General features: G+C 61.3%; 37 protein-coding genes (1 of these 37 only partly in view). 21 read left to right on the forward strand and 16 right to left on the reverse strand.

Annotated features, from left to right (window positions below):
- On the forward strand, nucleotides 1-503 hold the 3' portion of the coding sequence (locus BLO97_RS11235) for an alpha/beta family hydrolase (protein ID WP_092223079.1). It extends 184 nt beyond the left edge of the window; only the last 503 of its 687 coding nucleotides appear in the window; the start codon falls outside the window, past its left edge; it ends in the stop codon at nucleotides 501-503.
- Between the two features lie 98 nt (nucleotides 504-601).
- Here BLO97_RS11235 and BLO97_RS11240 read toward each other — a convergent pair whose 3' ends face one another.
- The 4 genes from BLO97_RS11240 to acnA all read right to left on the reverse strand — a co-directional run bounded on the left by BLO97_RS11240 (nucleotide 602) and on the right by acnA (nucleotide 6,816).
- On the reverse strand, nucleotides 602-1,066 hold the full coding sequence (locus BLO97_RS11240) for a hypothetical protein (RefSeq protein WP_092481403.1): 465 nt from the start codon (nucleotides 1,064-1,066) through the stop codon (nucleotides 602-604).
- 206 nt (nucleotides 1,067-1,272) lie between these two features.
- Nucleotides 1,273-2,838, reverse strand: a complete 1,566-nt coding sequence (locus BLO97_RS11245) for a methyl-accepting chemotaxis protein (RefSeq protein ID WP_092345893.1) — start codon at nucleotides 2,836-2,838, stop codon at nucleotides 1,273-1,275.
- Between the two features lie 86 nt (nucleotides 2,839-2,924).
- On the reverse strand, nucleotides 2,925-3,713 hold the full coding sequence (locus tag BLO97_RS11250; protein ID WP_092148417.1) for a CPBP family intramembrane glutamic endopeptidase: 789 nt from the start codon (nucleotides 3,711-3,713) through the stop codon (nucleotides 2,925-2,927).
- A gap of 361 nt (nucleotides 3,714-4,074) precedes the next feature.
- Entirely contained in the window at nucleotides 4,075-6,816 is a 2,742-nt protein-coding gene (acnA, locus tag BLO97_RS11255) for an aconitate hydratase AcnA (RefSeq protein WP_092345895.1), read from the reverse strand.
- A gap of 172 nt (nucleotides 6,817-6,988) precedes the next feature.
- Here acnA and rlmM point away from each other — a divergent pair, with 172 nt between their 5' ends.
- Nucleotides 6,989-8,062, forward strand: coding sequence for a 23S rRNA (cytidine(2498)-2'-O)-methyltransferase RlmM (gene rlmM, locus BLO97_RS11260; RefSeq protein WP_092345897.1), 1,074 nt, complete (start codon nucleotides 6,989-6,991; stop codon nucleotides 8,060-8,062).
- 187 nt (nucleotides 8,063-8,249) lie between these two features.
- Nucleotides 8,250-8,501: a sulfurtransferase TusA gene (gene tusA / locus BLO97_RS11265; RefSeq protein WP_003183455.1), complete on the forward strand. Its 252-nt coding sequence runs from the start codon at nucleotides 8,250-8,252 to the stop codon at nucleotides 8,499-8,501.
- Here the strand turns inward: tusA and BLO97_RS11270 are convergent.
- A complete protein-coding gene (locus tag BLO97_RS11270) occupies nucleotides 8,498-9,898 on the reverse strand; it encodes an MATE family efflux transporter (protein WP_092345899.1) in 1,401 nt (466 codons plus the stop codon). The two genes, tusA and BLO97_RS11270, sit on opposite strands and share 4 nt — an antisense overlap.
- A gap of 317 nt (nucleotides 9,899-10,215) precedes the next feature.
- On the opposite strand from BLO97_RS11270, the gene pdxB reads away from it, so the two are divergent.
- The gene (gene pdxB / locus BLO97_RS11280) at nucleotides 10,216-11,358 is read left to right on the forward strand and encodes a 4-phosphoerythronate dehydrogenase PdxB (protein WP_092148401.1); all 1,143 of its coding nucleotides are present in this window, start codon (nucleotides 10,216-10,218) and stop codon (nucleotides 11,356-11,358) included.
- Between the two features lie 181 nt (nucleotides 11,359-11,539).
- On the opposite strand, the gene BLO97_RS11285 is transcribed toward pdxB, so the two are convergent.
- Nucleotides 11,540-11,719, reverse strand: a complete 180-nt coding sequence (locus BLO97_RS11285) for a PA1571 family protein (protein ID WP_003199629.1) — start codon at nucleotides 11,717-11,719, stop codon at nucleotides 11,540-11,542.
- A gap of 249 nt (nucleotides 11,720-11,968) precedes the next feature.
- On the opposite strand from BLO97_RS11285, the gene BLO97_RS11290 reads away from it, so the two are divergent.
- Nucleotides 11,969-13,750 carry an ABC transporter transmembrane domain-containing protein gene (locus BLO97_RS11290; RefSeq protein WP_175489840.1) on the forward strand — a complete coding sequence of 594 codons (1,782 nt, stop codon included), beginning with the start codon at nucleotides 11,969-11,971 and terminating at the stop codon, nucleotides 13,748-13,750.
- A 118-nt stretch (nucleotides 13,751-13,868) separates the two neighbouring features.
- On the opposite strand, the gene BLO97_RS11295 is transcribed toward BLO97_RS11290, so the two are convergent.
- Nucleotides 13,869-15,797 (reverse strand): transglycosylase SLT domain-containing protein, encoded by a 1,929-nt coding sequence (locus BLO97_RS11295; RefSeq protein WP_092345903.1) that lies wholly within the window; start codon nucleotides 15,795-15,797, stop codon nucleotides 13,869-13,871.
- A 213-nt stretch (nucleotides 15,798-16,010) separates the two neighbouring features.
- Between BLO97_RS11295 and BLO97_RS11300 the strand changes: the two genes are divergently transcribed.
- Nucleotides 16,011-17,921: an ATP-binding cassette domain-containing protein gene (locus BLO97_RS11300; RefSeq protein WP_092345905.1), complete on the forward strand. Its 1,911-nt coding sequence runs from the start codon at nucleotides 16,011-16,013 to the stop codon at nucleotides 17,919-17,921.
- A 133-nt stretch (nucleotides 17,922-18,054) separates the two neighbouring features.
- Here the strand turns inward: BLO97_RS11300 and BLO97_RS11305 are convergent, their stop codons facing one another.
- Complete coding sequence (locus tag BLO97_RS11305) at nucleotides 18,055-18,495, reverse strand: universal stress protein (protein WP_063322188.1); 441 nt, start codon at nucleotides 18,493-18,495, stop codon at nucleotides 18,055-18,057.
- 102 nt (nucleotides 18,496-18,597) lie between these two features.
- On the opposite strand from BLO97_RS11305, the gene BLO97_RS11310 reads away from it, so the two are divergent.
- The 7 genes from BLO97_RS11310 to BLO97_RS11340 all read left to right on the forward strand — a co-directional run bounded on the left by BLO97_RS11310 (nucleotide 18,598) and on the right by BLO97_RS11340 (nucleotide 27,048).
- A complete protein-coding gene (locus tag BLO97_RS11310; RefSeq protein WP_003199638.1) occupies nucleotides 18,598-19,035 on the forward strand; it encodes a hypothetical protein in 438 nt (145 codons plus the stop codon).
- 487 nt (nucleotides 19,036-19,522) lie between these two features.
- A complete protein-coding gene (gene fadB, locus BLO97_RS11315; RefSeq protein ID WP_092345907.1) occupies nucleotides 19,523-21,670 on the forward strand; it encodes a fatty acid oxidation complex subunit alpha FadB in 2,148 nt (715 codons plus the stop codon).
- Nucleotides 21,671-21,700: 30 nt separating this feature from the next.
- A complete protein-coding gene (fadA, locus tag BLO97_RS11320; protein ID WP_024618393.1) occupies nucleotides 21,701-22,876 on the forward strand; it encodes an acetyl-CoA C-acyltransferase FadA in 1,176 nt (391 codons plus the stop codon).
- A 108-nt stretch (nucleotides 22,877-22,984) separates the two neighbouring features.
- Nucleotides 22,985-23,221: a DUF1653 domain-containing protein gene (locus tag BLO97_RS11325; RefSeq protein WP_003199644.1), complete on the forward strand. Its 237-nt coding sequence runs from the start codon at nucleotides 22,985-22,987 to the stop codon at nucleotides 23,219-23,221.
- A 115-nt stretch (nucleotides 23,222-23,336) separates the two neighbouring features.
- Nucleotides 23,337-25,949, forward strand: coding sequence for a type I DNA topoisomerase (gene topA, locus BLO97_RS11330; protein WP_092345909.1), 2,613 nt, complete (start codon nucleotides 23,337-23,339; stop codon nucleotides 25,947-25,949).
- Nucleotides 25,950-26,183: 234 nt separating this feature from the next.
- Entirely contained in the window at nucleotides 26,184-26,708 is a 525-nt protein-coding gene (locus BLO97_RS11335) for a DUF6586 family protein (RefSeq protein WP_092148384.1), read from the forward strand.
- Nucleotides 26,709-26,814: 106 nt separating this feature from the next.
- Nucleotides 26,815-27,048 carry a hypothetical protein gene (locus BLO97_RS11340; RefSeq protein ID WP_003183419.1) on the forward strand — a complete coding sequence of 78 codons (234 nt, stop codon included), beginning with the start codon at nucleotides 26,815-26,817 and terminating at the stop codon, nucleotides 27,046-27,048.
- A 71-nt stretch (nucleotides 27,049-27,119) separates the two neighbouring features.
- Here the strand turns inward: BLO97_RS11340 and sulA are convergent, their stop codons facing one another.
- Together sulA and lexA are read right to left on the reverse strand one after the other, a co-directional pair.
- Nucleotides 27,120-27,593 (reverse strand): SOS-induced cell division inhibitor SulA, encoded by a 474-nt coding sequence (sulA, locus tag BLO97_RS11345; protein ID WP_063322183.1) that lies wholly within the window; start codon nucleotides 27,591-27,593, stop codon nucleotides 27,120-27,122.
- 10 nt (nucleotides 27,594-27,603) lie between these two features.
- Nucleotides 27,604-28,212, reverse strand: a complete 609-nt coding sequence (gene lexA, locus BLO97_RS11350) for a transcriptional repressor LexA (RefSeq protein ID WP_003199651.1) — start codon at nucleotides 28,210-28,212, stop codon at nucleotides 27,604-27,606.
- A gap of 241 nt (nucleotides 28,213-28,453) precedes the next feature.
- Here lexA and BLO97_RS11355 point away from each other — a divergent pair, with 241 nt between their 5' ends.
- Both BLO97_RS11355 and nagZ read left to right on the forward strand, forming a co-directional pair.
- Nucleotides 28,454-29,161, forward strand: coding sequence for a TetR/AcrR family transcriptional regulator (locus BLO97_RS11355; protein ID WP_063322182.1), 708 nt, complete (start codon nucleotides 28,454-28,456; stop codon nucleotides 29,159-29,161).
- Between the two features lie 183 nt (nucleotides 29,162-29,344).
- Entirely contained in the window at nucleotides 29,345-30,343 is a 999-nt protein-coding gene (gene nagZ / locus BLO97_RS11360; RefSeq protein WP_175489842.1) for a beta-N-acetylhexosaminidase, read from the forward strand.
- 115 nt (nucleotides 30,344-30,458) lie between these two features.
- Here the strand turns inward: nagZ and BLO97_RS11365 are convergent, their stop codons facing one another.
- From BLO97_RS11365 to mfd, 3 genes are read right to left on the reverse strand one after another with little or no spacing between them, the layout of a single operon-like run.
- Complete coding sequence (locus BLO97_RS11365; RefSeq protein WP_092345911.1) at nucleotides 30,459-33,152, reverse strand: DEAD/DEAH box helicase; 2,694 nt, start codon at nucleotides 33,150-33,152, stop codon at nucleotides 30,459-30,461.
- 11 nt (nucleotides 33,153-33,163) lie between these two features.
- Nucleotides 33,164-33,730, reverse strand: coding sequence for a CsiV family protein (locus BLO97_RS11370; RefSeq protein ID WP_092148375.1), 567 nt, complete (start codon nucleotides 33,728-33,730; stop codon nucleotides 33,164-33,166).
- A gap of 10 nt (nucleotides 33,731-33,740) precedes the next feature.
- The gene (gene mfd / locus BLO97_RS11375; RefSeq protein WP_092148372.1) at nucleotides 33,741-37,190 is read right to left on the reverse strand and encodes a transcription-repair coupling factor; all 3,450 of its coding nucleotides are present in this window, start codon (nucleotides 37,188-37,190) and stop codon (nucleotides 33,741-33,743) included.
- A 168-nt stretch (nucleotides 37,191-37,358) separates the two neighbouring features.
- Between mfd and BLO97_RS11380 the strand changes: the two genes are divergently transcribed.
- Nucleotides 37,359-38,822: a glyceraldehyde-3-phosphate dehydrogenase gene (locus BLO97_RS11380; protein ID WP_063322177.1), complete on the forward strand. Its 1,464-nt coding sequence runs from the start codon at nucleotides 37,359-37,361 to the stop codon at nucleotides 38,820-38,822.
- Between the two features lie 99 nt (nucleotides 38,823-38,921).
- Here the strand turns inward: BLO97_RS11380 and BLO97_RS11385 are convergent, their stop codons facing one another.
- A complete protein-coding gene (locus BLO97_RS11385) occupies nucleotides 38,922-40,220 on the reverse strand; it encodes an MFS transporter (protein ID WP_092345913.1) in 1,299 nt (432 codons plus the stop codon).
- A gap of 70 nt (nucleotides 40,221-40,290) precedes the next feature.
- Between BLO97_RS11385 and BLO97_RS11390 the strand changes: the two genes are divergently transcribed.
- Nucleotides 40,291-41,340: an FAD:protein FMN transferase gene (locus BLO97_RS11390; protein ID WP_371914673.1), complete on the forward strand. Its 1,050-nt coding sequence runs from the start codon at nucleotides 40,291-40,293 to the stop codon at nucleotides 41,338-41,340.
- Between the two features lie 359 nt (nucleotides 41,341-41,699).
- The gene (sthA, locus tag BLO97_RS11395) at nucleotides 41,700-43,094 is read left to right on the forward strand and encodes a Si-specific NAD(P)(+) transhydrogenase (protein WP_003183399.1); all 1,395 of its coding nucleotides are present in this window, start codon (nucleotides 41,700-41,702) and stop codon (nucleotides 43,092-43,094) included.
- Between the two features lie 42 nt (nucleotides 43,095-43,136).
- Here the strand turns inward: sthA and BLO97_RS11400 are convergent, their stop codons facing one another.
- Entirely contained in the window at nucleotides 43,137-43,859 is a 723-nt protein-coding gene (locus BLO97_RS11400) for a glycerophosphodiester phosphodiesterase (RefSeq protein ID WP_003199672.1), read from the reverse strand.
- Nucleotides 43,856-44,452 carry a PilZ domain-containing protein gene (locus tag BLO97_RS11405; protein WP_092148363.1) on the reverse strand — a complete coding sequence of 199 codons (597 nt, stop codon included), beginning with the start codon at nucleotides 44,450-44,452 and terminating at the stop codon, nucleotides 43,856-43,858. The genes BLO97_RS11400 and BLO97_RS11405 overlap by 4 nt, the downstream gene beginning before the upstream one ends.
- A gap of 94 nt (nucleotides 44,453-44,546) precedes the next feature.
- Here BLO97_RS11405 and BLO97_RS11410 point away from each other — a divergent pair, with 94 nt between their 5' ends.
- The 3 genes from BLO97_RS11410 to BLO97_RS11420 all read left to right on the forward strand — a co-directional run bounded on the left by BLO97_RS11410 (nucleotide 44,547) and on the right by BLO97_RS11420 (nucleotide 47,796).
- The gene (locus BLO97_RS11410; protein ID WP_003199675.1) at nucleotides 44,547-45,797 is read left to right on the forward strand and encodes a lipoprotein-releasing ABC transporter permease subunit; all 1,251 of its coding nucleotides are present in this window, start codon (nucleotides 44,547-44,549) and stop codon (nucleotides 45,795-45,797) included.
- A 7-nt stretch (nucleotides 45,798-45,804) separates the two neighbouring features.
- Nucleotides 45,805-46,488, forward strand: coding sequence for a lipoprotein-releasing ABC transporter ATP-binding protein LolD (lolD, locus tag BLO97_RS11415; RefSeq protein ID WP_170862110.1), 684 nt, complete (start codon nucleotides 45,805-45,807; stop codon nucleotides 46,486-46,488).
- 63 nt (nucleotides 46,489-46,551) lie between these two features.
- Nucleotides 46,552-47,796 carry a lipoprotein-releasing ABC transporter permease subunit gene (locus tag BLO97_RS11420; RefSeq protein WP_063322170.1) on the forward strand — a complete coding sequence of 415 codons (1,245 nt, stop codon included), beginning with the start codon at nucleotides 46,552-46,554 and terminating at the stop codon, nucleotides 47,794-47,796.
- Nucleotides 47,797-47,895 lie beyond the last annotated feature (99 nt).

A 47,895-nucleotide genomic window follows, 5' to 3' on the forward strand; every position in this document is an offset into this window, starting at 1 on the left:
CCGCGCATGGGGTCAACGTGCTGCGCTTCGAGTTTCCCTACATGGCCCAACGACGTTTGGATGGGGGCAAGCGCCCACCCAATCCGGCACCGAAGCTGCTGGAATGCTGGCGACAGGTGTACGCCACGGTGCGGCCTTATGTCGCTGGGCGGCTGGCCATTGGCGGCAAGTCCATGGGCGGGCGCATGGCGAGTTTGCTGGCCGATGAATTGGGCGCCGACGCGCTGGTGTGCCTGGGCTATCCCTTCTATGCGGTGGGCAAGCCGCAGAAACCGCGGGTCGAGCACTTGGCGACGTTGAAGACCCCCACCTTGATCGTCCAGGGCGAGCGCGATGCGTTGGGCAATCGGGAGGCGGTGCAGGGGTATGAATTGTCACCGGGCATCGAGGTGATGTGGTTGGTGGCGGGGGATCATGACCTGAAACCGCTGAAGGCTTCGGGGTTTAGTCATGAGCAACATATGGAGGCGGCGGCGCTCAGGGTGACAAAATTCCTTGAGTAACCTTTTGCCTGACTGTCACCGTCCCATCGCGAACTGACCTGCTGCAATTTTTACTTCCTGGAATTGCGCTTGCTCGCGATGGATCATTCAGACCGTAACTAATTTTTCATGTCATCCCGGATTAAGTCGAATGTCCCCGTCGGGTGCATGTCGTACCCATCGGTGTTGAAATGAGCGGTGAAATTGCCCTTCGCGGTTCCACCCACAGGATCGAGCCTGATAGTCAATTCTGCGCTGTCAGCGCGGACCGATTGAAACCAGCCGGGCTGACCAGGAATCGAATGCGTGTGACGGAAGGAGAAGCCGCCTTCTAATGTGTAACTCGCGTCCATCACTTCCTCGCTGACATAATCAACCCCAATTTGGAAATAGAAATAATCACCAGTACTTGGGTAGTCGGCAGTGCCGGTAAGGAACCAGGTGTGCTCTCTTGGGGGCGGAGAGAGACGCAGTAAGAAAGACGTAGATCTTGCATGAACGAGCGTAGGGCCGAGGTACCAAGAAAAGGATCCGTTGAGCCGCTGGTGCTCGTCTTTGGGAAAGTAGAAGTCATGAACTTTCATGTGAAAGAACCTCATTGCTAATCGTTTTTATGAAATGTTCTCCCTTGTTGCATTTGCACTTTAACAATGTGGCGATTGCGGTCTACTGTCAGAGTTGACAGGTCACGACAAAACCTCATCGCGAGCAGGCACGCGTGAGCGGCCTTCCAGGCGGCAAAAAACCCGGAAGCCTACGCTGTCCGGGTTTTTTGTGAGGCAGGCATCTGTCAGCGGTTAAACCGCTCCACCAATGAATACTGCGTATTGGCCGTGCGGGTCAGCTCTTCGCTGAGCAGCGCCGAGCTGTGGGCCTGGCCGGAGGTCTGGTCGGCCAGTTCCGAGATATTGCTGATGTTGCGGCTGATCTCCTCGGCCACTGAGCTTTGCTCCTCGGTGGCGGCGGCGATCTGGGTGGTCATGTCCGTGATGTGGGCCACCGCTTCGCTGATCCCCACCAGAGCCTCGTCCGCTTCCATGACCCGTGCCACGCCTTCTTCGGCCTGGCGATGGCCAGCGTCCATGGTCTGCACGGCGTTGGTGGCGGTCTGCTGGAGTTTGGCGATCAGGGCGTGGATCTGCCCGGTGGATTCGCTGGTGCGTTGTGCCAGTTGCCGCACTTCGTCAGCCACCACGGCAAAGCCACGGCCCATCTCCCCGGCACGGGCCGCTTCGATGGCGGCGTTGAGGGCCAGCAGGTTGGTCTGGTCGGCGATGCCTTTGATCACGTCCACCACGCCACCGATCTCGTCGCTGTCCTTGGCCAGTTGGGTCACGGTCTGGCCGGTTTCGCCGACCACCACCGACAGGCGCTCGATGGCTTCGCGGGTTTCGCCAGCGATGTCGCGGCCGCGGCTGGTCAGGCGGTTGGCTTCCTGGGTGGCATCGGCGGTGCGCTGCACGTGGCTGGCGACTTCCTGGGTGGTTGCCGCCATCTGGTTGACGGCCGTGGCGACCTGTTCGGTTTCCACCCGCTGGCGCTCCAGGCCGCTGGAACTGTTATGGGCCAGGGTATTGGACTGGCGAGCCTGGTCGTTAAGGTGCTCGGCGGTGTCCTGCAGGCGGGTCAGGCAGGTTTTCAGGCGTGCTTCCTGGCTGAGGATCGACATCTCCAGGCGTGCCTGGACGCCGCGGCTGTCGGTGTACATCCGGGCGATCAGCGGGTCGGACGTGGTTTGCTCGGCCAGGCGCAGCAGGCGCTTGATTCCGCGTTGCTGCCATTGCAGGCCCATCAGCCCCAAGGGCACCGACAGCACGGCCGCCAGGGCAAAACCCCAGGAGGAATCCAGGAACGCGCCGACGACGAAACTCAACTGGCTGACCAGGATAAACGGTAGCCAGTCCTGCAGTATGGGTACCCATTTGTCGCTGCCCGGAACCGCGGACTTGCCTTGGTTGATGCGTTGATAAAGCGCTTCGGCCCGAGCGATCTGTTCGGCGGAGGGCTTGACCCGCACCGATTCGTAGCCGACCACCTGATTGCCCTCGAACACGGGCGTGACATAGGCATTGACCCAGTAATGGTCGCCGTTCTTGCTGCGGTTCTTGACGATGCCCATCCATGGCAAGCCTTGTTTCAGCGTCCCCCACATGTGTGCAAACACTGCGGATGGAACGTCGGGATGGCGCACGAGATTGTGCGGTGAACGAATCAGTTCTTCCTTCGAATACCCGCTGATGTCAACGAACGCGTCGTTGCAGTAGGTGATCACGCCCTTGGCATCGGTGGTCGAAATCAATCGTTGCTGGGCCGGGAAGGTCCTTTCGCGTTGTGTGACGGGTTGGTTGTTACGCATGTGTGTTGATCCGCAAGGCTTTGAAAGGCTATGAAAGGTTGTCGGCGGTGTCAGGTTTTAATTGAAGTTATTTTTGCCTGTCGCTATCACGCCAGCATCGGGTAGGTAAATAGGGCGAAATGAAGCAGATTGAGAAGAAAATGCGTAGCAATCGCCGCGCCCAGGCCGCCAAAACGATACGCCAGGCCGTAGCCGACCCCCGCCAGGCCCGACAACAGCACCCATTGCCAACCTGCGCCAGCGTGTACCAGGCCGAACAGCAGCGAGGTCAGGAGCAGCGCCAGGTTGTCGCCGTAACCCAGGTGTTTGAAGCGTCGGCTCAAGCCTCCCTGAATGTAGCCACGAAATAGCGCTTCCTCCACAAGCGTCACCAATAAAAGATTATTGAGCACCCACAACCAGGCGTGCTCCGGCCATTTTGGTGCCCAGTGGATCATGCCCAGCAGCATCGCCCCGCCGAGGGCCAGCACCGCGCTCAGAGCCAGCCCCAGGGCCGTGGCGTAGACCGACAGGCGAAGTGACCGCTGGCCGACGATCCAGGGGCAGGCCAGCAGCAGCCAGAATCCGATCAGGGGCTTGTCCTGGTTCAGGTACATGGCAAATGGCGCGGCGTCGTCGGTCAAGCGTTGCGCCGGGATCGCCCGCCCGTTGAAGAAGCCGGGCATCCAATGCAAGGCCAACGCCAGGGCCAGTACCACAAATAGAATGTGACCGAGAAACCGGCCGATTGGCATGGGTTGCTGGCGAACGGCATACCCGGCGAACAGCAATAGCGCGACTGAGATGAGGGCGGTCCAGGCCAACTGGCCGTAGGCCAGGGCCAAGCCATAGCCGATGGCGAGCATGGCCAGGTAGGGCCAGGGTAAAGCGGGCATACAACATCCTTTTAGACGGTAGAGCTTTGGGCGAAAGTGGCCGCCGCGTCTATGACGCTGCCATATTGCGCAAAGAGCACGTTTTGTATCCATGCAGGTTCATGCGTAGGAGGGGGCAAGCCGTTGGCTGACTCTGTTCCGTGATTGCCGACGGGATTATAGGCGGGCTCGTGCAAAAACGCCGCTTGTTAAAACGCTAATGACGGTCAGTAAGCCACAGGACCTGTGGAGCGAGCTTGCTCGCGATAGGGGCTTGTCAGTCAACATCGATGTTGGCTGTTCTACCGCTATCGCGAAAGCTTGCTCCCACAGAGGGGCTTGTTTTTCACTGACCCGTGTTCGCTGTAAGAGACGGGTCTTTCTAGCCGGCAATCAATTGCCGCAACACATAGTGAAGGATTCCGCCGGCCTTGAAATATTCCACTTCATTCAAGGTATCGATCCGGCACAACACTTCGATTCGCTCCCGGCTGCCGTCCTCGCGGGTAATGACCAAGGGCAGGTTCATGCGCGGCGTCAGTTCGACGTCATTGAGCCCGAGGATGTCCAGGGTTTCCTTGCCCGTGAGGTTCAGGCTCTTGCGGTTCTGGTCGAGCTTGAACTGCAACGGCAGCACGCCCATGCCCACGAGGTTGGAGCGATGGATACGCTCGAAGCTTTCGGCGATCACCGCCTTGACCCCTAGCAGGTTCGTGCCCTTGGCTGCCCAGTCCCGGCTCGATCCGGTGCCATATTCCTGGCCGGCGATCACCACCAGCGGCGTGCCCATTGCCTGGTACAGCATGGCGGCGTCGTAGATCGGCATTTTTTCGCCACTGGGGATGTAGATCGTGTTGCCGCCTTCTTCGCCGTCGAGCATTTCGTTGCGAATGCGGATATTGGCGAAGGTGCCGCGCATCATCACCTGGTGGTTGCCACGCCTGGAACCGTAGGAGTTGAAGTCTCGCGGTTCCACGCCTTGTTCGCGCAGGTAGCGACCGGCCGGGCTATCCGCCTTGATGTTGCCGGCCGGGGAGATGTGGTCGGTGGTGACCGAGTCTCCCAGCAGCGCCAGGATCCGGGCGCCTTCGACGTTCTTGACGGCCGGTGGCGGCCCGTCGATGGCGTCGAAGAACGGCGGATGCTGGATGTAGGTCGAGTCGTCCTGCCAGACGTAAGTCGCCGCCTGCGGCACTTCGATGGCTTGCCATTGCTCGTCACCGGCAAATACGGCGGCGTATTCCTTGTGGAACATGCTGGTGTTGACCTGGGCGACGGCGGTGGCCACTTCCTGGCTGCTGGGCCAGACATCCCGCAGGTACACCGGCTTGCCGTCCCGGTCGTTGCCCAGCGGCTCGCTGCTGATGTCGATGCGCACGGTGCCGGCCAGGGCATAGGCGACCACCAGCGGTGGCGAAGCCAGCCAGTTGGTCTTCACCAGTGGGTGCACCCGGCCTTCGAAGTTGCGGTTGCCCGACAATACCGAAGCCACCGTCAGGTCGGCTTTCTGGATGGCTTTTTCGATGGGCTCCGGCAACGGTCCGGAGTTGCCGATGCAAGTGGTGCAACCATAGCCCACCAAGTCGAAACCGAGTTTATCCAGGTATTCGGTCAGCCCGGCCGCCTTGTAGTAGTCGGTGACCACCTTGGAACCCGGGGCCAGGGAGCTCTTGACCCAAGGCTTGCGGGTCAGGCCTTTCTCCACGGCTTTTTTCGCCAGCAGCCCGGCGGCCATCATCACGCTGGGGTTGGAGGTGTTGGTGCACGAAGTAATGGCGGCAATCACCACCGCGCCGTTTTTCAGGCGATGGGTGTGGCCTTCGAATTCGTATTCGGCTTCGCCCACCTGGTCGGCATTGCCCACCGCGACGCCACCGCCACCTTCACTTTCCAGGCGACCTTCTTCTTTACTGGTGGGTTTGACCTGCAACCCCAGGAAGTCGCTGAAAGCCTGGCCGACATTTGGCAGCGAAACCCGGTCCTGCGGACGTTTCGGCCCGGCGAGGCTGGCCTCGACGCTGCCCATGTCCAGCTCCAGGGTGTCGGTGAACACCGGTTCCTGGCCGGGCAAGCGCCACAGGCCCTGGGCCTTGCAATAGGCCTCCACCAATTTCACCGTTTCCGCTGGACGTCCCGACAGGCGCAAGTAGTCCAGGGTCACCTCATCCACCGGGAAGAAACCGCAGGTGGCGCCGTATTCCGGCGCCATGTTGGCGATGGTGGCGCGGTCGGCCAGGGGCAGGTCGGCCAGGCCATCACCATAGAACTCGACGAACTTGCCCACCACGCCTTTCTTGCGCAGCATCTGCGTGACGGTCAGCACCAGGTCGGTGGCGGTGATGCCTTCGCGTAGCTTGCCGATGAGTTTGAAGCCGATGACCTCGGGGATCAGCATCGACACCGGTTGGCCGAGCATGGCGGCTTCCGCCTCGATCCCGCCGACACCCCAGCCCAGCACGCCAAGGCCATTGATCATGGTGGTGTGGGAGTCGGTGCCTACCAGGGTGTCCGGGAACGCGTAGGTGCGGCCGTCTTCCTCTTTGGTCCACACGGTGCGGCCCAGGTATTCGAGGTTGACCTGATGGCAGATGCCAGTGCCCGGCGGCACCACGCTGAAGTTGTCGAAGGCGCTCTGGCCCCAACGCAGGAAGGCGTAGCGTTCGCCGTTGCGTTGCATTTCGATGTCGACGTTCTGCTCGAACGCCTGGCTGCTGGCGAATTTGTCCACCATTACCGAGTGGTCGATCACCAGGTCCACCGGTGACAGCGGGTTGATCCGCTGGGGATCACCGCCGGCCTTTTCCACGGCGGCACGCATGGCGGCCAGGTCGACCACGGCGGGGACGCCGGTGAAGTCCTGCATCAACACCCGTGCCGGGCGGTATTGGATCTCTCGGTCGGATCGGCGCTCTTTCAGCCAACCGGCCAAGGCCTTGAGGTCGGTGCCGGTGACGGTTTTTTCATCTTCCCAGCGCAGCAGGTTTTCCAGCAGCACTTTCAGCGACATGGGCAGCTTGTCCAGGTCGCCGAGGCTTCGGGCGGCCTCCGGCAGGCTGAAATAGTGGTAGGTCCTGGCGTCGACTTGCAGTGTTTTAAGGGTTTTCAGGCTATCGAGGGACGGCATTGCAATCACTCCTTTAAGTCCGCACGGCTACGGACTGACGGAACGGACAGAGCCTTTAACCTAGCCCTGTTTTGAGCGTATGACTAATCACTGGACTCTATGGGCAGGTTCGCGGTTCCGAACTCCGCTATCATGCGGCGGTTTTCGTGACAGGCTTTGCTACGGAGTTTCAATGAACACGCTTTTCATGCACTGCCGGCCGGGCTTCGAAGGCGAGGTCTGTTCCGAGATCGCCGAACACGCGACCCGACTCAACGTTGCCGGCTACGCCAAGGCCAAACCGGCCAGTGCCTGCGCTGAATTTGTCTGCACTGAAGACGACGGTGCCGAGCGGCTGATGGGTGGTCTGCGTTTCGCCGAACTGATTTTTCCGCGCCAGTGGGCGCGGGGTACTTTCATCGATTTGCCGGAGACCGACCGCATCAGTGTCATCCTGGCCCACATGGCTGCTTTCCCGACCTGCGGCAGCCTGTGGCTGGAAGTGGTGGATACCAACGACGGCAAGGAACTGTCGAACTTCTGCAAGAAATTCGAAGGCCCCTTGCGCAAGGCGCTGATTGGCGCCGGCAAGCTGGTGGACGATCCGCGCAAGCCGCGCCTGCTGCTGACATTCAAGAGTGGCCGCGAAGTGTTCCTGGGCCTGGCCGAATCCGATAACTCGGCCATGTGGCCCATGGGCATTCCCCGCCTGAAGTTTCCCCGGGAAGCGCCGAGCCGTTCCACCCTCAAGCTTGAAGAGGCTTGGCACCATTTCATTCCCCGGGACCAGTGGGACGAGCGCCTGCACAGTGACATGACCGGCGTGGACCTCGGCGCGGCACCGGGTGGCTGGACCTGGCAACTGGTCAACCGTGGGATGCTGGTGACGGCCATCGACAACGGACCGATGGCTGAAAGCCTGATGGACACCGGCCTGGTGCAGCATTTGATGGCAGACGGCTTCACGTTCAAACCCAAGCAGCCGGTGGACTGGATGGTCTGTGACATCGTCGAGAAGCCAGCGCGTAACGCGGCGATGCTGGAAGAATGGATCGGCGAGGGTCATTGCCGCGAGGCGGTGGTCAACCTCAAGCTGCCGATGAAGCAACGTTACGCCGAGGTCAAGCGCCTGCTCGAACGCATCGCCGACGGTTTCAAGGCGCGGGGCATCAAGGTCGAGATCGGTTGCAAGCAGCTGTACCACGACCGTGAGGAAGTGACCTGCCATTTGCGGCGGTTGGATACGAAGAAACCGAAGTCCCGTTGATGCTGTCTTGAACAGCTTTTGTGGCGAGGGAGCTTGCTCCCGCGGGGTTGCGAAGCAACCCCGATCCAAAGAGCGACGACTGCTGCGCAGTCGAGCGGGAGCAAGCTCCCTCGCCACAGGGATGGATGCAGGTCTGTTAAGGGCGCCGACATTGCGCGACAATGCCGGCCAGTTTCAGGAGTAGAACATGAGTGAAATGAACGACACGCCGGTCGACGGCACGCTGGATGCCACAGGCCTCAATTGCCCGGAGCCGGTGATGATGCTGCACCAGCACATTCGCGACCTGGCCCCCGGCGGATTGCTGAAGGTGATCGCCACCGACCCTTCGACCCGCCGCGACATCCCCAAGTTTTGCGTGTTCCTGGACCACGAACTGGTGGCCCAGCAGGAAGAGGCAGGCACCTACCTCTACTGGATCCGCAAGAAACTCGCTTAATCCGTCGAGCGGCTGATGCGGATCTGCTTGCGCGCGCTGCGGGCCAGACGGATCGACAGCATCAGCGCCGCGCAGCTCAAGCCCACGATCAAGCCTTGCCACAAGCCACTCGGGCCGCTGGCCACACCGAGCCAGTCGGTCAGGCCCAGGGCGTAACCCACTGGCAGGCCGATACCCCAATAGGCGAACAGCGTCAGGATCATCGTCACCCGGGTGTCCTGATAGCCGCGCAACGCGCCCGCCGCCGTGACCTGGATCGCATCGGAAAACTGAAACAGCGCCGCGTAGACGATCAGCATCGACGCCACCTCGATCACCACCGGGTCGGCGGTATAGATCGCGGCGATGGGGCCGCGCAATGCGAACATCAGGCTCGCCGACAGGCAGGCGTAGGCCAGCGCCGTGCCCATGCCCACCCCCGCGGCGAAGCGCGCTTCACGGGGCTGAGCGCGCCCCAGGGCCTGGCCGACCCGCACCGTCACGGCCATGCCCAGGGAGTAGGGGATCATGAACACCAGGGAACTGAAGTTCAGTGCGATCTGGTGCCCGGCCACCACCGTGGCGCCGAGGCTGCCGATCAGCAGGGCAATCACTGCGAAAATACTCGACTCGGCAAACACCGCGATGCCAATCGGCAGGCCGATGCCCAGCAGGCGCTTGATGACCGCCCATTGCGGCCAGTCGAAACGGCTGAACAACCGGCTCGACTGATAGGCCGGTGCCCAGCGGGCCCAACCGGCCATGCCCAGGGCCATGACCCACATCACGATGGCCGTGGCCCAGCCGCAACCGACCCCGCCCATGGCGGGCACGCCCAAGTGCCCGTAGATGAAGATGTAATTGAGCGGAATGTTCAGCGCCAACCCGCACAGCCCCAGCACCATCGCCGGCCGCGTGCGTCCCAGGCCGTCGCTGAAGCAGCGCAGTACGTGGTACAGCGCCACGGCTGGCAGGCCCGTGCCGATGCCGCGCAGGTATTCCATGCATGGGCCAATCAATTCGGGGTCGACATTCATGATGTGCAGGATCGGTTCGGCGCTGAACAGCGCCAGTGAGGCGATCAACCCCACCACCAATGCCAGCCACAGCGCCTGGCGCACCAGCGGGCCGATCTCGGCGAACGTGCCGGCACCGAAGCGTTGGGCAACTTTCGGCGTGGTCGCCAGCAATGTGCCGGTCATCAACAGGAACACCGGCACCCAGATCGAGTTACCCAATGCCACCGCGGCCAGGTCCCGTGGGCCGACGCGACCGGCCATCACCGCATCGACGAACCCCATGGCGGTGGTTGCCAGTTGCGCCACCATGATCGGCAAGGCCAGGGCCAGCAAGGTCCTGAGTTCCAGGCGAACGCGGGCCGGGCGGGAGAGGGTGGTGGTATCGATTACAGGGTTCACAGGCGAAGCGTCCGAAAAGATTAAGCGCAAGGCGGCGAATTCTACGCCTTGACACAGTGGTCAGGAAAAAACCTGTGTTGTGGATTTGTAATTGCTCGCTCCCTTGTATCCAGCCTGTACTCTTTGGACCGGGAACAGGGTGACCCGTGGCGAGGGAGCTTGCTCCCGCTCGGCTGCGCAGCAGTCGTCGCTCTTTGGATTGGGGTTGCTGCGCAACCCAGCGGGAGCAAGCTCCCTCGCCACAACATCATTCACTGAAGGAATGCACGGAGTTACTGGAACGCCTACACTGCCTACCCCGCCAAAGGAGCTTTGCCATGCTGATCGTCGCCGACGAAAACATCCCCCTGCTTGATGCATTTTTCCAAGGATTCGGCGAAATCCGCCGGGTACCGGGCCGGGGGATCGACCGGACGATGGTCGAGCAAGCCGACGTGCTGCTGGTACGTTCGGTCAGCCAGATCAATCGGGCTCTGCTGGAAGGCAGCAAGGTGCGCTTCGTCGGCACCTGCACCATCGGCACCGATCACTTGGACCTGGATTATTTCGCCGAGGCCGGTATTCGCTGGGCCAGCGCGCCGGGCTGCAATGCCCGTGGCGTGGTGGACTATGTGCTGGGCAGCCTGATGACCCTGGCAGAAATCGAAGGTGCGCAACTTGAGCAACGAACCTTCGGTGTGGTCGGCGCAGGCCAAGTGGGCGGGCGGTTGATCGAGGTGCTCAAGGGGTTGGGCTGGACCGTGAAGGTCTGCGATCCGCCGCGTCAGGCTGCCGAGGGGGGCGACTATATGAGCCTGGAGCAGATCATCGAACAGTGCGATGTGATCAGCCTGCACACACCGTTGACCCGCGACGGTGAGCAACCAACCTGGCACCTGTTCGACGAGGCGCGTCTGAACCAGCTCAAGCCCGGGACCTGGCTGATCAACGCGGCCCGCGGCCCGGTGATCGACAACGCCGCGCTGCGCGAAGTGTTGCTGGAACGTGAGGACCTGCAAGCGGTGTTGGATGTCTGGGAGCAGGAACCCACCGTGGATGTGGACCTGGCCGATTTGTGCGTGATCGCGACCCCGCACATTGCCGGTTACAGCCTCGATGGCCGCCAGCGCGGCACGGCGCAGATCTACCAGGCCTTGTGCGCTTTCCTGGAGCGGCCGGTTGAAGTCAGCCTCGGCGACCTGTTGCCTCGACCTTGGCTGGGTGGCATCACCCTGGATGCCGCAACCGACCCGGCCTGGGCCTTGGCGGTGTTATGCCGGAGCGTGTATGACCCCCGTGGCGACGACGCGAACTTTCGCCGCAGCTTGGTTGGAACGGTCAGCGAGCAACGCAGTGCATTCGATGCCCTGCGCAAGCACTACCCGCCGCGGCGGGAAATCGACAGCCTGAAGGTGCGTATCGAAGGGCAGTCGGCGGCCTTGCAACAGATCGTGACGGCGCTGGGTGCCACCGCCCTTTAAGGGGAAATGCTCTTGTGGCGAGGGAGCTTGCTCCCGCTGGGTTGCGAAGCAACCCCAATCCAAAGAGTGACGACTGCTGCGCAGCCGAGCGGGAGCAAGCTCCCTCGCCACAGGTTCCTGCAAAATCAACAGGCATAAAAAACCCGACATCAAGGTCGGGTCCAATTGAAGACGGGCTGTATCACTTTTGTTCGGCAGGCTTGACCAGTCGTTTTTCCAGCTCGCTGCAGGCTTTTTGGATCATGTCTTCGGTGATCGGTACTTCGCGCCCTTGGGCATCGATGAACGAGCAGCCCAGAGACTGGTCCGGTTGCGTGCGGATTACTTGAATCTTGTCGTCGCTGCTGTGTTGCAAGGACATGGCCTGTCTCCTCATCAGGTTGTGTGCCTACTTTAATGTCGCCAGGTGACCGAGCCATGACACTCCTTGTAGGTTCATGGCGACACCTCCACTCAATCAGAAACACAGTTGCGTTTCCAGCCAGACTTTAGACCGATAACATCTAGCCTCTAGTCGTTGTGGTCATATTTAACCTGACTCATTCTGATTCAACTTGGCTCCGCTACGCTTTGGCGTCGCTGGCCGGCCTTTTTCCTGCTGCATTATCGGATGCCCTTGATGCTTTCTTCCCGACATCGCCGTGCCATACGCCTGGCCAGCGGCTTCATCGCCCCTTACCGTAAACAGGTCGCCGGCGCTTTGCTGGCCTTGATTGTCACTGCCGGTATTACCTTGTCCATGGGCCAAGGCATCCGCTTGCTGGTGGACCAGGGCTTCATGACCCGCTCACCGCACCTGCTCAATCAATCCATCGGCCTGTTCATGGTGCTGGTGGTGGGGCTGGCGATCGGTACGTTTGCACGTTTTTACCTGGTGTCCTGGATCGGCGAGCGGGTGGTGGCCGATATCCGGCGGCAGGTCTTCAACCATCTGGTGTACTTGCACCCCGGTTTCTATGAAAACAACCGTAGTTCGGAAATCCAGTCGCGGCTGACCGCCGATACGACCTTGCTGCAATCGGTGATCGGTTCGTCGCTGTCGTTGTTTTTGCGCAACGCCTTGATGGTGGTGGGCGGCATCGTGCTGCTGTTCATCACCAATCCCAAGTTGACCAGTATCGTGGTGATCGCCCTGCCGCTGGTATTGGCGCCGATCCTGGTCTTTGGTCGTCGGGTGCGCAGTTTGTCGCGCCAGAGCCAGGACCGCATTGCCGACGTCGGCAGCTACGTCTCCGAAACCCTTGGCCAGATCAAGACCGTGCAGGCTTACAACCACCAGGTCCAGGACGAACAACGATTCTCCGTGACGGTGGAGCAGGCTTTCGACACCGCCCGCAAGCGCATCGCCCAACGGGCCTGGCTGATTACCCTGGTGATCGTGCTGGTGCTGGGCGCGGTGGGGGTGATGCTCTGGGTCGGCGGCATGGATGTGATCGCCGGGCGGATTTCCGGCGGTGAGCTGGCGGCATTTGTGTTCTATAGCCTGATTGTCGGCAGTGCCTTCGGCACGCTGAGCGAGGTGATCGGCGAGCTGCAACGGGCGGCGGGTGCTGCCGAGCGCATTGCCGAGTTACTGCGTTCGCAGAACATCATCCAGCCACCGGCTTCAGGCCTTGTCACGTTGCCGGAGCGCGTTCGAGGCGATCTGCGCCTCGAAGGCGTGCGTTTTTCCTACCCCTCCCGGCCGGACAGTTATGCGGTCGACGGTCTCGACCTGACCATCAAGGCCGGCGAGACCCTGGCCCTGGTCGGGCCTTCCGGTGCGGGCAAGTCAACGGTGTATGACCTGCTGCTGCGCTTCTACGATCCGGTGCAAGGGCAGATACTGATCGACGACGTGCCGTTGACTCGACTCGATCCGCTGGACCTGCGCCGCCACTTCGCCCTGGTCTCACAGAACCCGGCGCTGTTTTTCGGCACGGTCGAAGAGAATATTCGCTACGGCAACCCTGGGGCAACGTCCGAGCAGGTGCGTGAGGCCGCGCAGATTGCCCACGCCCACGACTTCATCGAAAAAATGCCCGGCGGCTACCAGACCCACCTGGGCGACGGTGGCCAGGGTCTGTCCGGCGGCCAGCGCCAACGCCTGGCCATCGCCCGGGCATTGCTGGTGGACGCGCCGATCCTGCTGCTGGACGAAGCCACCAGTGCCCTCGATGCGCAAAGCGAACACCTGATCCAGCAAGCCCTGCCCAACCTGATGAAAAACCGCACGACCCTGGTCATCGCCCACCGCTTGGCCACGGTGAAAAACGCTGACCGGATCGCGGTGATGGATCAGGGCAAGGTGGTTGCCGTGGGCACTCACCAGGAGCTGGTCGCCAGCAATGCGCTGTACGCGCGGCTGGCAGCGTTGCAGTTCAATGTGGGGCAGGAGTCGACAGCTGACTGAGAACTGCTCCCGCAAGGTCCAGACAGCCGATCAAAAAAAGCCCGTATCTTTCGATACGGGCTTTTTTTGCTTTTGAGGAACAGCTTGCCGCTTGAAGCTCAACGCTTGCCGCTAACCCTCACTGATCATCGAAATACCGCTCATGCCAGTCTACCAGCGGTTGCGGCGAGTTGAGCTTCTGGCCGTAGATCACCGAGTACGACAACACGTTCTGCACGTATTGGCGGGTTTCGTCGAAAGGAATGCTTTCGACCCAGACGTCGAAGCTCAAGTGGTCGGCGCCGCGCAGCCACTGGCGCACGCGACCGGGGCCGGCGTTGTAGGCCGCCGAGGCCAGGACACGGTTGCCGTTGAACTGGCTGTGGACCTGGCTCAGGTAGGCCGCGCCGAGCTGGATGTTCTTGTCTGGGTTCAACACTTGCTGCGGCGAGGCCAGGGGAATGCTGAACTTACGCGCGGTTTCCTTGGCAGTGCCGGGCATCAGTTGCATCAGGCCGGCGGCACCGACGCTGGAGCGAGCATCGTCCATGAACGCACTTTCCTGGCGGGTAATGGCGAACGCCCAGCTTGGATGCAATCCGCGGACCTTGGCTTCGCGCACCAGGGTGTCGCGATGGGCCATCGGGAAGCGGATGTCCAGGTCGTCCCAGTACTTGGCCTGGCTGATGGTGCGAATGGCCGGGAAATACCACTTCAGGTCGTAGGCCAATTTCGCCTGGGCGACCATTTCGTCACGGTTGAAATGCCGGCTGACGTGATACCACTCGCGGCGCCCGTCGACGATGTCCCCGCGGGCATGAAATTCCAGCGCCCGACGCACGCCAGGGGTGTTGCGCACTTTGTTGATCAGCGCCTGGCTCATCACCAGCGGCTTGTTGACGAGCGAGTACGGTGACTGGGAGCGGTCGGCGGCCAGGAAGCCATAGAAATCTCGTTCACGGGCCAGGTGCTTGTAGAGCGCCAGCGCCTCGGGATTCTGCGGCTGCGCCAGTTCCAGCGTACGGGCTTGCCAGTACCGCCAGCGATTGGTGCTCGACAGCGACTCGGGCAGGCGACGGGTCAGTTGGTAGGCATCGTCCCAGCGGGCCAGGCGCAGCAGCAGGCGCAAGCGCCATTCCGAAACGGTGTCATCGCGCAGTTCCGGGTCGTATTTCGTCATCACGTCCAAGGCCCGGCTGTCGAAGCGCTTGGCCAGGGTCAGGCCGATTTCCCGGGCAATCGCAACTTTTTCATCACGGGAAAAATGCATGGTGCTGGCGTAGCCGTCCAGCAGCGCCATGGCCTTTTCCGGATCCTGGCGGGCCAGGCGCCGCAGGCCGAGGCTGACGATGTCAGACATCGGTTCATCGGCCGGGGTGAAGCGCGAGGGCTGGTTGAGCAACTCGGGTTTTTGCGCCACGTCCACCAGCAGCTTGCCGCGGGGGGCGAGGGTGGTCAGACCGCTGACCAGGCTGTTGGCCAGCGGATAGTTGCGGGCCTGGGCCGCCAGTTTTGTGCGTTCCCAGCGTTTCTGTTCGGTCAACTGGCCCTGGGAGGCCCATAGGCCGAACAAGGCATCGCACGCCTGGGGTTGGGATTTGCCGGAGAGCCACAGCTTTTCGGTATTGGCATAGCCTTCGGCCTTCAAGCCATGGCTGAGCTGGTACTGGGCGTTAAGGCAGTCCAGTTCGGTGAAATTGAGCTTGGGGTCGTAATACTTGACGAAGGTCTCCCAGTCACCGCGCTCGGTCAGCCAACGCAGCCAGCGCAACTTCATCCAGTTGGCCTGGGGCAGATCACCGTGTTCGGCGAGGAACTTCTCGATTTCGGCGTTGCTGGCGCTCTTGAGGCGAGCGGTCAATTCGTCGTAGGCCAGGTAGGGTTCCAGCGGATAATCGCGCAGGGCCTGGCTGTAGCGAAAGTAAGGGCCGGAATCACCCTTGGCCAAGGCACGCTTGGCCTCGTCGTAATATTGGCGTTGAGTGGAGATATCCACCGCCTGCGCGGATTGAACGGCAGTGGCACATACAAAAAGACACGATAAAACACTGAAAAGGCGACTGCGCATGAGACGTCCGGGCATAGAAAACATGACAAGCCCAAGGGGTAACCCAGGGTAACTGTCTGTAGCTTAGCCTTTTGCCAGCAGCCGGCGAAAGCTTTGCAGGGCCGCCGGTGCAAGTTCGCAACATTTGTCATGCAGAGTGCTTCGGTGGCGAAATTGGCGGACCCCTGAGGCCTCATCTCAGGTAGAATGCGCGCCCGGTTTTTGGAGAAGCTCATGACCCTGCTCAAATTCAGCGATGTGTCCCTTGCTTTCGGCGCTATGCCGTTGTTGGACAAGGTGTCCTGGCAGATCGCCCGTGGTGAGCGGGTGTGCATCATCGGCCGCAACGGCACTGGCAAGTCCAGCATGATGAAGCTGGTCAAGGGCGATCAGAAGCCCGATGACGGCTCGGTCTGGCGCGCGCCAGGCCTGAAAATCGGCGAATTGCCCCAGGAACTGCCGGTGGCCGACGAGCGGACCGTATTCGATGTGGTCGCCGAAGGCCTGGACGGTGTCGGCGCGCTGCTGGCCGAGTATCACCACCTGAGCCAGAACATCGTCACCGACGCTGACCTGGACAAGTTGATGCACGTGCAGCACGACCTCGAAGCCCGTGATGGCTGGCGGTTGCAGCAATTGGTCGACAGCACCCTGAGTCGCTTGCAACTGCCTGCCGACAAGACCCTCGCCGAGCTGTCCGGCGGCTGGCGTCGTCGCGTCCTGCTGGCCCAGGCCCTGGTGTCCGAGCCAGACCTGCTGCTGCTCGACGAACCGACCAACCACCTGGACATCGGCGCCATCGCCTGGCTTGAAGAAGCCTTGAAGGACTTCCAGGGGGCGGTGCTGTTCATCACCCACGACCGTTCCTTCCTGCAAAACCTGGCAACCCGCATCCTCGAACTGGACCGCGGCGGCCTGATCGACTGGAACGGCGACTACGCCAGCTTCCTGGTACACAAGGAAGCGGCGCTGGCAGCGGAAGAAACCGCCAACGCGCTGTTCGACAAGAAGCTGGCCCAGGAAGAAGTCTGGATCCGCCAGGGCATCAAGGCGCGGCGCACCCGCAACGAAGGTCGTGTGCGGGCGCTCAAGGCCTTGCGCATGGAGCGCAGCGAGCGTCGCGAGCGCACCGGCAAGGCCAACATTCAGTTGGATACCGCTGACAAGTCCGGCAAGCAGGTCATGGTCCTGGAGAACGTGAGTTTCGCCCACCCTGGCGGTCCGTTCCTGATCAAGGACTTCTCCATGGTGCTGCAGCGGGGTGATCGCATTGGCCTGCTGGGTGCCAACGGTACCGGCAAGACCACTTTGCTCAAGCTGATGCTCGGCGGCCTGGTGCCGACCAGCGGCAAGGTGGAAGAGGGCACGAAGATCGACGTCGCCTACTTTGACCAGTTGCGCCATCAGCTGGACCTGGAGAAGACCGTGATCGACAACGTGGCCGAAGGCCGCGATTTCATCGATATCGATGGCCAGAGCCGTCACGTGTTGAGCTACCTCGGCGATTTCCTGTTCAGCCCCCAGCGTGCCCGCACGCCGGTCAAGGCGCTGTCGGGCGGTGAGCGCGCCCGTTTGTTGCTGGCCAAGTTGTTCAGCAAGCCGGCGAACCTGCTGGTGCTCGACGAGCCGACCAACGACCTGGACGTGGAAACCCTGGAATTGCTGGAGGAGGTGTTGTTGACCTTCAATGGCACCGTCCTGATGGTCAGTCACGACCGGGCATTCCTCGACAACGTGGTCACCAGCACGCTGGTGTTCGAAGGCGAAGGCCTGGTGCGCGAATACGTCGGTGGTTATCAGGATTGGCTGCGCCAGGGCGGCTCGCCGCGTCTGCTGGGGGTCACCGAGAGCAAGTCCGGCAAGGCCGACCTGAATTCGGCGGTGGTCAAGGCCGAGCCTGCTCCGGTCGCCGCCGCGGCCCCAGCGAAGAAAAAGCTCAGCTACAAGCTGCAGCGTGAACTGGAAGCCTTGCCGGGTGAGATCGACGCGAAGGAGCAGCAGATCGCAGCGGTAGAAGCCGAAATGGCTGACGCCGGGTTCTACCAGCGACCTGCTGCCGAAACCGCCAAGGTGATTGCGCACCTGGAGCAACTGCAGGCTGAGCTGGATGCATTGGTCGAGCGCTGGGCCGAGCTGGACGCTTGAACCCGCACGCTCAATGACTGTGGCGAGGGAGCTTGCTCCCGCTGGGCTGCGAAGCGGCCCCTGGCGGTGAGTGCTTCGCACTCAAGCGAGAGCAAGCTCCCTCGCCACAGGTTCAGTGAGTTCCTTGGGTGAATCAGCTGCGCTTGACCAGGTGCACCGCCAGCACGTCGCAAGGCGCGCCATGCAGCACGTCGTTGGCGGTCGAGCCCAGCAGCAACGCCAGGCCATGGCGGCCATGGCTGCCGACGACGATCAGGTCGCAACCCTGCTCCTTGGCCAGGTGATGGATCTCCTGGCGCGGCTGGCCGTAGGTCAGGTGGCAGTTTTCCTTTTTCAGGTCAGGGTACTTCACGATCAGTCGCTCAAGGCGTTCCTTGGCTTGATCGAATTGCTGTTGCTGCAACTGGGAAAGGTCCATCGGCACATCACCACCAAAGGCCATGGCCATCGGCTCGACGATATGCACCAGCGACAGCTTGGTGTCTCTGCCGTCGCACAGGGCGCGAGCGCGTTTGACGACGGGATCGCATTCTTCAGTGAGGTCAACGGCGACCAGAACGTGGTTGTAGTACATGGAAGGCACTCCAGAGAATTGCGATACGGTAAGTATGGCTGGTTTCAAGCGCATTGACGGCGACGTGGCTCAATGGGCTCATCAGAATTCGGGAGTACGAATATGACGGTCTGGATAGTGGTGTCAATCCTGTTGGTGGTGTTAAGTCCGCTGGCATGGTTGCGACCGTCCCGTGTCCAGAGCGGTCGCATGGCCCTGCGCATGGAGGCGCGACGCCTGGGCCTGGCCATGCAGCTGGCGCCGCAGGAGTGGCCGCACTGGCTCGGCCAGCAGCCGCCAAACCCCTGTGCCCAGTACCACCGGCCTCGGCGCGGCAAGGAACCGGCTGTCTGGAGCTATTGGCAGACTGCGCCAGGCGTCTGGGTCAACCAGTGGCGAGAAGTCTGCCAGGATGAGTCCCTGCTCAATCATTTCGAAAAATTGCCGGCCAACGTCTACAAGGTTGAAGCCGATCGGCAAATGATTGCCTTGTACTGGGGCGAGAAGGGCGAAGCGACTGTTTTGCAGGATATTTGCGCGGTGCTCAAGGCGCTGGCCTGAGGCATAAAAAAGCCCGACAGTCTCATCGGGCGGGTTGGCCAGGCAGGCCGGTAATCAATCTCATGTCAGGGCGTGCGTTCGTAACGTCCTTTGTTCCCAATCTTCAATCGCGTCCCGACAGCGTAGACGGCTGGATCCAGTCTGTCTGGAATTAGGGCGATTTTTCTAATTATTGATCCTATGAATAGCTATGCATGCGGCGCCGTGTTGCGGATCCGTATGGTACGGAAATGACCGTGAAGTCGCGTTCACGCCCGTGTTTAGGGCGATTGACAATTGTCGGAAATTCCGTGAAGGTGACGTACCCAAATCAAACGGGCGTATGAATTGAGCGTTTGTATTTTCAGAATGCTCCTACAGACCCCGACTATCGCGTTGACGGGTGTGCCTGGCGGATTGGCGTGGCATCGACGGTAAACGTCAATGCCGAACCAGTGGTCAGCGTTCAACGTGTACTGTTCAGCTTCCATATCGTGGAGATCAGTTGATGATTTACGAAGGTAAAGCCATCACGGTTAAGGCTCTTGAAAGTGGCATCGTCGAATTGAAATTCGACCTCAAGGGTGAGTCCGTCAACAAGTTCAACCGTCTAACCCTGAATGAATTGCGTCAGGCCGTGGACACTATCAAGGCAGATGCTTCGATCAAGGGTGTGATCGTCAGCAGCGGCAAGGACGTGTTCATCGTCGGCGCCGACATCACCGAATTCGTCGACAACTTCAAGCTGCCCGATGCCGAACTGATCGCTGGCAACCTCGAAGCCAACCGTATTTTCAGCGATTTCGAAGACCTCAACGTACCGACCGTCGTGGCCATCAACGGCATCGCCCTGGGTGGCGGCCTGGAGATGTGCCTGGCAGCGGATTACCGCGTCATGTCCACCACGGCCAAGATCGGCCTGCCGGAAGTCAAGCTGGGTATCTACCCAGGCTTCGGCGGCACCGTGCGCCTGCCGCGCCTGATCGGTGCCGACAACGCCATCGAGTGGATTGCCGCCGGCAAGGAAAACCGTGCTGAAGACGCGCTGAAGGTCGGTGCCGTGGATGCCGTGGTCGAACCTGGCAAACTCCAGGAAGCGGCCCTTGAAACCATCAAGCGCGCCATCAGCGGCGAGTTCGACTACAAGGCCAAGCGTCAGCCGAAGCTGGAAAAGCTCAAGCTCAACGCCATCGAACAAATGATGGCCTTCGAAACCGCCAAGGGTTTCGTGGCCGGTCAGGCAGGCCCGAACTACCCGGCGCCGGTCGAAGCGATCAAGACCATCCAGAAAGCCGCGAGCTTCGGGCGCGACAAGGCTCTGGAAGTCGAGGCCGCCGGCTTCGTCAAGCTGGCCAAGACCTCGGCTGCGCAAAGCCTGATCGGTCTGTTCCTCAATGACCAGGAACTGAAGAAAAAGGCCAAGGCCTACGACGAAATTGCCAGTGACGTGAAGCAGGCCGCCGTGCTCGGCGCCGGCATCATGGGTGGCGGTATCGCCTACCAGTCTGCGTCCAAAGGCACGCCGATCCTGATGAAGGACATCAACGAACACGGGATCGAGCAAGGCCTGGCCGAAGCCGCCAAGCTGTTGGTCGGTCGTGTCGACAAAGGTCGCATGACCGCTGCGAAGATGGCCGAAGTGCTCAACGGCATTCGTCCGACCCTGTCCTACGGCGATTTCGGCCATGTCGACCTGGTGGTCGAAGCCGTTGTCGAGAACCCGAAGGTCAAGCAGGCGGTATTGGCTGAAGTCGAAGACAAGGTCAAAGAGGACACCATCCTGGCCTCGAACACCTCGACCATCTCCATTTCGCTGCTGGCCAAGGCCCTCAAGCGTCCGGAGAACTTCGTCGGCATGCACTTCTTCAACCCGGTGCACATGATGCCGCTGGTGGAAGTGATCCGTGGCGAGAAGTCCAGCGAGCATGCCGTTGCCACCACCGTGGCCTACGCCAAGAAAATGGGCAAGAACCCGATCGTCGTCAACGATTGCCCGGGCTTTTTGGTCAACCGCGTGCTGTTCCCATACTTCGGCGGTTTCGCCAAGCTGGTCAGCGCTGGCGTGGATTTCGTGCGCATCGACAAGATCATGGAAAAATTCGGTTGGCCGATGGGCCCGGCGTACCTGATGGACGTGGTCGGCATCGACACCGGCCACCACGGTCGCGACGTCATGGCTGAAGGTTTCCCGGACCGCATGAAGGACGATCGTCGTTCGGCTGTCGACGTGCTCTACGAAGCCAAGCGCCTGGGCCAGAAAAACGGCAAGGGCTTCTACGCCTATGAGACCGACAAGCGCGGCAAGCAGAAGAAAGTCGCCGACTCGTCGGTGCTGGAAGTGCTCAAGCCGATCGTCTACGAGCAGCGCGAAGTCACCGACGAGGACATCATCAACTGGATGATGATCCCGCTGTGCCTCGAAACCGTGCGTTGCCTGGAAGACGGCATTGTCGAGACCGCCGCCGAAGCCGACATGGGTCTGGTCTACGGTATCGGTTTCCCTCCATTCCGTGGCGGTGCGCTGCGCTACATCGATTCGATCGGTGTCGCCGAGTTCGTTGCCCTGGCTGACCAGTACGCTGATTTGGGCGCGCTGTACCACCCGACCGCGAAGCTGCGTGAGATGGCCAAGAACGGCCAGCGTTTCTTCGGTTAAGCGCCCAACGACTAGAGCGAGAGAACATTTATGAGCTTGAATCCTAGAGACGTCGTGATTGTCGACTTCGGTCGTACGCCGATGGGCCGCTCCAAGGGCGGCATGCACCGCAACACCCGCGCCGAAGACATGTCGGCGCACCTGATCAGCAAACTGCTGGAACGCAACGTCAAGGTCGACCCCAACGAAGTCGAAGACGTGATCTGGGGCTGTGTGAACCAGACCCTGGAGCAGGGCTGGAACATCGCCCGCATGGCCTCGCTGATGACCCAGATCCCTCACACGGCGGCGGGCCAGACCGTCAGCCGCCTGTGCGGTTCGTCCATGAGCGCACTGCACACCGCCGCCCAGGCGATCATGACCGGTAACGGTGACGTGTTCGTCGTCGGTGGTGTCGAGCATATGGGCCACGTGAGCATGATGCACGGCGTCGATCCGAACCCGCACATGTCGCTGTACGCGGCGAAAGCCTCGGGCATGATGGGTTTGACTGCGGAAATGCTTGGCAAAATGCACGGCATCACCCGCGAACAGCAGGACGCCTTTGGCGTGCGCTCCCACCAGCTCGCCCACAAGGCGACCGTGGAAGGCAAGTTCAAGGATGAGATCATCCCGATGCAGGGCTACGACGAGAACGGCTTCCTGAAGCTGTTCGACTACGACGAAACCATTCGTCCGGAAACCACCCTGGAAAGCCTGGCGGCCCTCAAGCCGGCATTCAATCCGAAGGGCGGCACCGTGACAGCCGGTACCTCGTCGCAGATCACCGATGGTGCCTCGTGCATGATCGTGATGTCGGCCCAGCGAGCCCAGGACCTGGGTATCCAGCCGATGGCGGTGATTCGTTCGATGGCCGTGGCGGGTGTGGACCCGGCGATCATGGGCTATGGTCCAGTACCGGCCACGCAGAAAGCCTTGAAGCGTGCAGGCCTGGGTATTGCCGATATCGACTTCTTCGAACTCAACGAAGCTTTCGCCGCACAGGCCTTGCCAGTGCTGAAAGATTTGAAAGTGCTCGACAAGATGAACGAGAAGGTTAACCTGCACGGCGGCGCGATCGCCCTGGGTCATCCGTTCGGTTGCTCCGGTGCGCGTATCTCCGGCACGCTGCTCAACGTCATGAAGCAGAATGGCGGCACCTTTGGTGTGTCGACCATGTGCATTGGCCTCGGCCAGGGCATTGCCACTGTCTTCGAACGCGTCTAAGCGTTGCGTTGATGGAAGCCGGGGCCAAGTGCCCCGGTTTTTGTTTTTTCCGGGTTTAGTAGAAAAATTTTGTTTTTATTTTGAAAAGATTTGAGTGAGGGCCAAGACATGCCGATACAACCTGGGCTCTACCAGCATTACAAAGGTCCGCAGTACCGCGTATTCAGCATTGCGCGGCATTCCGAGACCGAGGAAGAAGTGGTCTTCTATCAAGCCCTGTATGGCGATTACGGCTTTTGGGTGCGTCCCTTGAGCATGTTCGAGGAGTCCGTCGAGGTTGACGGCGAACAGGTGCCACGCTTTGCTTTGGTGCAGGCCGAGGAGAGCATTTTTTCCAAGCCTTGAGGCCGGTATGCGGGCAACCCTGCGCTTGACCTCACCTTGCAGCCACTATATATAGCGGTGCCGCGTCAGGCGCCAACCGCCTTTCACTTTTTAGAATTCAGGAATTTTCTGATCCATGGGCAAATCGCTGGTCATTGTGGAATCCCCGGCTAAGGCCAAGACCATCAACAAGTATCTGGGCAACCAATACGTGGTGAAGTCGAGTATCGGCCATATCCGAGACCTGCCCACCAGCGGTTCGGCTAGCGCCAGCAAGGAGCCAGCCGCCAAGCGCGGCAAGGCTGCGGCTGGTGAAGCGCCGGCGCTGTCGCCGAAAGACAAGGCGCGCAAGCAGCTGGTCTCACGCATGGGGGTCGATCCGGAACACGGCTGGAAAGCCAAGTACGAGATCCTCCCGGGCAAGGAAAAGGTCATCGAAGAGCTGCGCCGGCTCGCCAAGGATGCCGACACCATCTATCTCGCGACGGACTTGGACCGCGAAGGGGAAGCCATTGCCTGGCACCTGCGCGAAGCCATTGGTGGGGATGACAGCCGCTACAAGCGCGTGGTGTTCAACGAAATTACCAAGAAGGCCATCCAGGAAGCCTTCTCCCAGCCGGGTGAGCTGGACATCGATCGGGTCAACGCTCAACAGGCGCGTCGCTTCCTCGACCGCGTGGTGGGCTATATGGTCTCGCCCCTGCTGTGGGCCAAGATCGCCCGCGGCCTGTCGGCTGGTCGCGTGCAGTCGGTTGCGGTGAAGCTGGTGGTGGAGCGCGAGCGCGAGATCCGCGCGTTCATCCCTGAAGAGTACTGGGAAGTCCACGCTGACCTCGGCACCGCGAAGGGCGCCACCGTGCGCTTCGACGTGGCGCGGGAGAAGGGCGAAGCCTTCAAGCCGCTCAACGAAGCCCAGGCCATGGCGGCACTGGAGAAGCTCAAGGCGTCCAGCTACAGCATCGTCAAGCGCGAAGACAAGCCGACCAGCAGCAAGCCATCGGCGCCGTTCATTACCTCCACGCTGCAACAGGCCGCGAGCAATCGCCTGGGCTTTGGCGTGAAGAAAACCATGATGATGGCCCAGCGTCTGTACGAAGCCGGCTACATCACCTATATGCGTACCGACTCGACCAATCTTTCGGCCGATGCCGTGGCGATGGCGCGCACTTATATAGAACGCGAATTCGGCAAGAAGTACCTGCCGGACACGCCGAACGTCTACAGCAGCAAGGAAGGCGCACAAGAGGCGCACGAAGCGATTCGTCCGTCCGATGCCAACACCGAGCCAAGCAAGCTGTCGGGCATGGAACGCGATGCCGAGCGTCTCTACGAGCTGATCTGGCGCCAGTTCCTGGCCTGCCAGATGCTGCCGGCGCAATACTTGTCGACCACGGTCAGCGTCGGTGCCGGCGACTTCGAGCTGCGCGCGAAGGGCCGCATCCTGAAGTTCGACGGCTACACTCGCGTCATGCCGCAGATCACCAAGCCTGGGGATGACGACGTCCTGCCAGACATGGCCCAGGGCGACGTGATGAAGCTGATCAAGCTTGATCCGACCCAGCATTTCACCAAGCCACCGGCCCGTTACTCCGAAGCCAGCCTGGTCAAGGAAATGGAAAAGCGCGGTATTGGTCGTCCTTCGACCTACGCAGCGATCATCTCCACCATCCAGGACCGCGGCTATGTGGCGCTGCACAACCGTCGTTTCTATTCGGAAAAGATGGGCGACATCGTTACCGAGCGTTTGTCCGAGAGCTTCTCGAACCTGATGGACTACGGCTTCACCGCCGGTATGGAAGAGAACCTCGACGATGTGGCCCAGGGCGAGCGCGACTGGAAAAACGTTCTCGACGAGTTCTACGGCGACTTCAAGAAAAAGCTCGAAGTGGCCGAAAGCCCTGACAGCGGCATGCGCGCCAACCAGCCGGTCATGACCGACATCCCGTGCCTGACCTGTGGGCGCCCGATGCAAATCCGTACCGCCTCGACCGGTGTGTTCCTCGGTTGCTCGGGCTACAGCCTGCCACCCAAGGAACGCTGCAAGGCGACGGTCAACCTCGTGCCGGGCGATGAAATCGCCGCTGACGACGAGGGCGAGTCGGAATCCCTGGTATTGCGCGGCAAGCATCGCTGCCCGATCTGCAGCACGGCGATGGATGCCTACCTGCTGGATGAGAAGCGCAAGCTGCACATCTGCGGTAACAACCCCGATTGTGCCGGCTACGAGATCGAAGAGGGCACTTATCGCATCAAGGGCTACGAAGGCCCGAGCCTGGAGTGCGACAAGTGTGGCAGCGAGATGCAACTCAAGACCGGTCGTTTCGGCAAATTCTTCGGTTGCACCAACCCGACCTGCAAGAACACCCGCAAACTGCTCAAGAGTGGTGACGCGGCGCCGCCGAAGATGGACCCGGTGAAGATGCCTGAGCTCAAATGCGAGAAGGTCAACGACACCTACATCCTGCGTGACGGTGCCTCCGGCCTGTTCCTGGCGGCCAGCCAGTTCCCGAAAAACCGCGAGACCCGTGCGCCGTTGGTGATGGAGATCCTGCCGCATAAGAGCGAGATCGACCCGAAGTACCATTTCCTCTGCGAAGCGCCGCAGAAGGATCCGGAAGGGCGCCCGGCGGTCATTCGCTACAGTCGCAAGACCAAGGAGCAGTACGTACAGACCGAAGTCGACGGCAAGCCGACCGGTTGGAAGGCCTACTACGACGGCGGTAAGTGGACGGTTGAAGACAAGCGCTGATCGCCAGGGCTTGTCTGGAGGGTGGGGTTGAGGCTCTTGTGGCGAGGGAGCTTGCTCCCGCTGGCGGCGCAGCCACCCTCTGCAATCGCTAAATTCGCAGACCTGACAAAAAGGCCGCATGACAACCCATAGGTTTTCATGCGGCCTTTTTGTTTTTGGCTTGCAGTGGCCTCGGTTGATCCATGACACTGTCGCACTTGCGTGAAGCTTTCATTTCGTTGGGGAGATGCCGCCATGGCCCACGAACTCTATACCCGCACCAATCAGAAAATCTATTTCGCCGGTCTGTCGCTCGAAGCGCTCACCAGGGCCGAGGACGGACGTGCGATGAATTCCCCGGCGTTGCTCCAGGCAGGACGCGAATCCGCGCTGTTTCACCTGTACGGTGCGTTGTTGGGGTTGTGCCATGAAATCGCCGGTTTCTATCGCCTGCCACAAGCGAATGCCCCGCGGGCCGAGCTGCTGTTGACCCGCGAAGTGCTGGAAACCATCGCGATTCCGGAACTGGCCGAAATGGTCGAACTGGCGCATAACCCGGAAACCTGGCTGGCGAAGCTATTGGCGGCCCATGCGGCGCTGTTCGAGCCGCCCAGGGCCCCACGCAAGCCCAAGGGGGACGTGACCCAGCCGTTGATCGTGGCGGTTAATCTGGATGAACAAGAACCCGAGCCGGAGTTGAGCCGGGAGGAGCTGGAGAGCTGGCGTCAGAACCTCAAGAGCCTGGCGATACGCTTTCGCGAAGGTTTGAACGAGTGCTGAGTTTCCCCACGGCCCGTTACGTTCATTGATAACGCTTGGTCAAGATCCCGAGCGGAGCCTGGCCGATGACTATATAATCCTCGCCTTTCGTGGAGAACAGACTTTTATGCCTACGTCCTTTCTAGAAATTGTCGAACTTCCTGATGGCCGCATCGAGCTGCGCAGGGCTGAGGACGAGGGTTCTCTGGTTACCCTGAACTTCTCCGAAGATGCCAAGGTATTCCTCCAGGGGCAACACGTCGAAGTCGCCAAGGCGATGCTGAGCGTGGGCGTTCAGATGGCAGGTCGCCTGGTTGAAGGCGAATTCAACAAGGAAGAGGGGCCGCGGGTTCTTCATTGATCCCGTCTGTCGGCTTTTTTGGAGAGTGTGGCTGGTCGGCTTCTCTGCCTTGGAGAAGCCCCGTGTTTGTCTTAGCCCAATCGAATATTCAGACTTTGTGCGTCCCCGGTGCGGGCGGCGCTGATCAATTGTTGCCGTGCGGCGGCGGTCAATGGGTTGAGCCAGCTGACCACAGTGTGGCTACGGCCCAGGCGCAAGGCCTCGCAAGTCAACTGTTGGGCGCTTTGGGTGCCCCGCGGCTGCAACAACAGGATACGCTCACGGTTCAGGCCGGCATCCCGCAACCAGGCCTGGGTGACGCTGGCCGGTGGTGCGATCAGCGTAAGCCAGCGAGCATCCTGGTCCTGGCTGAGTTCTCGCAAGATCGGCGCCAGCAGGTTCAGGCAGTTTCCGGCCGCACCACGTAACGACAGTTCGCTGAAGGCCTCGGGTTCGACGCCCCAGGGCGACTCGATGACCTCTTTCAGGACTGGAACCAGCGGTTGGGCCATGAATGCCTCGAACAGCGGAAGTTGTGTGTGTTGTGGTGTGTGAGGGAACTGCATAAAGCCTCCTTTAGCGGCGAATGACGCCGACGCTCAAGCCTTCGATGACCAGGTCCTGATCTTTCAGGTTCACTTCGATGGGGGCGAACTCCGGGTTCTCGGCAATGAGCCAGACCTTGCTGCCGTCGCGCTTGAAGCGCTTAACGGTCACTTCGTCGCCGATTCGCGCCACCACGATCTGGCCATTGCGGGCTTCACGGGTGGTGTGGACGGCCAGGAGGTCACCGTCGAAGATGCCGATGTCCTTCATGCTCATGCCGTGTACACGAAGCAGGTAGTCGGCACGAGGATGGAAGAACGAAGGATTGATGTTGCAGGACTCCTCGACATGCTGCTGGGCCAGGATCGGTGCGCCTGCCGCTACCCGGCCGATGATCGGCAGGGTGGTTTCGTCGGCCTTGGCTTCGAAGCCGGGGATGCGAATGCCACGGGATGCGCCCGGGGTCATTTCGATAGCACCCTTGCGCGCCAGCGCCTTGAGGTGTTCTTCAGCCGCGTTGGGCGACTTGAAACCCAGTTCCTGGGCGATTTCCGCGCGGGTTGGCGGGTAGCCGTTGTCTTCGAGGCAGCGTTTGATGAAGGCCAGAATCTCTGCTTGGCGTGGCGTCAGCTTTAGCATATTGATCGCTCTGTCTTTTTATACAGTGACTGGGATTATATACAGTAGGCGGCGCTTGGCAATCCTCCTTTTTTCACGAGGCGCTGGACGGTCGGTCGGGCGGTTGAATGCGACATGACTACCCCCCGTGAAAAGGTGTGGTTAAATACGTGACCGGGCGTTCGCAAAACGCCCCGGCAGGCTTGACAACCCCTGGGCTGAAACGTATGTTTCAAACAAGTGTTTGTCAGGCGGAGTAACCATGGCCCAGTCGGAAACCGTTGAACGCATTCTCGATGCTGCCGAGCAGTTGTTCGCGGAAAAAGGTTTCGCTGAAACCTCGTTGCGTCTGATCACCAGCAAGGCCGGGGTGAACCTGGCGGCGGTGAACTATCACTTCGGCTCGAAAAAGGCCCTGATCCAGGCCGTGTTCTCGCGGTTCCTCGGGCCGTTCTGCCTGAGCCTCGATCGCGAGCTGGAGCGCCGCCAGGCCAAGCCCGACGTAAAGCCGACCCTGGAAGAGCTGCTGGAAATCCTGGTCGAGCAAGCCCTTGTCGTGCAGCCGCGCAGCGGTAACGATCTGTCCATTTTCATGCGCCTGCTGGGCCTTGCCTTCAGCCAGAGCCAGGGGCATTTGCGGCGTTATCTTGAAGACATGTACGGCAAGGTGTTCCGCCGCTACATGTTGCTGGTCAACGAGGCGGCGCCGCGTATCCCGCCGATCGAGCTGTTCTGGCGGGTGCACTTCATGCTTGGCGCCGCGGCGTTCAGCATGTCCGGTATCAAGGCGCTGCGGGCTATCGCGGAAACCGATTTCGGCGTGAACACCTCTATAGAGCAGGTGATGCGGTTGATGGTGCCGTTCCTGGCTGCCGGCATGCGCGCCGAAACCGGTGTGACCGATGAAGCCATGGCGGCCGCGCAATTGCGCCCGCGCAGCAAATCCGCCCCGGCGCTCGCCAAGGCGTGAGGGCATGGGTGTGCGCAGCGGCCTACATCCGCTAAGCTAGCCGCCCATGCCGACTCTCGTTTCTAATCCGTCTTATCCTCCATTGCGTCACCGCGACCTGCCGGGCCTGGCTCCTGGCAACGCTGTCGTGGGTGTGTCGCCACGCGGGTTCATCTTTATCAAGGAAATTCTATGACTGCCGGCCTGCAAGGCTCGTTGATGGTGGACGTCGCCGGTACCTGGCTGACGGCCGAAGATCGCCACCTGTTGCGTCAGCCCGAAGTGGGCGGCCTGATCATTTTTGCCCGCAACATCGAACACCCACGTCAGGTGCGGGAATTGAGCGCGTCGATCCGTGCCATCCGTCCCGACCTCCTGTTGGCGGTGGATCAGGAAGGCGGCCGCGTCCAGCGCCTGCGCCAGGGGTTCGTGCGCTTGCCGGCGATGCGGGCGATAGCCGACAACCCGAACGCCGAATACCTGGCCGAACAGTGCGGCTGGATCATGGCCACTGAAGTGCTGGCGGTCGGTCTCGACTTGAGCTTTGCCCCGGTGCTTGACCTCGATTACCAGCGCAGCGCCGTCGTCGGCAGTCGTTCCTTCGAAGGCGACCCCGAGCGCGCGGCGTTATTGGCCGGTGCCTTCATCCGGGGCATGAGCGCCGCCGGGATGGCTGCCACTGGCAAGCACTTCCCGGGGCATGGCTGGGCCGAGGCCGATTCCCATGTGGCGATTCCGACCGATGAGCGTAGCCTGGAGCAGATTCGCGCCAATGACCTGGTGCCGTTTGCCAGGCTGACCAAGCAACTGGCCGCCGTGATGCCGGCCCATGTCATCTACCCGCAGGTTGACGCCAATCCGGCTGGGTTCTCTCGCCGCTGGTTGCAGGACATCCTGCGTGGCGAGTTGCAATTCGAGGGCGTGATCTTCAGTGATGACCTGTCAATGGCCGGTGCTCATGTGGTCGGTGATGCCGCCAGTCGTATCGAGGCTGCCTTGACGGCCGGTTGTGACATGGGGCTGGTGTGCAACGATCGCGCGGCTGCCGAGCTCGCCTTGAGCGCCGCCCAGCGCCTGAAGGTCAAGCCTTCGGCACGGATCGCCCGCATGCGTGGCAAGGCCTATGCTTCAACGGAATATCGCCAGAACCCTCGCTGGTTGGCGGCGCTCGGCGCGCTTAGGGCTGCCCAGCTGATTGATTAGCGCTGAGCAATGTGGGAGCCGAGTTCGCTCGCGATGACGGCAGCACAGTTGACATTTGCGCCAGCTGAACCACCGCCATCGCGAGCAAGCTCGGCTCCCACAGGAATTGAGGGGGTCAGCGCTTTTCCAGTTTGTCCGGCAGCGGCGCGAACAACGCTTCGATATCGTCGCTCTGCAGTTTCCAGTCTCCGGCCACGCGTCCGTCCAGCACGCCGGCCGCGAGGTCGGACTTTTCCTTTTGCAGCAGCTGGATCTTTTCTTCCACCGTGCCTCGGGCAATCAGCTTGTAGACGAATACCGGTTTTTCCTGGCCGATGCGGTAGGCGCGGTCGGTCGCCTGGTTTTCGGTGGCCGGGTTCCACCATGGATCGTAGTGAATCACCGTGTCGGCCTCGGTCAGGTTCAGGCCTACACCACCAGCCTTCAGGCTGATCAGGAAGATCTGACGCTTGCCGCTCTGGAATTCCTTGACGGGCGTGCGCCGGTCGCGGGTCTGGCCGGTCAGGAGGGCGTAATCGACGCCGCGTTTCTTCAGCTCATCTTCAATCAGCGCCAGCATGGACGTGAATTGGGAAAACAACAGCACCCGGCGACCTTCTTCGAACAGTTCTTCGAGCATTTCCATCAGGCTGTCGAGCTTGCCCGAGGTGCTGCCTCGGGCGGGCAGGGTGGCGTCGTTGAGCAGGCGCAGGTCGCAACACACCTGGCGCAGCTTGAGCAGCGCCTCGAGAATGATGATCTGGCTGCGGGCCACGCCTTTGCGCGTGATCTCGTCGCGGACCTTCTTGTCCATCGCCAGGCGCATGGTCTCGTAGACGTCGCGCTGGGCGTCGCTGAGTTCGACCCAATGGATGATCTCGGTCTTGGGCGGCAACTCCGTCGCCACTTGCTCCTTGGTCCTGCGCAGCAGGAAAGGTTTTATCCGACCGTTGAGGTGCTGCAGTCGTACATCGCTGCCGCGCTTTTCGATCGGTACACGGTAATCGCGGTTGAAACTCTTGACGTCCCCAAGCCACCCCGGCAGCAGGAAGTGAAACAGCGACCACAATTCGCCCAGGTGATTTTCCAACGGCGTGCCGGACAGGCACAGCCGCTGGCGGGCGTTGAGCTCGCGGGCGGCCTGGGCAGCTTTGCTGGTGGGGTTCTTGATGTACTGGGCTTCATCGAGGATCAGCACGTGCAACGGCTGCGCGGCCAGGCGCTCGACATCCTTGGGCAGCAGGGCATAGGTGGTGAGGACCAGGTCGTAATCGCCCAGTCGGTCGAAATGTTTCTTGCGCCCGGCGCCGTAAAGCGCCAATACCTTGAGCTGCGGCGTGAAGTGAGCCGCCTCGTCGAGCCAGTTGGGGATCAGGCTGGTCGGCATGACGACCATGCACGGCCGGTCCAGGCGCCCGGCGTTTTTTTCGCTGAGAATGTGCGCCAGGGTCTGTAGGGTTTTGCCCAGGCCCATGTCGTCCGCGAGAATGCCGCCGACTTCCAGTTGCCTGAGCGATTGCATCCAGCTCAAGCCTTCGAGTTGATAAGGTCGCAGCGTCGCGTTCAGGCCCTCGGGCGCGATGGCGGTGTAATCCTTGATGTCCCGCAGGCGTTGCGCCAGGCCGCGAATGTGTTCGCCACCTTCCCAGGTCAAGGGCATGTCTTGCAGCGGGTTCAGGCGCAGGGCATCCGCGCTGTTGAGGCGCAGTTTGGTGGTGCCGGGCTCTTGCAGGTAAAACTCGCCCAGGGTCGCCAGCACTGGCTTCAGCCGGCCATAAGGCAGGGCCACCTGCTGCGGGCCGAACTCCGAGTTCGGGCGGTTGGGCAGGTTGACCAGGATGAGTTCGTCGTCCCGACGCCGGGCCAGGCGTTCCGGGTTGAACAATTCGATGTGTGAACGCATCAGGTTCAGCAGGATCGGCAGCAGGCTCAGGCGCTCGCCATTGACGATGATCCCCAGTTCCAGGTCGAACCAGTCCCGCTCCGGCGTTTCCTCGACGGTGGCGTACCACTCGTCCACTGCCGTCAGGTCGAAGCCGAAGTCCTCGTCGATCTGCAATTCCCAGCCTTGGCTGCGCAGTTTCGGCAGGTCATTGAGGGTGAAGGTCAGCCAGGCACTGTCGTTGACCATTTCGTACAGTTCGCCGGCGCTTTCCGGCAGGGCCTTGCTTTGTCGGGTCGCGACCTTGAAGCCGAGGATTCGCAGCTGTTCGCGGTAGGACTGTTCCACATCGGTGTGGCGTTTTATCCGCAGTGTCTGGGTTTCCTGGCGAATCAGCACGTCGGTGTTGCGCTGGCCACTGACGTATTCGTCCAGGTAACTGAACGACAGTGCGGCGCGGTGTTGAATGTAGCGCTGCATCTTGCCGTTGCGCGGCTCGAAGGCGCTGAACTCGATACTGGCCAGCCACAGGCGCGGCACTGGTTGCACGTTGTCCACCAGTACTTGTGGCGGGGCCTTGGGGCTGCGGTTGTCCAGCACGGCCTGGAGTTTCTCCAGCAATTGCGCGTCTTTTTCGGCGGCCGGGTAGGCCAGGGTTTCCTGGACTAGCAGCAGCACGGCCGCGCAGTGCTTGCAGTTGATACGCACCGGGCAGGAGCACGCGGCTTCGAGCAGAATCAGCGCGCCCTTGGCTGACTCTTTAAGGCGAATGGTCTGACGGTAGACGTTACCGCCAGAGCCTTCGCAACTGGCGGTGATGGTGCTGTCGCCGGCTTCGACAATCCTGACGCGGTTTTCCAGCGCATAACGGCGCCCGCGCTCCAGGCTCTGTTCCTTGAATCGATTGACCCAGGAAGGTGCCAGGGGTTTGCTCAGGGGCGAGGGCATAGGCGCGCCACTCAGTCCGGAATGACTTCAGGTGCCTGCCGTGGCGCGGGCGCGGTCAACGAGGTGATCTTGATCAGCAGGCCAAGATGCCCGTTGTCGAGGAAGTTCAGTTGGCCATTCTTGGTATGGCTCTGCTGCTTGAGGCGCTCGCTGGAGGTGACCAGGCCATTGGCGTTGATCTGGTTGATCCAGAAATCGGCATCCACGTCGGTGAAGCGGCCCAGCTTCAGTTCCAGGGTGCCCTCGATGGGGAATTGCCCGAACTGTTCGGCGCCGTCGCTGATGGCAACTTTGCGCCCCTGTTCACCGAGCGTCTGCTGCCAGGCCTTGTGCATCAATACTGTGTATTGGCCGCTGGCGGTGAGTTTCTCGACGATGTTGCCCAGGGCCGGCGTGCGCTGGCTGTCCGCGCCCAGGCGTTGCGCGCCGGCGTCCCAGTCTTCCGGTGCGGCGCGGCTGACAATCGCCGGCTCGGCATTCTGGCGCACCAGGATCATTTCAACCTGATACAGGTCGTCGGCAAACGCCAGGGGGGCGACCAGGGTCATCAACAAGGTCAGTGAGCGGAACAGGCGCATGTGGCGTCCTTCAAGCAGTGGTCGGAGTGAGGCGCTCGAACAGCGCCTCTACGGTATTGAAACGCTCTTCCGCGCGTTCCATGGGTACCATGAATTTGAACATCGTGGCACCTTCGAACTTGTAGCGTTTGGGCTGGCCTTGGATCAACTTGATCAGCACCAGCGGGTCGACCGGGGTCTGGGCTTCGAACTCGATCCGGCCGCCATTGGGGCCGCCATCGACTTTCTTGATGCCCAGTTGCTCGGCCTTGAGCTTGAGCTGTGTGGTGCGCACCAGGTTCTTGGTCGGTTCCGGCAGCAGGCCGAAGCGGTCGATCATCTCCACCTGCAGGTCCTTGAGACCTTCCTCGTCACTGGCCGAGGCGATGCGTTTGTAGAGGATCAGCCGCGCGTGGACGTCCGGCAGGTAGTCTTCCGGGATCAGCGCCGGCACCCGCAGGTTGATTTCCGGCCCGCCGCCCAGGGGCTGGTCGAGGTTCGGCTGCTCGCCCTTGCGGATCGACTTGACCGCGCGTTCGAGCATTTCCATGTACAGGGTGAAGCCGACGGCCTGGATCTGGCCGCTCTGGCCGTCGCCCAGCAATTCGCCGGCGCCACGGATTTCCAGGTCATTGGTGGCCAGCACGAAGCCGGCGCCCAGGTCCTGGGTATTGGCGATGGCCTCCAGGCGCTTTTCCGCATCCGGAGTGATCTGCTGGCGCGGTGGCGTCAATAGGTAGGCATAGGCCTGGTGGTGGCTACGACCGACCCGGCCGCGCAACTGATGCAACTGGGCCAGGCCGAATTTGTCGGCGCGCTCGATGATGATGGTGTTGGCGCTCGGCACGTCGATGCCGGTCTCGATGATGGTCGAGGCGATCAGCACGTTGAAGCGCTTGTGGTAGAAGTCGCTCATCACCTGTTCGAGTTCACGCTCGCGCATTTGCCCGTGGCCGATGCCGATCCGCGCTTCCGGCACCAGTTCGGCCAGGTCGGCGGCGCACTTCTCAATGGTCTTCACGTCGTTGTGCAGGTAATAGACCTGGCCGCCACGCAGCAACTCACGCAGCAGGGCTTCCTTGACCGTGCTTTTGTTCTGCTCCATGACAAAGGTGCGCACCGACAGGCGCCGGGCCGGTGGCGTGGCGATGATCGACAGGTCGCGCATGCCCGATACCGCCATGTTCAGCGTGCGCGGGATCGGCGTGGCGGTCAGGGTCAGGATGTCGACTTCGCTGCGCAGGGCCTTGAGCTGTTCTTTCTGGCGCACGCCAAAGCGGTGCTCTTCGTCGATGATCACCAGCCCCAGGCTCTTGAACTTCACGTCGTCCTGCAGCAGCTTGTGCGTACCGATGACGATGTCGATCTTGCCCTCGGCCAGATCGGCCACGGCGGCGTTCACTTCCTTGGTGGATTTGAAACGGCTCATCACTTCCACGGTCACCGGCCAGTCGGCAAAGCGGTCGCGGAAACTGTTGTAGTGCTGCTGGGCGAGCAGGGTGGTCGGCACCAGGATCGCCACCTGCTTGCCACCGTGCACGGCAATGAACGCGGCGCGCATCGCCACTTCGGTCTTGCCGAAGCCCACGTCGCCGCACACCAGCCGGTCCATCGGTTTGGGCGCGAGCATGTCGGCACGCACGGCTTCGATGGTGGTCTGCTGGTCGACGGTTTCTTCGAACGGGAAACCGGCGCTGAAGGTTTCGTAATCGGCCTTCGGGTCGGCGAAGGCGTAACCCTCGCGTGCGGCGCGACGGGCATAGATGTCCAGCAGTTCGGCGGCCACGTCGCGCACTTGTTCGGCGGCCTTGCGCTTGGCTTTCTGCCAGGTTTCCGAGCCCAGGCGATGCAGCGGGGCCAGCGCGTCGTCGCTGCCGGTGTAGCGGGCGATCAGGTGCAGGTTCGCCACCGGCACATAGAGTTTGGCGCCCTCGGCGTATTCCAGGGTCAGGAATTCGGCGGCCTGATTGTCGATTTCCAGGGTCGCCAGGCCCAGGTAGCGACCTACGCCGTGGTCGATGTGCACCACGGGCGCGCCTTCGCGCAGCTCGGTGAGGTTCTTGATGACCGCGTCGTTGGCGGCGTCGGCACGTTTCTCGCGCCGACGGCGCTGCATGACGCGCTGCCCGAACAGCGGGCTTTCCGCCACCAGGGCAAGGGCCGGGTCATCCAGGACCAGGCCATCGTTAAGCGGTGCGATGGTGATCGCCAGGCGATCCTTGCCTGCGACGAAGTCCGGCCAGCTGTCGACGGTCTTTGGTCGCAGCTTCAGGCGTTCGAGCAGCTCCAACAACACTTCACGGCGGCCGGCGGACTCGGCGGTGAACAGCACGCGACCGGGGAACGCATCGAGAAAGCCAGCCAGTGCCGCCAAGGGCTGCGTGGCCTTCGCTTCGATCGCCAGGTCCGGCAATGCCCTGGCCGGGAAGCGCTCACGGCCGACGCCGGTTTCCACGTCCTGCTGGCTCGCCACTACCCGCGGCCAACTCTTGAGGCGGGCAAAGCAGTCTTCCACCGGCAGGAACAGCTCGGCGGGTGGTAATAAAGGACGGGAAGGATCGACGCGACGCTCTTCGTAGCGATTGCGCACATCGTTCCAGAAATTTTCCGCCGCCTGTTCGATGCCGGGCAGGGAAAACACCTGGGTGTCCTGGGGCAGGTAATCGAATAGGGTGGAGGTTTCTTCGAAAAACAGTGGCAGGTAATACTCGATGCCGGCGGGGGTGATCCCGCTGCTCAGGTCCTGGAAGATCGGGCAGCGGCGGAAATCCACGTCGAAACGTTCGCGAAAGCGTGCCTTGAAGCGGGTCACGGCGTCTTTTTGCAGCGGGAACTCCTTGGCCGGCAACAGGCGGATCGACTGCACTTTATCGATGGACCGCTGGTTTTCCGGGTCGAAGGTGCGCAGGGTCTCGATTTCGTCGTCGAACAGGTCGATTCGATAAGGCAGTTTGCTGCCCATCGGGAACAGGTCGATCAAGGCGCCGCGTACCGCGAACTCGCCGTGCTCGTACACCGTGTCGACGCAGCGATAGCCACTGGCCTCAAGGCGGGTGCGCATTTGCTCGACATCGAGCTTCTGGCCGATGTCCAGCACCAGGCTGCTGCCAAGCAGGAATTGGGTCGGTGCCAGGCGATGTAGGGCCGTAGTGATCGGCACTACCAAAACGCCATGACTGAGTTCCGGCAGCCGATAAAGGCTGGCGATTCGCTGGGAAATGATGTCCTGGTGCGGTGAAAACAGATCGTAGGGCAGGGTTTCCCAGTCCGGGAAATGCAAGACCGGCAAATCCGGAGCGAAGAAACTCAGCTCCTGTTCCAGCCGCTCGGCGCTTTGGCTGTCGGCGGTCAGCAGCAGGGTGAAGCGCTTTGCAGCGCTGGCAGCCTCGGCGATGGCCAGGCTCAGGGCGGCACCGGGCAGGTTGCCCCAGTGCTGTTTACCTGCCGCGGCAGGGAGAAGCGGAAGACGCAGAACGGGCACGGAAGGTTGAGCTCCAGCGTTGCGACAAAGTCGACAATTGTAGCGGGGGAAGGGGGCTGCTGTCAGTCGCAGACTACCCAGGCAGACAGGAAAACCACGGTGCGACAGGCGCGCATTGCTCCGCCGAGGACTCGGCGGCATAATGTAGCCCCTTTTTTCAGCCCCTACATGTGGAAGGTTACCGTGACTCAGAAGCCCGACCAGTGTCTTGGTGAATGGATTGATCGTGAAGCTCTCGCAGAAGCGATGATCCCTCTCATCGGTCAGCTCTACCGCAATAACAACGTGGTGAGCTCGATCTATGGCCGCAGCCTGATCAACCAGTCTGTCATCGCGATCCTCAAAGCCCATCGCTTTGCTCGCCACCGTTCTTCCGACGACAGCGAACTCTCCGTCCACGAAACATTCCCCCTGCTCAAAGCCATGAGCGAGCTCAAGCTCGGCGCGGCTTCGGTGGACCTGGGCAAGTTGGCGTTCAAATTCCGCAGTGAAGGCAATGGCCGTAGCGCCGAGCAGTTCGTTCGTGAAGAGATGGCCGATGTGGTTGGCCAGCAGAACGCTTCGCCTCGCAAAGGCACTGACGTGGTCCTGTACGGCTTCGGTCGTATCGGCCGTCTGCTGGCGCGCATCCTGATCGAAAAAACCGGTGGCGGCGACGGCCTGCGCCTGCGGGCCATCGTGGTGCGCAAAGGCGCCGAGAACGACCTGACCAAGCGCGCCAGCCTGCTGCGTCGTGATTCGGTCCATGGTTCGTTCAACGGCACCATCATCATCGATGAAGAAAACAACACCATTCTCGCCAACGGCAACCTGATCCAGGTGATCTACGCGAAGAACCCGACCGAGGTCGACTACACCCAGTACGGCATCAAGGACGCACTGCTGGTGGACAACACCGGCGTATGGCGTGATGCCGAGGGCCTGGGCCAGCACCTGGCCTGTCCGGGCATCGACCGCGTCGTGCTGACCGCGCCTGGCAAGGGCAAGCTGAAGAACATCGTTCACGGCATCAACCACGGCGACATCACCGCTGACGACAAGATCGTTTCCGCGGCTTCCTGCACCACCAACGCCATCGTGCCGGTGCTCAAGGCGGTGAACGACAAGTTCGGCATCGTCAACGGTCACGTTGAAACGGTTCACTCGTACACCAACGACCAGAACCTGATCGACAACTTCCACAAGGGCGACCGCCGTGGCCGCAGCGCCGCGCTGAACATGGTCCTCACCGAGACCGGTGCCGCCACCGCCGCTGCCAAGGCCCTGCCTGAGCTGGCTGGCAAGCTGACCGGCAACGCGATCCGTGTGCCGACGCCGAACGTGTCGATGGCCATCCTCAACCTGAACCTTGAGAAAGCCGCCACCCGTGAAGAGATGAACGAGTACCTGCGCTACATGGCGCTGCACTCCGACCTGCACAAGCAGATCGACTTCGTCAATTCCCAGGAAGTGGTGTCCACCGACTTCGTTGGTTCGCGCCATGCCGGCGTGGTCGACGCTGAAGCGACCATCGTTCAGGACAACCGCGTTGTGTTGTACGTTTGGTACGACAACGAGTTCGGTTACAGCTGCCAGGTGGTTCGCGTGATGGAAGACATGGCTGGTGTAAACCCGCCAGCGTTCCCGCGCTAAGCCTTAGCCGCACATGAAAACGCCCCGACTTGTCGGGGCGTTTTTGTATCTGGAGGTTTTGTGTTGAGTGGCTCGGCCTCTTCGCGAGCAGGCAATCTATCAGGCGCCGCCCACCACCGAAGCTTGCGCGGTCCGCAACTCATGACGGTTGCCCTTGAACAACACCAGGGTGGCAATCAACCCCAGCACCGCCGCCCCACTGAGCCATATCCCCGGTGCGGCCTTGTTGTCCAGTACGTGAATCAGATAAGTACAGGCCGCTGGCGTAAACCCACCGAAGGTCGCGGTTGCCAGACTGTAGGCCAGGGAGAAGCCGGTGGTACGCACTTCGAGCGGCATGATTTCCGTCAAGGCGACGACCATGGCGCCGTTGTACGATCCATACAGGAACGACAACCACAGCTCGACGATCAGCAAATGGCTGAAGCTGGGGTTCGCCACCAACCAGGACAGCGCGGGATAGGCGGTGAGGATCGCCAGGATAGTCGCGCCGAGCAGCAGGGGTTTACGTCCGACCTTGTCGGAAAGCGCCCCCATCACGGGCAGCCAGAAGAAATTCGACAAGCCGATGCAGACCGTGACCAGTAGCGCATCCAGGTCCGACAGGTTCAACTCGGCCTTGCCGAAGGTCGGTGTGTAGGCGGTGATCAGGTAGAACGATACGGTGGTCATTACCACCAGCGCCATGCCGGCCAAGACAATGCCGAAGTTCTGACCGATGGAGCGGACAATTTCCGACAGGCAGGGGCGATGTTTTCTCGCTTGGAACTCAGGTGTTTCTTCCAATGAGCGACGGATCACGAATATCGCCGGCACGATCATGCAGCCCACCAGGAACGGCACGCGCCATCCCCATTCGCCCATCTCCTGGGGACTCAGCCAGTGATTGAGGCCGACCCCCAGCAGGCCGGCAAACACCACGGCAGCCTGTTGGCTGGCGGACTGCCAACTGACAAAGAACCCTTTGCGCCCCGGCGTGGAAATTTCTGCCAGGTACACCGATACACCGCCCAGCTCAACACCGGCGGAAAAGCCCTGCAGCAATCGCCCCAGCAGCACCAGCAGCGGTGCCGCCACGCCGAGGGTGGCGTAACCCGGCACACAGGCGATAAGCACCGTGCCGGCGGCCATCATCGCCAGGGTGATGATCAAGCCTTTGCGACGGCCGTGGCGGTCGATGTAGGCGCCGAGAAAAATCGCTCCGAGGGGGCGCATCAGGAACCCGGCACCAAACGTGGCCAGGGACAGCATCAGCGAGGCGAATGCACTGTCGGCGGGGAAGAACGTCTTGGCGATGGCCGTGGCGTAGAAGCCATAGACCATGAAGTCGAACATCTCCAGGAAGTTGCCGCTGACAACGCGAAAAATCGCCTTGCCGTTGCTCGTTTGGGAAGACATGTGTAGGTACTCACTCTGGCAAATCTTGTATGGAGGCACTGCGTCCCCTGTGGGAGCGCTGGAGTTCATAATGGCGGTCGCGGTTTTGAGGGGAGATGAAGATTTGTTAACTGGACGATGGATTGGCCTTGTGGTGCTGGCCGGCGTGTTGTCGGGTTGCGGCAACGGCGACACCCTGGAGCGCTTCGATGGCCCGACCATGGGCAGTCATTATTCGATTCAGTACGTCAGACATTCTGCCGGGCCCACTGCGAAAACGGTGCAGGCCGAGGTGGAAAACATCCTTGCCGAAGTGGATCGGCAACTCTCAACCTATCGCAGCGACTCGGACATCGAGCGTTTCAACGCGCTGCCGGCCAATAGCTGTCAGGTCATGCCTGGCCCGCTCCTGGAGTTGGTCGGCGTAGGTGAGCAGTTGTCGGTTCAAAGCGACGGCTCCTTCGACCTGACTGTGGAACCGCTGCTGAACCTGTGGGGCTTCGGTCCTCAGTCTCGCGAAGAAAAAGTACCGACCGCCGAAGCCTTGGCCTTGGTGCGCCAGCGCGTCGGTCATGGTCATTTGCGCATCGAGGGCGACCGGTTGTGCAAAGACGCGGCAGCGGAAGTCGACTTCAACAGTATCGCCGCGGGTTATGCCGTCGACCGCATCGCCGCCAGGCTCCAGGCCCTGGGCATCGACAGTTACCTGGCCGAAGCCACCGGCGAACTCAAGGCCGTCGGGCGCAAACCCGATGGTTCGGCCTGGCGTATCGCCCTGGAAGAGCCCCGGGACGACCGGCAAGTAGCGGAGCGTGTCATCGAGGTCAACGGCTACGGGGTTTCCACCTCGGGCGACTACCGTAAGTATTTCGAGCAGGGCGGCAGGCGTTATTCCCACACTTTTGATGCCCGCACCGGTGCGCCGGTCCTACATGACCTGGCGTCCGTCACGGTGATTCATCCTTCAGCGTTGATGGCCGATGGACTATCGACGCTGTTGCTGATTCTCGGTCCTGAACGGGGTTGGGACTATGCCGAAAAGCACGGCATCGGGGTATTTTTTGTACTGCGCGATGGCAATCGTTTTGTCTCCCGTACCAACGATGTGTTTGAACGGATCAGTGGTGGAAAAACCCAATGATGACAGCCTTCAGGATGCAGGCGACCTGTGGCGAGGGAGCTTGCTCCCGCTTGAGTGCGAAGCGCTCACAAAAATGGGTCTGCTGCGCAGCCCAGCGGGAGCAAGCTCCCTCGCCACATTGATTAAGGCAAATCTGAAATAGTAGCGATGACAGGCTGGTGAAAGTGTAGGTGTGGCGAAATAGCGCAGGCAAAACTAGCCTACGACGCGACCAAGGGGTAATGTGCGCGGCGTTGACGCTTCTATAGACTGTGGCCGGGCTCGTGAACCGGCCCCAAATTGTTCCTTCATGCCGCGGGCCGGCATGATTTAGCCGTCGGCGCCAAGTGTGGTGCCGCGGCCTGTTCTGAGGAGTACGCATGGCTGTCTACAACTACGACGTGGTGGTACTGGGTTCCGGCCCGGCGGGGGAAGGCGCGGCAATGAACGCGGCCAAGGCAGGGCGCAAGGTGGCGATGGTCGACAGTCGTCGGCAGGTCGGCGGCAACTGCACCCACTTGGGTACCATCCCGTCCAAGGCCTTGCGTCACTCGGTCCGGCAGATCATGCAGTTCAACACCAATCCGATGTTCCGTGCCATCGGCGAACCGCGTTGGTTCTCCTTCCCGGACGTGCTCAAGAGCGCCGAGAAGGTGATCTCCAAGCAGGTGGCCTCGCGCACTGGCTACTACGCCCGCAATCGCGTTGACGTGTTCTTTGGCACCGGCAGCTTTGCTGATGAGCAGACCGTCGAAGTGGTCTGCGGCAACGGCGTGGTCGAGAAACTGGTGGCCAAGCACATCATCATCGCCACCGGCTCGCGCCCGTATCGCCCGGCCGACATCGATTTCAACCACGCGCGTATCTACGATAGTGACACCATCCTGAGCCTGGGTCACACCCCGCGTAAGCTCATCGTCTACGGCGCTGGCGTGATCGGTTGCGAATACGCCTCGATCTTCAGCGGCCTGGGTGTGCTGGTGGAACTGGTGGATAACCGCGGCCAGTTGCTGAGCTTCCTGGACTCGGAAATCTCCCAGGCCCTGAGCTATCACTTCAGCAACAACAACATCACCGTGCGCCACAACGAAGACTACGACCGCGTGGAAGGCGTCGACAATGGCGTGATCCTGCACCTCAAGTCCGGCAAGAAGATCAAGGCCGACGCCTTGCTCTGGTGTAACGGTCGTACCGGTAACACCGACACCCTGGGCCTGGAAAACATTGGTGTGAAGGTCAACAGCCGCGGCCAGATCGAAGTCGACGAAAACTACCGTACCTGTGTACCGAACATCTACGGTGCCGGTGACGTGATTGGCTGGCCGAGCCTGGCCAGTGCCGCCCACGACCAGGGCCGTTCGGCCGCCGGCAGTATTGTCGACAACGGCAGCTGGCGCTTCGTCAACGACGTACCGACCGGGATCTACACCATTCCGGAAATCAGCTCGATCGGCAAGAACGAGCAGGAGCTGACCCAGGCCAAGGTGCCGTATGAAGTGGGCAAGGCCTTCTTCAAGAGCATGGCGCGGGCGCAGATCGCCGGCGAGCCGCAAGGCATGCTGAAGATCCTGTTCCACCGCGAGACCCTGGAAGTACTGGGCGTGCACTGCTTCGGCTACCAGGCGTCGGAGATCGTGCACATCGGCCAGGCGATCATGAACCAGCCGGGCGAATTGAACACGTTGAAGTACTTCGTCAACACCACGTTCAACTACCCGACCATGGCCGAAGCCTATCGGGTAGCTGCCTATGACGGGCTCAACCGGCTTTTTTGAGCGGCTCCGGCCGGTGGCCTGAGCCGGCCGGGGAGACCGATTTCAGCAATTCTCGAGGGTGGCAGTGGCCAAACCGGGAAAGTCTGTAATCAGGCTGTCAGCGCCAAAATCGGCGAGCCTGCGCATCAGCGCGGGCTCGTTGACGGTCCACACCGACACATGCAGCCCCTGGCGTTGCGCCTTGATCAGGCGTTCCGGCGTGCACAGGGTCCAGTTCAGCGCCAGAATCTCGCAGCCGTAACTCTGGGCGACCTTCAACGGGTCGAGCCAGGCGTATTCGGCCACCAGTCCGCGGGAGATGTCCGGGGTCAGGTCCAGGGCTGCCTTGAGCACTTCCCGGGAACTGGACGTGATGGTGATTTTGTCCAGCAGCCCGAAACGCTGGGCCATTTCGCGAATGCCCAGCACCGTCGCGGCGGCGCGGGTGCGCGAGGCGCTTTTGACCTCCAATTGCCAGTGCTCGAAATCACACTTCTCGAACAGCTCCTCCAGGCGTGGGATCGGGCACGGCTTGATCCAGCCCGGGCCTCCCTTGCGCGCATCGTAGGTCACCAGCTCGGCGGCGGTATGCTCGACCACCTTGCCCCGGCGATCGGTGGTGCGCTTGAGGGTCGGGTCGTGGATCACCATCAACTCGCCGTCCATCGAAAGGTGCAGGTCCAGCTCGCAACGGCGTACGCCGTGCTTGAGGCACTCCTGAAAACCGGTCAGGGTGTTTTCCGGCGCTTCGCCCTTGGCGCCGCGGTGGCCATAAATGAGGGTCACGGTTCTTCCTTATTGATACCTGAGTCGTTCTGTTCCCGGGCCAGGCGCCGCTCTTGCGCCTGTTTCTGCAGGATGTAGCGGGCCAGCAACTGGCGCTGGGCGTCGGTCGGGCGTTCGAACTCGGTGCCCACGTCGAAGCCATCGCCCTTGGGGTCGCAGTGGGTGACCCGCGCCCGCAGCAACAGACCGAGGGCTTGCGGCATCAGCACCAGCTTGATCGACAAGTGGGTGCCGGCCGCGATCGGCGTGGGGTGTTGGAAGTCGACGCCGCCTTCGGAAATGATCACCGGTTGCGGTTCGCCGATTTCGCCGAGCACCGTCAGGGCGATGACCTGGCTGAGCAGGTCGATGCGTTTGTTCATTGCCTTGAGGTATGCCGCGATGCTGCGTTCGCGCTCGCTGATCTGGCGCAGCAGGTGCTGTGACTCGAATTCGCTCAGGTGCAATTCACTGAGCAGATTGAACAATGGAGAAGCATCCTGCAACACTTCCTGGCCAGCAGCTTCAGGAATGGACAGGGGCCGAATTTCCAGTGCGATCGTGTCCTCGATACGGTAGTATTCGCGGCGATCTTCTTCATCTAATGTCGACATGGCGAACCCATGGTAGCGGCGGTGGTCTGAGTGTAAAGCTGGTTTGTGACCCCCGCCACAAGGACGTTCCTTTTCCCTCCGAACAAGCCCCGACATGTTCAGACCTCTCTTCGTATTTATCGGCACGCGTTATACCCGTGCAAAGCGTCGCAATCATTTCGTATCGTTCATTTCCCTGACGTCCATCATCGGGCTGGCCCTTGGCGTGGTCGTGATGATCGTCGTGCTCTCGGTGATGAACGGCTTCGACCATGAGATGCGCACCCGCGTGCTGGGCATGGTGCCCCACGCGACCCTCGAGTCCGGCGAAGCCATCAGCGATTGGCCGAGCCTGGCCGCCAAGGTCAAGCAGAACCCGCAGGTGCTGGCCGTGGCGCCGTTCACCCAGATGCAAGGGCTGCTGACCAACGACGGCAAGGTGTCCAAAGTGTTGCTCAATGGCATCGACCCCGGGCTCGAGCGGCAGGTGTCGATCATCGACAACTTCATGCAGCAGGGAAAACTCGATGACCTGGCGCCAGGCAGTTTCGGCATCGTCATCGGCGACAAGGCCGCGGCCAAGCTCGGCGTTGCCATTGGCGACAAGCTGACCTTCGTCGCCCCGGAAGTCACCGTGACCCCGGGCGGCATGTTCCCGCGCATGAAACGCTTTACCGTGGTCGGCATTTTCCATGTCGGCGCTGGCGAGCTCGATGGTTACCTGGGCGTCACCAATCTCCAGGACCTGGCGCGCCTGCATCGCTGGAAGCCGGATCAGGTCCAGGGCCTGCGGTTGAAGTTCGATGATCTGTTCCAGGCACCGCGTGTGGCGTGGACCATCGCCCAGCAACTCGGCGAAGATCGTTACTACGCCCGGGACTGGACCCGTACCCACGGCAACCTGTACCAGGCGATCCGCATGGAAAAAGCCATGATCGGCCTGCTGCTGTTGCTGATCGTTGCCGTGGCGGCGTTCAACATCATCTCCACGCTGGTGATGGTGGTGAACGACAAGAAGGGCGATATCGCGATCCTGCGTACCCTTGGCGCCACGCCGGGGCAGATCATGCGGATCTTCATGGTCCAGGGCACGGTCATTGGCGTGATCGGTACGTTCGTCGGCGCCCTGGTCGGGATGTTCGCCGCGCTGAACGTCAGCGCCGCGATCGCCGCCCTCGAAGGCCTGATCGGGCACAAGTTTCTCAACGCCGACGTGTACTTCATCGACTACCTGCCATCGCAATTGCAGGCCGATGACGTGTTGATGGTCTGCGGCGCCGCGTTGGTCCTGAGTTTCCTCGCCACCCTGTATCCTGCCTGGCGTGCCGCGCGCACCCAGCCTGCGGAGGCGTTACGTTATGAGTGAGTCGGGCATGAGTGAAAAAGCAATCTTGAGTTGCCGCAACCTGGGCAAATCCTACGAGGAGGGCCCGGAGTCGGTGGTGGTGTTGTCGGGCCTGCAGCTGGAGCTGCATCCTGGCGAGCGCGTGGCGATTGTCGGCACCTCCGGGTCGGGCAAGAGTACCTTGCTCAACCTGCTGGGCGGCCTGGATACGCCAACCGCCGGCAGTGTCTGGCTGGCTGGCGAAGAGCTTTCGGCGCTGAACGAGAAAGCCCGTGGCCTGCTGCGCAACCGTTCCCTGGGCTTCGTCTACCAGTTCCACCATTTGCTGCCCGAGTTCACCGCGCTGGAAAACGTCTGCATGCCGCTGTTGATTGGCCGCACGGCGATTCCTGAGGCCCGTCAGCGCGCCACGGCGTTGCTGGAGCGGGTAGGGCTGGGGCATCGCCTGGAGCACAAGCCGGCCGAATTGTCCGGTGGTGAACGCCAGCGCGTGGCGATTGCCCGGGCCTTGGTCAACAAGCCTGGGCTGGTGATGCTCGACGAGCCGACCGGCAACCTCGACTCCCACACCGCCCAAGGCATCCAGGATTTGATGCTGGAGCTCAGCACGTCGATGCGTACCGCGTTCCTGGTGGTGACCCACGACATGAACCTGGCCCGGCAGATGGACCGCGTCCTGCACTTGCAGGAAGGTTGCCTGAAGCCCATCTGACCGACCGAAACCCGGTACTTGCTGCAAGCGCCGGGTCTTTTATTTTCATACGGTGCCCCGCGAATGTTCAGACCGTTATCGATCTTCATCGGCACGCGCTATACCCGCGCCAAGCGCCGCAATCGCTTTGTTTCGTTCATATCCATGACCTCGATGATCGGCCTCGCCCTGGGTGTGCTGGCGATGATCGTGGTGTTGTCGGTGATGAACGGCTTCCAGCGCGAAATGAGCTCGCGCATCCTCGGCATGGTGCCCCACGCCACGATCGTCGGCGTCAATCCGATCGACGACTGGCAACCGGTGGCCGCCGCGGCGCTGAAAAATCCTGAAGTCACCGCTGCGGTGCCATTCACCGAAATGGAGGGCATGCTCAGCCATAAGGGCTCGATGCAGCCGATCCAGATCAGTGGCGTCGATCCGGCCCAGGAAGGCAAGGTGTCCATTGTCGCCCAGCATATCGTCCAGGGGCGTCTGGATGCCTTGAAGCCGGGCGAGTTTGGTGTCGTGATCGGCGAAATCACCGCCCGGCGTTTTCGTCTGAACGTCGGCGACAAAATCACCCTGATCGTGCCGGAAGTCAGCACGGCCCCCGGCGGCATCACCCCACGGATGCAGCGGCTGAATGTGGTGGGTGTGTTCAAGGTGGGCGCCGAGCTGGACGGCTCCATGGCGCTGATCCACCTGGCCGATGCCGCACAGATGCAGCATTGGCAGCCGAACCAGGTACAAAGCGTGCGCCTGGCGGTGAAGGATTTGTACGCGGCGCCGAAGGTCTCCGGTGACATCGCCACCAACCTTGGCGCGGCCTACAAGGCTGACGACTGGACACACACCCAGGGCAGCCTGTTCAGTGCCATGAAAATGGAAAAAACCATGATCGGCTTGCTGCTGCTGATGATCGTTGCGGTGGCGGCGTTCAACATCATCGCCACCCTGATCATGGTGGTGAACGACAAAGGCGCGGACATCGCGATCCTGCGCACCATCGGCGCCACGCCGCGGCAGATCATGGCGATCTTCATGGTCCAGGGCACGGTGATCGGCGTTGTCGGTACGCTGATTGGCGGCGTGCTGGGGGTGATCGCGGCGTTGAACGTCAGTGCGCTGGTGGGCTGGCTGGAAAGGGTCAGCGGCCAGCACATCTTCAGTTCCGACGTGTACTTCGTCAGCAACCTGCCGTCGGAGCTGCAGCGTGGGGACGTGGTGCTGATCTGCTCGGCCGGGTTCATCCTGAGCTTCCTCGCCACCGTGTACCCGGCGTGGCGTGCGGCGAAGATCGAACCGGCGCAGGCGTTGCGGTATTCCTGATACGCCGTGAAGCTTCCTCGCCACGGGGAATTGGGCATGGCGCGGGTTAAGGGAATGCCTCGAATCAGTGTCAGTTTCAAGAGCAAATCGGTTGGTCGA

The organism is Pseudomonas sp. NFACC05-1, assembly GCF_900100135.1.
Taxonomy (GTDB): Bacteria; Pseudomonadota; Gammaproteobacteria; order Pseudomonadales; family Pseudomonadaceae; genus Aquipseudomonas; species Aquipseudomonas fluorescens_Q.

Excerpts from the sequence above, each read along its gene's own strand:
- sulA (WP_063322183.1), bottom strand. The coding sequence starts at position 27,593 with ATGCAGTTCCCTCACACACCACAACACACACAACTTCCGCTGTTCGAG.
- BLO97_RS11295 (WP_092345903.1), bottom strand. The coding sequence starts at position 15,797 with ATGCGCAGTCGCCTTTTCAGTGTTTTATCGTGTCTTTTTGTATGTGCC.
- topA (WP_092345909.1), top strand. The coding sequence starts at position 23,337 with ATGGGCAAATCGCTGGTCATTGTGGAATCCCCGGCTAAGGCCAAGACC.
- pdxB (WP_092148401.1), top strand. The coding sequence starts at position 10,216 with ATGCTGATCGTCGCCGACGAAAACATCCCCCTGCTTGATGCATTTTTC.
- lolD (WP_170862110.1), top strand. The coding sequence starts at position 45,805 with ATGAGTGAAAAAGCAATCTTGAGTTGCCGCAACCTGGGCAAATCCTAC.
- BLO97_RS11300 (WP_092345905.1), top strand. The coding sequence starts at position 16,011 with ATGACCCTGCTCAAATTCAGCGATGTGTCCCTTGCTTTCGGCGCTATG.
- fadA (WP_024618393.1), top strand. The coding sequence starts at position 21,701 with ATGAGCTTGAATCCTAGAGACGTCGTGATTGTCGACTTCGGTCGTACG.
- BLO97_RS11285 (WP_003199629.1), bottom strand. The coding sequence starts at position 11,719 with ATGTCCTTGCAACACAGCAGCGACGACAAGATTCAAGTAATCCGCACG.
- BLO97_RS11245 (WP_092345893.1), bottom strand. The coding sequence starts at position 2,838 with ATGCGTAACAACCAACCCGTCACACAACGCGAAAGGACCTTCCCGGCC.
- BLO97_RS11250 (WP_092148417.1), bottom strand. The coding sequence starts at position 3,713 with ATGCCCGCTTTACCCTGGCCCTACCTGGCCATGCTCGCCATCGGCTAT.
- fadB (WP_092345907.1), top strand. The coding sequence starts at position 19,523 with ATGATTTACGAAGGTAAAGCCATCACGGTTAAGGCTCTTGAAAGTGGC.
- BLO97_RS11365 (WP_092345911.1), bottom strand. The coding sequence starts at position 33,152 with ATGCCCTCGCCCCTGAGCAAACCCCTGGCACCTTCCTGGGTCAATCGA.
- BLO97_RS11310 (WP_003199638.1), top strand. The coding sequence starts at position 18,598 with ATGACGGTCTGGATAGTGGTGTCAATCCTGTTGGTGGTGTTAAGTCCG.
- BLO97_RS11420 (WP_063322170.1), top strand. The coding sequence starts at position 46,552 with ATGTTCAGACCGTTATCGATCTTCATCGGCACGCGCTATACCCGCGCC.
- BLO97_RS11405 (WP_092148363.1), bottom strand. The coding sequence starts at position 44,452 with ATGTCGACATTAGATGAAGAAGATCGCCGCGAATACTACCGTATCGAG.
- sthA (WP_003183399.1), top strand. The coding sequence starts at position 41,700 with ATGGCTGTCTACAACTACGACGTGGTGGTACTGGGTTCCGGCCCGGCG.
- acnA (WP_092345895.1), bottom strand. The coding sequence starts at position 6,816 with ATGCCGTCCCTCGATAGCCTGAAAACCCTTAAAACACTGCAAGTCGAC.
- lexA (WP_003199651.1), bottom strand. The coding sequence starts at position 28,212 with ATGCTAAAGCTGACGCCACGCCAAGCAGAGATTCTGGCCTTCATCAAA.
- rlmM (WP_092345897.1), top strand. The coding sequence starts at position 6,989 with ATGAACACGCTTTTCATGCACTGCCGGCCGGGCTTCGAAGGCGAGGTC.
- tusA (WP_003183455.1), top strand. The coding sequence starts at position 8,250 with ATGAGTGAAATGAACGACACGCCGGTCGACGGCACGCTGGATGCCACA.
- BLO97_RS11340 (WP_003183419.1), top strand. The coding sequence starts at position 26,815 with ATGCCTACGTCCTTTCTAGAAATTGTCGAACTTCCTGATGGCCGCATC.
- BLO97_RS11355 (WP_063322182.1), top strand. The coding sequence starts at position 28,454 with ATGGCCCAGTCGGAAACCGTTGAACGCATTCTCGATGCTGCCGAGCAG.
- BLO97_RS11325 (WP_003199644.1), top strand. The coding sequence starts at position 22,985 with ATGCCGATACAACCTGGGCTCTACCAGCATTACAAAGGTCCGCAGTAC.
- BLO97_RS11305 (WP_063322188.1), bottom strand. The coding sequence starts at position 18,495 with ATGTACTACAACCACGTTCTGGTCGCCGTTGACCTCACTGAAGAATGC.
- BLO97_RS11335 (WP_092148384.1), top strand. The coding sequence starts at position 26,184 with ATGGCCCACGAACTCTATACCCGCACCAATCAGAAAATCTATTTCGCC.
- BLO97_RS11390 (WP_371914673.1), top strand. The coding sequence starts at position 40,291 with ATGGCGGTCGCGGTTTTGAGGGGAGATGAAGATTTGTTAACTGGACGA.
- BLO97_RS11410 (WP_003199675.1), top strand. The coding sequence starts at position 44,547 with ATGTTCAGACCTCTCTTCGTATTTATCGGCACGCGTTATACCCGTGCA.
- BLO97_RS11385 (WP_092345913.1), bottom strand. The coding sequence starts at position 40,220 with ATGTCTTCCCAAACGAGCAACGGCAAGGCGATTTTTCGCGTTGTCAGC.
- BLO97_RS11370 (WP_092148375.1), bottom strand. The coding sequence starts at position 33,730 with ATGCGCCTGTTCCGCTCACTGACCTTGTTGATGACCCTGGTCGCCCCC.
- BLO97_RS11240 (WP_092481403.1), bottom strand. The coding sequence starts at position 1,066 with ATGAAAGTTCATGACTTCTACTTTCCCAAAGACGAGCACCAGCGGCTC.
- BLO97_RS11290 (WP_175489840.1), top strand. The coding sequence starts at position 11,969 with ATGCCCTTGATGCTTTCTTCCCGACATCGCCGTGCCATACGCCTGGCC.
- BLO97_RS11380 (WP_063322177.1), top strand. The coding sequence starts at position 37,359 with ATGTGGAAGGTTACCGTGACTCAGAAGCCCGACCAGTGTCTTGGTGAA.